Origin of the sequence: Bradyrhizobium sp. 76 (assembly GCF_023073025.1) — a bacterium.
Classification (GTDB): Bacteria; Pseudomonadota; Alphaproteobacteria; order Rhizobiales; family Xanthobacteraceae; genus Bradyrhizobium.
The window spans coordinates 448,971-506,060 of record NZ_JADPIS010000059.1; the positions used below are offsets into that span (position 1 = coordinate 448,971).

The window sequence follows — 57,090 nt, forward strand, 5'->3', positions numbered from 1 at the left end:
GCCACCGGGTACTGCTTGTAGGCCGTCTGCTGATGCATCGACTTGCCGTAATAGATCGCCGTCGGCACGCCCTGGGCCTTCAGCGCGGCGGCAAAGCCGTCGCGGTCGGTGCCCTCAGGGAGGCGGATCGTGTACTGCGCCCAGACCGAGGTGTTGCCGGGAGCAACGCGCGGCACGGTGACCACATTGCTGAGACCGCGCGCGTAGCGCTCGGCGACCTTGTTGCGGGCGGCGATCTCGTCGTCGAAGATCTTCAGCTTCTCGATCAGGATCGCGGCCTGCATGGTATCGAGCCGGCCGGTCAGGCCGAGGCGGACGTTGTCGTATTTGTCCACGCCCTGCCCGTGCACGCGGATGCTGCGCAGCGTCGCCGCGAGCTCGTCGTCATCGGTGAAGATCGCGCCGCCGTCGCCGAAGCAGCCGAGCGGTTTTGCGGGGAAGAAGCTGGTCGCGGTGGCGAGTGCCAACGTGCCGAGCTTGCGGCCCTTGTAGCTCGCGCCAAAACCCTGCGCTGCGTCGTCGAGCACGAACAGGCCTTCAGCCTTGGCGATCTCGGCGATGGCATCGTGATCGGCCGGCTGGCCGAACAAATCGACCGGAATGATCGCGACCGGCTTGAGGCCGGCCTTGCGGGCGGTCGCGATGCCGCGCTTTAGCGATTCCGGGCTCATGTTGAAGGTGGCTTCGTCAACGTCGACATAAACCGGCGTCGCGCCGGTCCGCGCCACCGGCGAAGCCGTCGCGATGAAGGTGAAGGACGGACACAGCACGGCGTCGCCGGGCCCAACATTCTTCGCCATCATCACCATCAGGATCGCATCGGTGCCGCTGGCGCAGCCGATCACATGCTTGGCGCCGCAATATGCCGCAAGCTGCTTCTCGAGCTCGGCGACTTCAGGGCCGTTGACGAACTGACAATGGTCGAGAACCCGCTTCACGGCAGCATCGAGCGAGTCGCCGAGCCGGCGGCGCTGCGAGGCGACGTCGATGAAGGGAATGGGTTCGGAACGCAGATGCTGGTTCATGGCGCCTTCTTGGCTAGTCGACATGGAAAGAGTTCAACCGGCAACGCGGCGCGGACCCTTGCGGGCCGACGACGTGGCCGCGGGCCGCGACGGCGTTTCCAGGCACTGCGTCGCGATCTCGAGGCTGGCGACACCTTCGTCGCCGGTGACCGCCGGCGTCTCGCCGTTGCGCACGGCCTTGAGGAACGCGATCAGCTCGGCGCGGAGCGGCTCGTCATGGCCGACCGGAAGATGCCGCATCGAATAGCTGCCGTCAGGCTTGAAGCCGAAACATTCGGTGACCTGGCGCGTCAAGAGATCGCCCATCACGTATTTGCCGCGGGTCGCGACCGTGACGCTACGCGCCTTGAACGGCGTCAGCCAGTTGGTGTTGATGTGCGCGAGCACGCCGTTGGCGGTGCGGAACTGCAAGAGCGCGATGTCCTCGCGCTCGGCGACCGCACTCGACAATTGCGGCTGCACCTCGACGATGTCGGACTCGGTGAACCAGCGGATCAGATCGATGTCGTGCACGGCGAGATCGATGACGACGCCGACATTGGACATGCGCGGCGGAAACGGGCCGACGCGCGTGATCGCGATCGACAGAATATCCTCGCCCGCGATCGCCTGCTTGACGGCGGCGACCGCCGGATTGAAGCGCTCGACATGGCCGACCATCAGCGTCACGCCGGCCTTTTGAGCCGCCGTGACGATCTCGCGGCCTTCCGCGACCGTGGACGCAATCGGCTTCTCGACCATCACGTGGATGTTCTTGGCGATGCAGGCGAGCGAGACCTCGTGATGCAGATGGGTCGGCGCCGCGATGGTGACGGCATCGACGCCTTCCGCCAGCAGCTGGTCGAGCGTCTCGAAGCTCGCGCAATTGGCAAGCTCCATCGCCCGGGTGCGATGTGCCGGCGAAGGATCGACGACGCCGACGAGGTTGACGCCGGGAAGACCCGCGAGCACGCGCGCGTGGTTGCTGCCCATCACGCCGGCGCCAATGACGCCGACGCGCAAGCCGGCCTTTGCCGGTGCCGATCCTGTGGAACTCATTTGAGCAAACCCCGATTCAACGCAAATCCCCGGGGCGCTTCTAGCACGGACGCCACATTTGTGGCGAATGGGGAGCTAGCGGTCCGGACACGATTTGATTCAAAAAGTTACACGTTTCCCGGGCCTTAAGCCCCTGAAAGAGACCACTCTTTTGGCCCGGGTCGCGTGATTCGGAGTGTGCTGGTTACGACCTTTGATAGTCGTCTTCAATCCGGATGATGTCGTCTTCCCCGAGATAGCTTCCAGTCTGGACCTCGATCAGCTCCAGCATGATTTTACCGGGGTTCTCCATCCGGTGCACCGCGCCCATCGGAATGTAGATCGACTCGTTCTCGTGCACGCTTTTGACGGTCTCGTTGACGGTGACGCGGGCTGTGCCGCGGACCACGATCCAGTGCTCGGCGCGATGATGGTGCTTCTGCAGCGACAGACGCCCGCCCGGCTTCACCACGATGCGCTTGACCTGGTGCCGCTCGCCATTGTCGACCGACTGGTAGCTGCCCCAGGGACGATGCACCTTGAGGTGCTCCTCGGTGACCTTCGGTGCGACCGCCTTGAGTTTTGTGACCAGCCGCTTGAGCCCGTTGGCATCTTTTTGGCGCGAGACCAGAACCGCATCGGCAGTCGCAACCACGATGAGATCGTCGACGCCTTCGAGCGCGACCAGCGCGGCATCGGTGGTGACGTTGCAGTTGCGGCTATCTTCGAACACGGCGGCGCCATGCGAAGCATTGCCTTGCGCGTCCTTGTCCGACAATTCCCACACCGCGTGCCAGGAGCCGACGTCGGACCAGCCGCAGGACACCGGCACCACAGCGGCGCGCGCGGTCTTCTCCATCACCGCATAGTCGATGGAGATCGCCTTGGCCGCGCCGAACGCCTCGGGCTCCAGCGTCACGAAGCCGAGATCGCGACCGGCATTGGTCACGGCACTGGAAATCGCCTCCACGCTCGCCGCATCGACCTTGCGGTATTCGTCGAGCAGCACGCTGGCGGGGAACATGAAGTTGCCGCTGTTCCAGAGATAGCCGGAATTGACGTAGTCGGCGGCCTTCACCGCATCCGGCTTCTCGACGAAGCGCGCGACCGCGTGCACCTCGCCGGAGATGACCTCGCCCGGGCTGATATAGCCGTATTCGGTCGCCGGTCGCTCCGGCTTGACGCCGAAGGTGACGATGCGCCCGGCACTCGCGGCGGTGAGGCCCTGGCGGCACGCCGCGACGAAGGCCGCATTGTCCTGCACCACGTGGTCGGCGGCGAGCGCGAGCACGATCGCTTCACTCGCGCGGTTCTGCGCGAACACCGCACCGGCTGCGATCGCAGGGCCGGAATCGCGCCGCATCGGCTCGAGGATCACGTCGGCCTCGATGCCGATTTCCGCGAGCTGCTCCAGCACCATGAAGCGGTAGGAGGCATTGGTGATGACGATCGGGCGATCGAACAGCGAGGCCTCCGAGACGCGGAGCAGCGTGTCCTGGAAGGTCGAGCGGGTGCCGAACAGCGGCAGGAATTGCTTGGGGCGCACCTCGCGCGAAGCCGGCCACAGCCGCGTTCCGGCACCGCCGCACATGATCAGGGGGATAATGCGTTTGTCCATCGTCATTTCAAACCTTGAGGTCGTTCCGATAACAGGTGACAAAATTACGAATTCCGTGCGCGATCGGCGTTGACGGTGCAAAGCCGGCGTCGCGCATCAGATCCTCGACATCCGCGAACGTTTCCAAAAGGTCTCTCGGCAGCAATTCTTTGATCGCCGTCCGACCCAGCCCCTGCTCCAGAATCCGACGACATGCATCAGCTCTTCCGGATGGTGGTTGCCGACATTGTAGACCTTAGACGGCGCATTTGCGGCAGCCGGGTCATCGGCGGGCATCAAGCCGATGAAATCGGCGGCGCCCGTGACCAAAATCGCCTGATCCCTCATCCTGTTCCCAAGGTCTGCTTCGCCCGATCCGTGCTCGATCTTTCGCCCGCGGCGCCTCTTTAGCCTCCGCATCGACGGGGTCGCAATAGCTCCGCTGCCCTGCATGAGGGCTCTCGATCACCGCTATTGCAAGATCGACGCCAAAACCATACCAAAGCGGCCGAATTCGGCGCCTTGCGTCGGGTTGCTTCAACCCTTGTTCATGCGGGCGAAATGCGCCGAATCCTGCTGTCGACGGCCAAGATCCTGATTTCCGGAGCGCTGCTCTACCTGGCGCTGCGCAAGGTCGATCTGTCCGAACTGTTCTCGCGCTTCACCGTGACCAGCCTGTTCTGGATCGGCTTGGCGATCGCCGTCACGTTCCTGCAAATCTTCGTCGGCGTGTTGCGCTGGCGCGAGGTCAGCGCCGCATGCGGCGCCCCGCTCGAGCTCGGCCGGGCCATGCGCTACAACGTGATCGGATCGTTCTTCAACCAGACCCTGCCCTCGGCGATCGGCGGCGATGCGGTCCGGTTGTGGCTCGTCGCGCGCGCCGGCGCCGGCTGGCGCGCTGCGACCTACTCGATCTTCGTCGATCGCGCGATCGGTTTGATCGCGCTCGCGATCATGATCGTCGCGAGCCTGCCCTGGAGCTACAGCCTCATCGCCGATCCACACGGACGCTCGGCGCTGCTGCTCGTCGACCTCGCGGCGCTCGCGGGTGGTCTCGGCTTCCTGGTCTTCGGCGCGCTGAAATGGCACTGGCTGAGAACCTGGTGGGCCACGCATCACATCCACGCCTGTGCCGTGATCGCCAACCGCGTGATCTTCAGCCGCTCGCGCGGACCAGCCGTCGTGATCCTGTCGCTCGCCGTGCATGTGCTGGCCGTCGTGGTCGCCTGGTGCGTCGTGCAGTCGATCGCGGCGCCGGTCGGCTTCAGCGACGTCTTTATGCTGGTGCCGCCGGTGATGCTGATCACGATGATGCCGATCTCGATCGCCGGCTGGGGCGTGCGTGAAGCCACCATGAGCCTCGCGTTCGGCTTCGCGGGGCTGGCCGCCAACGAGGGGGTCAACGTCTCGCTGCTGTTCGGCGCCGTGTACTTCATCGTCGGCGCGATCGGCGGCCTGGTCTGGATCCTCAGCGCGGAGAAAGCCGCGCAGGGATCGGCGCCGCTCGGGGTACCGGAGTGAACGCGGCCGTTGACGCGCTCGGCGCCGTACCCTCGCTGCTTGCCGTTGCGATTGCCGCGCTGGTGTCGGGCGTCATCACCTGGACCAGCCGTCCCCTGCTCCAGCGTTACGCATTGGCGCGGCCCAACGCGCGGTCCTCTCATCGCATCCCGACCCCGCAGGGTGCGGGCATCGCCGTGATATCAGCGACGCTGCTGGTCGCATCAGCCTGGGCAGCCTGGGCGAACATCGCGATTCCGCCGGCGCTGATCGCTGCAACGGTCTTGATCGCCGTGGTCGGATTTGCCGACGACATCAAGTCGCTGCCGGTGCTCGTGCGCCTCGTGCTGCAGGCCGCAGCTGTCGGCGCCGTCGTGTTCACCACGCCCGAGACCGCGCGCATCGTGCCGGCGCTGCCGCTCGCGCTGGAGCGCGGACTCATCCTGCTGGCGGGCGTGTGGTTCGTGAACCTCGTCAATTTCATGGACGGGCTCGACCTGATGACGGTGGCGGAAGTGGTGCCCGTCACCGCCGCGCTGCTGCTGCTGGGACTGCTCGGCGATTTGTCGTGGCCGGCCGCGCTGATCGCCGCGGCGCTGTGCGGCGCCACGCTCGGCTTTGCGCCGTTCAACAAGCCGGTCGCGAAAGTCTTCCTGGGCGATGTCGGCAGCCTGCCGATCGGCCTTTTGCTCGGCTGGTGCCTGCTCGAGCTCGCCTGGCGCGGGCAGCCCGCCGCGGCGCTGTTGCTGCCGGCCTATTACCTCGTGGATTCGACCATCACGCTGTTTCGGCGCATCGCAAGGCGCGAGCAATTCTGGTCGGCGCATCGCTCGCATTTCTACCAGCGTGCCACCGACCATGGCTTCACGGTCTCTCGCGTGATCGGGGAGGTGTTCGCGCTCAATCTCGTGCTCGCGGGACTTGCCATCGTCACCGCTCGCGCCGGCTCGATGACGATCACGCTGACCGCGCTGTCGGCGGGCGCAATCGCGATCGGCATCGTGCTGCGGCGGTTCTCCCGCCCTCAGGCGTCCTGAGCCACCAGCGCCAGCCGCAGCCCCTCGTCGAGAGACACCGGCGGCTGCCACCCGGTCGCGGTCGCCTTGGCGAGGTTGAGCTCGAGCGAGCCGATCAGGCTGTCATGCGTATCCTGCCGGCCCAACAGGCTCAGCAACGTCCCGAGCAGGTCCGGCGGCATGCCGAACAGCCGCGAGCTCTTGCCGGCAGCCTTGGCCAGCCGCTCGATGAACTCGGGCGTCGAGACCTGCTCCCTGTCGGCCACCAGGAAGATCTCGAAATTGCTCGCGGGATCTGGATGAGAGAGCCGGCGCAGGATGAACGACGACAGGTTCTGCACGGCAAGGAAGGCGCGGTGGTTGCGGATCGCGGCAAAGGGCAGCGGCAGCCCGAGGTTCACTGCACGCGTCAGCAGCGCGAAATTGCCCTTGGCGCCCGCACCATAGACCAGCGGCGGCCTGATCACCGAGACCTTCATGGCGCTGTCGCGCGCCAGCGTCTTCAAGCCCGCTTCGGCCGCGGCCTTGGACATGCCGTAGAGACCGCGCGGCGTCAGGACATCGTCCTCGCTGAACGGCCCGCGGCCCTCATTGCTGCGACCGTGCACGAGAACGGTGCTGATGAAAATGAACTGCCGCACGCCGGCCGTCGCCGCGCTGCGCGCCAGGTGCAGCGTGCCGGCAATGTTGACGTTGCGGTAGAGCTGGACCGCATGCTCTTCGTGCTTGTGATGCACCCGTGCGGCGAGATGAACGACGGCGTCGACGCCTTGAAGCGCGGCCTGCCAGTCGGTTTCGGGGCCGATCGTTTCGATCACGACCTCGTCGTCCATGCCTTCCGGTCTGCGGACCGCGCGGCGGATCGACCATCCCTCGCGCGCCAGTGCGGGCACGACGTGACGGCCGACGAAACCGCTCGCACCCGTCACCAGCACGACTGGCTTGCGCTCGTTCATCGTTGCTCCGGCAGTTCGGGGTTGCGCAACAATTCGTCGACCAAGGCAGCATAGGCGTTCATCGCGGTGACGCGATCGAACTTCGCCGCCGCCTTCACCGCGCGCTCCGCAAAGGCGACACCGTCGGAGCGAGACGCCGCGCGGATCGCCTCGGCCAGTTGATCGGCGCGGCCCGGCGTCACGACCCAGCCCAGCCCGTTCTCCACCACGGTCAACGCGGCCTCGGCCTCCGGTTCGGAGACCAGCACCACGGGACGGCCGACCGCCAGCAGATTGTAGAACCGGCTCGGCACCGACACCCCCGCAACGTCCTTCCGGTACGGAATGATCCAGAGATTGGCAGCCGCCAGGAATGGTTCGAGCTCGGCATCCTCGACCCGTCCCACGAAGGAGACATTGGGCAAGTTCGCCTCAGTCTGCAACTGCTTCAACCGCTCGAAGCCGATGCCCCAGCCGGAGAGCAGGAAGTGGATGTCAGGCTCGTCACTCAAAAGACGCGCCGCCTCGAACACGATCTCCGGATCATGGGTGAAGCCGAGATTGCCCGACAGGCCGACAACGAAACCCGCCGAGAGCGCTTTGCGGAACGGATTATCCGCCGTCACCGGCCGGGGTGCGGCCACGAGCGTCGCCCAGTTCGGGATGAAGCGGATCTTGCTCCGCGTCATGCCGGAATAGCTCAGCAGCGGCCGTTCCGCATCGCGGCCGATGGTGATGACGGCATTGAGCGCGCGGAACATCAGGCTGTTGGCGGCGCGCATCGTCATGGTCACGATCGAACCGGGCTTCAGCAGGCCCGCCATCACCAGCACGTCCGGGAAGAGGTCGTGCATGATCAGCGCCGAGCGCGCGCCCTTCAACTTCGCCGCCGCCGCCACCGCGTAAGGCAGCATGAACGGTGCGGTGACGGTGAGCACGACGTCACCTCGCCTCAACTCCCGTGTCAACGCCAGGAACGTGCGCGCCGCGAACAGCAGTTCGGAGGCGCCGCGCCGCACCAGCGCCGCCTTGCCCGCCATGCGGTTCTTGACGGCGACGACCCGCGGCTTGCCCGGGCCGATCTGCGAGGCCGGCAACGCGCCCGATGAGCCCGACAGCACCACGACCTCGTGATCCCCCGCGATGCGGCAGGCGATCTCGGCCATGATCGCCGCCGTCGTGCTCGGATCAGGCGGGTAGTGCTGGCTCGCCACGACGATCTTGCCTCGAGGCTGCATGATCAGGCCGCGGTCGACCCGAATTCCGGAACCGCATCCTTCAGAATGGTCCTGATGGTGGCCCGATCGTCGCGCGCGATCGCCTGCTCCAGCGCCGCAATCCATTTGCGCAGCGTCTGCATCGGCGGCTCGTTCGGCTGCGCGGCCATGATACCGGCGACGCCGATCTCGCGGGTCGGCTCCTCGGAGGCGAACAGGATTTCGTGCAGGCGTTCGCCGGGCCGCATGCCCGTGAACACGATTTCGATGTCGTAGCCGGGTTGCAAGCCCGAGAGACGGATCATGCGCTCGGCAAGATCAACGATCTTCACCGGCTGGCCCATGTTGAGCACGTAGACCGACACGTCCGAACGCTGCGTTCCGAGCGCATGCGTTGCCGCCGTGATGACGAGATCGCAGGCTTCGCGGATGGTCATGAAGTAGCGGACCATGTCGGGATGCGTGACCGTCACGGGACCGCCGGCATCGATCTGGGCCTTGAACTTCGGCACCACCGAGCCGTTCGACGCCAGCACGTTGCCGAACCGAACCGAGATCAGCCGCATCGACCGCCTGGCGCCGCCGTGACCCGCCGCAAGATCATGGTCGAGCGCCTGGCAATACATCTCGGCGAAGCGCTTGGTCAGGCCGAGCATCGACACCGGCTCGATCGCCTTGTCGGTCGAGATCATCACCATGGCTTCGGCGCCGGCACTGTGCGCCGCATCGGCAACGTTGATCGAGCCGAAGATGTTGGTCTTGACGCCCTCGCTCCAGTCGCGCTCGAGGATCGGCACATGCTTGAGCGCGGCGGCATGGAACACGATGTCCGGCTTGAACTCGGCCATCAGGCGCATGATGCGCTCACGGTCGCGGATGTCGGCGATCCGCCCTTCGATCGAAGCAGCGGTGCCGAGCGCCGCGAGCGTTTCCGTGATCGCGTAGAGCGCCGGTTCGGAATTTTCCACGATCAGAAGACGCGCGGCGCCGAACGCGACGACACGTTCGCAGATCTCGGAACCGATCGAGCCGCCCCCGCCGGTGACGATCACCGCCTTGCCCTCGATCAGGGCCTCGAGCCGCGCATAGTCGATCTTTTCGCTCGGCCGCAGCAGCAGGTCCTCGACGGCGACGGCCGTGAGCCGTGGCGTATCGCCACTCTCGAGCGAGGGCATGCGGCTCACGATCACGCCGAGCTTGCGCGCCCGCATCAGGATCGATTCGGGATGGGCCTCCGGCTCGAATGCCGTCGGCGTCATCACAACGCGCGCGATCCCCTTGCCGCGCTTGGTGAAGTCGGCGACGACATCTTCGATGTCGTCGACGCCGCCCAGGACAGGGACGTTGCGGATGGACTGGCCGCGATCGGAACTCGACGGCGAGAGCACACCGACCGGCCAGATGTGCTTGATCGCCCCGCTCTCGATTCCGCGCAACAGCACCTCGGCGTCCGCGGCGCGGCCGATCAGCAGTGTCGGCGCGGCATCTCCGGTGCGGGCGTGACGCCGAACCCGCGTATAGCGGAAATAGCGGTAGGCCATGCGCAACGCGCTGAGGAAGGAGATCTCGATGAACCAGTAGAGGACGATGGTCACCTTGCCGAGGAAGAAGGCGCCGCGGACGTTGGGGGCGACGAAGATGTAGTCGAGCACCAGGAGTGCAACCGTCAGCACGGTCGCGACGCGGATGATGTTCAGCGCGTCGGGCAGCGAAATGAAGCGCCATTTCGTCGTGGTCAGGTTGAAGACGAAGAACACGACCACGCTGAAGGCGAGGAAATAGGGCAAGATCTGGATCAGCAGCGGCAGGCGATCGAAGAAGCCGTCGCCGCCCTCGAAGCGCAGATAGAAGGCGGCGAACAGCGCCGCCGTGGTCGCCAGCAGGTCGTGGAGCGCGATCATGAAATTGCGCAAGGTGAGATGCGAAAGACGCGTCATCCGCTGACCGAAAATCCAGTTAAATGCAACCTGATCGCGCTGATAACCCATCTCGGCCGGACATGCCAGTCAAGGCTTGCCGGTCAAGCTTTGCCGGTCAAGCTTTGCGATCCGGGCGGCCGTTCAGGAACCGGTTACTGTCGCCTTCGCTTCGGCCTGCTGGGCCCGGATCACCATGCCGCCGGCAACGCCGACACCGATGACGTACATCCAGCCCTCGTGGAAGTCGAACAGATGGGAGTTGAACAGCGAGGTGAAGATGTTCTGGACCACGACCAGGAGGCCGACCCAGTTTGCGAGCCCGTCGCCGCGAAACAAGCGCAGATGCAGGATCCAGATGGCGTAGAGAACGGCGACGCCGATGAAGCCCCATTGCACGGCCACGTTCAGCGTCTGGTTATGCGGGTTGCCGATCACCTCGGCGGACGCCAGGTTCTGATCGCCGGGCGTCGCGGCCCGCTCGAACAATCCACGCGTCGAGCCGGTGCCGTGCCCCTTGACCGGCGCCTCCGCGAAGAAGCCGAGGGATTTTCGCCAGAATTCGAGCCGCAACCCGGCCGAGGTCGCCGCGCCTTGTTCGACATAGCGTGTGTAGTCGCTGGCAAAGCTGTCGGCGGTCTTGCGCAATTGCGGCGAGGCCTGCCAGGCGAGAACCGCGCCCACGAGCAGGGCCGCGGAGATGATCGCGATGCTGCGCCATCTCAGATGAAGCAACGCAAACACGCCGAACAGGACCGGAATGGTGACAAGCGCAGTGCGCGACACCACCACGAAGGCCATATTGACGAAGAAGGCGAGCGCAAGCGCCGTGAGCAGCCCTGCGATCCAGTAGCGCTTCTGACGCAGCAACTGCACGATCGGATAGGCGAGCGCGACCGCGCAGAGCGCAAACTCCTGGCTCTGGTCGATGTAGTTCTTGACGAAGATGCCGCGCTCGACGCGGTCGGATTTGAGCGCGAGGTCGGGGTAGAAGGCGACCAGCCAGGACATCACCGACAGCAGCGCGCAGGACACCAGGAAGGCGACGAACACCCAATGTCCGCGCGGCGAGCGCGCAAAATGATAGAGCAGGACCGGCAGCACCAGCAGCTTGACGGTCGGATTGACCGCGTAGAAGCGCGCGCCCCAGGCCGCGTCCGACCACAGCGTCCCGACCAGAGCGAGCAGGACCAGCGCAATCGGCGCCGCGCAGATCGGACGCCTGAGCGATTGCAGGAACTCGCGGACGTCGAGGAACGGCACCATGCAGAGCAGCATCAGGACATTGAATATCGCCGCAAGCGACGTCGACCATGGCAGCGAGGCCGCAGTCAGGATCGCGAACAGATCGACCGTCTCGGACCAAGCCGCCGGACTGCGCAGACGCCGCCACAGCACCTGGCCGGTCGTCTCCCCGGCGAGCGTCGTCACTTGCCCTCTCCCCGCGCGCGATGAACCAGCGCCGTCGTGCTGAAACCCTGGAGAATGTCGACCAGCACCACCGTCCCGCCCGCGGCCTCGACGACCTCATGGCCGACGACCTGCTCGCGGGTGTAATCGCCCCCCTTGATCAGCGCACTCGGCTTGATGCGGGTGATCAGGTCGATCGGCGTATCTTCATCGAAAATAACGACGAGATCGACGGCTTCGAGCGCCGCCAGCACTTCCGCACGCGCTCGCTCGTCCTGAACGGGGCGATCGGCGCCCTTCAGCCGCCGTACCGAAGCGTCGCTGTTCAGCCCCACGATCAGGCGGTCGCAGGCGGAGCGCGCCGCTGTCAGCACCTTGACGTGGCCGGGATGCAGGATGTCGAAGCAGCCATTGGTGAAGCCGACGCGTTGGCCTTGCTTCTTCCATTCCGCGAGCTGCGCGTCGAGCGCGCCGGGCTCGAGCACGATCTTCTCCTCGGCCGCGAGATAGGCATGCGGCAATATCTTCCGCTTCAGCTCGGCCACACTTACGCTGGCGGTGCCCTGCTTGCTGACGGCGACGGCGGCCGCGGCACTGGCCATGCGTAGCGCCGTGTCCCAGTCCGCGCCCGTGGCGAGCGACACCGCGAGCGCCGCGGCAACGGTGTCGCCGGCGCCGGAGACGTCGCGTACCTTGACCGGGAACGCCGGAACGTGAACGGCCTCGCCGTTGCGCGGCACCAGCGTCATGCCGTGCTCGCCTTGCGTGACAAGGATTGCTTCGCAATCGGCGAGCCGCATCACGTCCTCGCTGGCATCGACGATGCTCTGCGGCGTGTCGGCGCGGCTTCGGGTCGCTTCCGAAAATTCCTTGCGATTGGGCGTGAGCAGCGTCGCGCCGCGATAGATCGCCCAGTTCAGGCTTTTGGGATCGACGATCACGGGCTTGCCGAGTTTTCGCGCGGCGTCGATGGTGTGGCGGATGACGCGGGCGGTCAGCACCCCCTTGGCGTAGTCGGACAGCAACACGATGTCGGCGCGCGCGATCTGCGGCAGGATCGCCTCGATCAGCTTGGTCTCGATCGTATCGGAAGCAGGCTGTGCCTGCTCCCAATCCGCGCGCAGCATGTGCGTGGAAAAATGCTCGGAGACGAAACGCACTTTTCGCGTGGTCGGACGCGAGGGGTCGCACACCAGCACGCTTTCGATTGCGCCCTGCTCCGCAAGCGTCGAGGCGAGCTGCCTGCCCGCATCGTCCTCGCCGACGAGGCCGACAAAGATGCAGCGCGCGCCGAGCGCGGCGACGTTGCGCGCGACGTTGCCGGCACCGCCGATATGGATCTCGCTGCGCTGTGCCGTGATGACGGGCGCCGGCGCTTCCGGCGAGATCCGCGACACCTCGCCATAGACGAACTCGTCCAGCATGATGTCGCCGATGCACAGGACCGTGCGGCCTGAGATGGCTTGCGCGAGCGCATCGAAATCGAGAATGGGCGTCGGCATGGTGATGGGCCTCAGCGGAAGCGGTCGGGCCGGTCGAGATAGTCGCCGACATAGGCCTTCACCGCGTCCTCGAGCGTGGTGAAACCACCATTATAGCCGGCGCGGTGGAGGCGATCGACCTCGCTCTGGGTGAAGTACTGGTAGCTGCCGCGGATCTGCTCGGGCATGTCGATGTATTCGATGTTGGGACTTGCGCCGAGCGCGGCATAAGCTGCCAGCATCAGATCCTTGAAGCTGCGTGCCTTGCCGGTGCCGACGTTGAAGATGCCGGACACCGAGGGCGTTGCCAGCAGCCACATGATCACGCGCACGACGTCGTCGACATAGATGAAATCGCGGCGCTGATCGCCATCGACGATGCCCTCGCGATGCGACTTGAACAATTGCACGACGCGGCCCGCTTTGACGTCGTCGAAGCGCCGCGCCAGCACGCTCATCATCGAGCCCTTGTGGTATTCGTTGGGGCCGAACACGTTGAAGAATTTCAGTCCGGCCCATTGCGGCGGCAGCTTCTCGCCCTTCGCAGCGCGCTCGGCGACGGCGAGATCGAACAGGTGCTTGCTCCAGCCGTAGAGGTTCATCGGCCGCAGTTTCTTCAACGCAGCGATCGAAGCATCGTCGTCAAATCCAGCCTCGCCGTCGCCATAGGTCGCCGCCGAGGAGGCATAGATCAACGGCACCGCATTTGCCGTGCACCAGTCCAGGAGGCGCATCGACAGGCGGAAGTTGGTCTCGAACACCAGGTCGCCGTCGGTCGCCGTGGTCGCGGATATCGCCCCGAGATGGATCACGGCATCGAGCTTGCGGCCCTTCAGCCAGTCCGGCAGCTCAGCCGGCGGCACGATATCTACAAGCTGCCGCTTGGCGAGATTGCGCCATTTGCCCTCCGTGCCAAGGAAATCGCAGACGACGACGTCGCTGCGGCCGGCCTCGTTCAGCGCGGCGACGACATTCGATCCGATAAAACCGGCCCCGCCGGTCACCAGCAACATTTCACCTAGCCTGCCCGATGTTTTGCGACCCGATCTTGCCCTAGCGCATGATCCTCCAAAGTGTAAGCGGTTTTGGGATGGCCGCTTTGCCGGCTTTACCTGCAGGCCCGGAGCGGCTAACCGAACCGCCACATCAGCGCACCCCGGCCTTATTAACGAATGAACCAATATTCACAACTTAGTGGAGAGGCAGATCGGAGCGACACGCGCCCGATCCTGATCGTCCCCTACATGTGGATCGGCGATTTCGTCCGGAATCACACCGTCGTGCGGGTCCTGAACGAGCGCTGGCCGAACCGGCCGGTCGATCTGCTCACGACGTCCCTGTGCGCGCCCCTGGTCGATTACATGCCCGGCGTGCGCCAAGGGATCGTGTGGGACCTGCCGCGCGGTCGGCTCGCCGTGGGGCGGCAGTTCGGCCTGGCGAAGCTCCTGCGCGAGCGGAACTACGGCACCGCCCTGGTGCTACCCCGGACCTGGAAGGCCGCCATCGCGCCCGCTTTGGCCGGGATTCCGGAAAGGGTCGGCTTCGTCGGCGAATTCCGGTTCGGCCTGCTCAACCGCTGGCGCTGGGGCGAGAAGAAGCTGCCCCGCTTCATCGACAAGAATGCCGCCCTCGCCCAGCCCGATGGCGCCCCGCTGCCGGCGGAATGGCCGGTGCCGCAATTGCGGGTCCCGGCCGAGGACATCGTCCGCTGGCGGCAGGCCAATGGCCTCAGCGCAGGCGCCGCCGTGGCGCTGGCTCCCGGCTCGGTCGGGGTGTCAAAACGCTGGAGCTACTATCCGGAAGCCGCCCGCCTGCTCGCCGAGCGCGGCCTCGAGGTCTGGGTGGTCGGCGGCCCCGGGGAAAAGGGCCTGGCCCACGAGATCGTCGCGGCCAGCGGCGCCGGGGTCCGGGACCTCACCGGCAATGATCTGCGCAACGGCGTGCTGGCCATGGCTGCAGCCGGCGTCGCGATCTCCAACGATTCCGGCCTGATGCACATCGCAGCTGCCCTGGGCACGCCGACCATGGGTATTTTCGGTCCGACCAGCCCCTATCTCTGGGCCCCCCTCAACGGCCTCGCCGCGACCGTGGTGCAGGACAAGAGCGTGCTGTCCTGCCAGCCCTGCCAGAGCACGATCTGCAAGATGAACGACCACCGCTGCATGCGAGATATCGCGGCGAGCGAGGTGGTGGAGATTGCGCAGCGGGTGCTGGGTGAGGTGGGGTCAAGGGCTTCGACGTGAAGGCCGTCGAGGCTGCGCCGATGATGACATCATGCCGGTGTTTTGCCCGACGAGTCAAATTGAATTCGTAAAATCCGCAGACCATCAACCCACCGCCAAGCCATTGATTTCATTATCCCCGGCTACTGTGCATGGGGTTGTTTTCGCGGTTTTTGTTTTGGTGGCCGTACGACAGGGGTTCAGAGCAGCGGCCGATACACCTCGCCGATCCGCGCTGCCTCGGCATCGAGGCTGAACCGTTCGAGCACCCGTGCCCGCCCGCGTTCGCCCATCGCGGTTGCGGCAGCAACATCGCGCATCAGCGGCTCCAGCGCTGCGACCAGCGCATCCACATCACCGGTCGGGACCAGCACGCCGGTCACGCCATCCTCCACCACCAGTTCGGCCGCGCCGGCGCGCGCGGCGACCAGCGCGCTCCCGGCCGCCATCGCTTCGATCAACGTCAAGCCAAAACCTTCGTTGCGCGAAGTGAAGGCGTAGATGGTCAGCCGCTGATACCAGCGCTGCACATCTTCGATCGGCAGCTCGCCAGTGATGACGATGCGCGATTGCAGACCGGCGGCCTCGATCCGTTTCTTCAGGTCGTTTGCAAAAGCGGCTTGCTCGGGTGTGACCTGGCCGACGATAACAGCGGTGAAATCCGGATAGCGCGGCAGCAGGCGGCACATCGCATCGACGAACACATCGGTGCCCTTCTGGGCGCGCACGCGGCCGAAGCAGCCGATCGCGTAGCGGCCCGGCAGCGCAGTTTCCGCGAAGGCAGCAGTGCGATCCGCCGGCGGCGCATAGACGTCGGTGTCGACGCCGTGCGGAATCACGGTCGCCTTCACTTTCAGGAACGAGGCCGAAAGATCTGACGTCGCGATGATTGCGTCCATGCGCCGGATCAGCCAGCGCGTGATCCAGCTATGATGGCGCTGTGCCGCCGAGGTGAAGACGAGCTTGAGCGGCCAACCGAGCGCACGCAACATCACCCCCGCGATCATCTCGTTGTTGCGGCGCGCGTGCCAGATCACCGGCGCCTTGCGGCGCCACAATCTCAGGAGATCGGCACCGTCCTGGCGCGCGATCCCCTCCGGCGCGTCGGAACCGAACCACGCGGCGCGATAGAGCTTTGCCAGCCGCGGCGCCACCATCCGGTTGGTCGCGGTGACCCCGGAATAGCGCCTGTGCAGATTTGGCACGATCACTTCGAGATCGCTTGGGGAATTCGCCACGCCACGCTCCGTTTCGAAAGTCCCTATACGCAACATTAAGCATAGTGACCAGTTCAGCCGCGCCGATACCCACTCTTCACCACGTAAACGTTAGCTTGGAGCGTTGATCGAAGACGGGTGAGATCATGACTGTGCTTGTCACCGGCGGTGCCGGCTATATCGGAAGCCACACGGTTCTGGCGCTGGCGGAAGCCGGCGAGGACGTCGTCGTGATCGACGATCTCTCCACCGGTTTCTCCGCCTATCTGCCCGAAGGCGTGCCGCTGTTCATTGGCGATGCCGGCGACGAGAACCTGCTCGAAGGCGTGATCGCCCAGCACAACATCGAGAGCATCATCCATTTCGCGGGCTCGGTGGTCGTGCCAGATTCGATGCGCGATCCGCTCGGCTATTACCGCAACAATTTCACGACCGCGCGCAACCTGCTCAACGTCGCGGTCAAGCGCGGCATCGACCGCTTCATCTTCTCCTCGACTGCGGCGGTCTACGGCGATCCGGACCAGGTGCCGGTGCCCGAGCATGCGCCGACACGGCCGCTGTCGCCCTACGGTTCGTCGAAGCTGATGACCGAGATCATGCTGCACGACGTCGCCGCCGCCTACGGCATGCAATACGTGACCTTGCGCTATTTCAACGTTGCGGGTGCCGATCCGCAGGCCCGCATCGGCCTCGCCACCGCCGGCGCCACGCACCTGCTCAAGATCGCGGTGGAAGCCGCCACCGGCCAGCGCGCCAAGATCGACGTGTTCGGCACCGACTATCCCACCCAGGACGGCAGCTGCATCCGCGACTTCATCCATGTCACGGACCTGTCGCAGGCGCATCGCTCGGCGCTCGCCTATTTGCGCAACGGCGGCGCCTCGACGACGCTCAATTGCGGCTATGGCCGCGGCTACTCGGTGCTGGAGACCATCGACGCGGTACGCCGTGTCTCGGGCCGCAGCTTCGCCGTGCAATACGCCCCGCGCCGACCCGGCGACATCATGACCATGGTCGCCGACACCAGCCGTATCCGCGGCCTGCTCGACTGGAAGCCGCAATACGACGACCTCGAGACCATCGCAGCCCATGCGCTGGCCTGGGAGGACAAGCTGTTCCGCGAGCGTCACGGCGAGCTCCGCCACGCCGCCTCGGCCTAGATTCCATTCCAGCGCAAGCCCTTAATTGGGCTTGAAAAGCGCTGGCTTAGCGGGCACAGAGGCCATTCGATCCCTGACGCGCGGGCAGGTTTTTTCCTGTGCCGTCAATGGACTGCGGATGGCTCAGTTTCCAAAGAAAATCACCGACAATCCCTATGCGGCTGCGGTGCTGATTCGCCGCCTGGTCACGGAACAGGGGATCATCTACTGGCGGCGCTACCTCGTCGCCTTCGCGCTGATGGCGCTTGCCGCCGGATCGACCGCGGGCGCGACCTACGTGCTCGGCCAGGTCATCAACCAGGCCTATGTCGACAAGAACATCCCGGGCATCGCGATGTTCTCGGGCATCACCGTGATCCTGCTCTTCATCAAGGGCGTGGCGACCTACGGCCACATGGTGATCCTGACCAAGATCTCCAACGCGATCCTCGCCACCAACCAGCGCCAGCTGTTCGCCAAGCTGATGCGCGAGAGCGTCGGATTCTTCTCCGAGCGGCATTCGTCGGAATTTCTAGCGCGGCTGACAGCCGGTGCAAAGTCCATCACTGATGTCCTCAACATGCTGGTCAATGCGGTCGGGCGCGACCTCATGATGCTGGTCGCCATGATCGGCGTGATGGTGTGGCAGGATCCAGTGATGTCGTTCATCGGCCTCGTCGCGGTGCCGCCGGCGATGCTGGTGCTGCGCAAGCTGGTCAAGCGCATCAAGGGGCTCGCCTACAACCAGTTCACCGGCACCGCCGACATCCTGGAGACGATGCAGGAATCGCTGCAGGGCATCCGCACGGTGAAAGCGTTCACGCTCGAAGACACCATGCAAAACCGCATCGACGAGAATATCGCGATCGTCGAGCGCAACGCCAACAAGATGGCCCGCGTCGCCAATCGCTCCAATCCGCTGATGGAGATGCTCGGCGGCTTCGCAGTCGCCGGCTGTTTGCTTTACGGCGGCTACAGCGTGGTCGCGCTCAACGCCACGCCCGGCGCGTTCTTTTCCTTCATGACGGCGTTCCTGATGGCGACCGAGCCGGCCAAGCGGCTGGCGCGGCTCAACATCGACCTCAACAGCCAGCTCGTCGGCGCCCGCATGCTGCTCGAAGTCGTCGACAGCCCTGCGAGCGAGCATTCCGACGACGACAAGCCGGCGCTGAAACTCTCGAACGCACGCATCGAGCTGCGCGACGTCAGCTTTTCCTATCGCAACGGTGAGACCGTCCTCAATCGCATGAGCTTTGTTGCCGAGCCCGGCAAGGTCACCGCGCTGGTCGGCCCCTCCGGCGGCGGCAAATCGACCGTGCTGGGGTTGCTGCTGCGCTTCTACGAGGTGACGCAAGGCGACATCGTGATCGACGGCCAGTCGATCGGCGCCGTCTCGCGAAAATCGCTGCGGGCTCAGACCGCCTATGTCGGCCAGGACGTCTATCTGTTCCGCGACACCATCCGCAACAACATCGCCTTCGGCCGCGCGGGCGCGACCGAAGACCAGATCATCGATGCTGCGAAAGCAGCCTGCGCGCATGATTTCATCATGGGCTTCCCGCTCGGCTACGACACGCCCGTCGGCGAACACGGCACGCAGCTGTCCGGCGGCCAGCGCCAGCGCATCGCGGTCGCGCGCGCGCTGATCAAGAACGCGCCGATCATCCTGCTCGACGAAGCCACCGCCGCGCTCGATTCGGAATCCGAACGGCAGGTGCAGGAGGCGATCGAGCATCTCTGCCAGAACCGCACCACGATCGTGATCGCGCATCGCCTGCACACCATCATGCACGCCGATGCGATCCTGGTGGTCGAGGGCGGCGAGATCGTCGAGCAGGGCCGGCATGACGAGCTGCTCCGCCGCGGCGGGCGCTACGCCTCGTTCTTCCGCTTGCAGCATCACGACGCCGGCGCTCTGGCGCCGATCAGCGCAACCGCATAGAGTTCCCTTCACCTCAAGAGCAGCGAGATCGCACCATGAACGCCGCCTCCTACGTCATCCCGCTTCCGACCCAGGCTTCCCTTCCCGTCGTCGGGGAAAGCGGGCGGTATCCCGTGCGCCGCATCTGGTGCGTCGGCCGCAACTATCTCGAGCACATCCGCGAGATGGGCAATGACGAGCGCGCCCCGCCGTTCTTCTTCGCCAAGCACGCCGACATGCTGGTGCCCGACGGCGCCACCATTCCCTATCCGCCGCTGACCAAGGATTTGCATCACGAGGTCGAGCTGATCGTCGCGATGAAGAGCGGCGGCCTCAACATTCCCGCCGACAAGGCGCTCGACCATGTCTACGGCTATGCCGTCGGCATCGACTTGACCCGCCGCGACCTCCAGATCGCCTCGCGCAAGAAGGAGCGTCCGTGGGAGATCGGCAAGTCGTTCGACTATTCGGCGCCCTGCTCCGCGGTGCAGCCGGCATCGAAGATCGGCCATCCCGCCAAGGGCAAGATCTGGCTCACGGTCAACGGCAAGGAAGCGCAGAAAGGCGATCTCACCGAGCTGATCTGGAACGTGCCCGAGATCATCTGGCAGCTCTCGCAGCAGGTGAAGCTCGCCGCCGGCGACATCATCATGACGGGCACGCCGGCCGGCGTGTCGCAGCTCCAGCCCGGCGACAAGCTCGAATGCGGCGTCGACGGCGTCGGCACGCTGAAGGTCTCGATCGGCCAACCCGAGTAAGGCTCACGGCGGCTCGAACTAAGAAGGCCTCGGGCATGTCCGGGGCCTTTTGCATTTCGCTGGCGGACGATGCCGATCTACCAAGCCTTCACGGGCCGATCGGCGTGGCTTGCCTGCGGCACACCCCGATTGAGCGACATGTGGGAATGCACGCACAGCCAACCATCGCCATGTCTTGAAAACACCATCGTGGCCCGGCCGGGGCGCGGAAACGCGCTGCCGTCGGGATGATAGCCTGTGCTCGTCCACGGCACGATCACGGTCGCCATCGTGCCATCAGACGATGCCAGGATCGAGGCCTGGTCGATGACGAAACGGAAGTCGGCCGTCTTGGGCCAGACGTTATCCCATTGCGTGGTGACCCATTGGTCGAGGCCGGGAATGACGTCGTTGTGCGTGCCGAAGGCCAGCACATCCGGATGGAAGAGCGGCCGCGCCGAAGCATAGTCGACCTCGCGGACATAACCTGCGAACGTCTCCAGCCACGCGCGGAAGAATTGCACCAGCTCAGTGTTCGCAACCGGCAACGGGGCCATTACCTGCTCCATGTTTGATCGCTCAATCAGGCAATCTTGTTGCCATGAGGCGAACCGTCCAGCAAGATATGGGAAGAGCACCGGTGGAGATCGATCGACGAACCGGGCCGATTTCATGGAGCCAGACTCATGAGACGCCTTCTCCTGCTTGCGGCCACGCTTATCATCTCGTGCAACGTTGCCAGCGCGCAATCCGGTCAGCCCTATGCCGGCCTTGAGCAGCGCCCCATCAAGGCGCTGTCGCACCAGCAGATCGACGATCTTCGAGCCGGACGTGGCATGGGCCTGGCGCTTGCCGCCGAACTCAATGGATATCCCGGTCCGAGCCATGTTCTTGAGTTCGGTGACCGGCTTGACTTGACCGCAGATCAGCGCATCCGGGTTCAGCGCCTGTTCGAGGCCATGAAGCAAGAGGCGGTCCCGCTGGGTAACAAGCTGGTCGAGCAGGAAACGGAGTTGGACCGGCTCTTCTCTGCCCGCGTCGTGACATCGGAGTCACTCAAGGCGACCCTCGTTGCCATTGCGGAAACCCAGGCCTTGCTCCGCGAAAGCCACCTCAAATATCATCTGTCGACGACCGCCTTGCTCGATCAGAACCAGATGCAGCGATACGCGGAGCTGCGAGGTTACCAACGCCCCGATAGCTCCGAAGCACACAAGCACCATCACTAGACGCGGTCATCGCAGCCGACAGCACGATGAGGCCGCGCTTCAGGTCAGCGGGCCGGCACCCGCCCCCGGGCTACAGCTTCAACCACATCAATCTCGGCGACAGCACCGAGAAGCTGATGGCGCAGCTCGGCGGCCCCTTCCATGTCGGGCCGAGCGGGCTAGAGAAGACCGATCTCTGGACCTATCACCCATGGCCCTTCTCATTCGAAGTGCAGGCGGACCGTGTCACGTCAATCCGGATCAACGATCCGACCGTTCAGTAATTGATTGTACGCGGCCCTAGTCACGCCCGTGACAGGGCCTGGAGACCCTTGAAGGTCAGGCGCTTGGGGTCGGTGACGCCGGCGAGATACAGGCGGCGGATGAACGCGATGACGGCGTCGCGGTCGCAATCGGTCAACGCGACGACGGCGTCGACCGCGATTCTCTGGGCTTCCATTGGGCTCACCTCGGCCTTGCAAGTAACCCCGGCCGAGACAGGCTAGGACTCCGCGGTTAATCCGACGTTAACCGTTCGGGCAGCATGGCTGATTCAGCCTAGCGGCCGTATACGCAAAACAACGCATTGCCCGTGCGCGCAGCGGCTCACCGCGCAGTGATGCTGTTCTTGAGCTGTGCAAACTGCTTCTTCAGCCGCGGCACCGCAAAGTCCGTGAAGGTCCGCACCTTCGGCACCGAGAGCCGGCCCTGCGGACAGATCAAATGCGCGGGCATCTCGGGATCCTCGTCGCCGGGCAGCACGATCTCGAGCTCGCCGCGCGCGACCTGCTCACCCACCTGGTACGAATACATTCGCGCCACACCGCGGCCGGCGACGGCCGAGGCCACCGCCGCATAGGTGCTGTTGACGACGAGCCGCGGCGTGAACTGCACCGTGCGGGCAGCCGACGAGCCGACCTGCGGCGCAAAGGTCCACGAATTGGGAAGGTGGGCCATCGCGACGATCTGGTGCTTGGCGAGATCGCCGGGCTCGGTGATGCGCGGGTGCTGCTTCAGATAGCGTGGTGATGCCACCACGACGCGGCTGATCTCGCCGACCCGCATCGCGACCATCGCTGAATCCGCGAGATGGCCGATGCGGAGCGCGACGTCGACCCCCTCCTCGATCAGATTGACCGCGCGATCGAACAGCAGGAGTTTTGCCGACACGGTCGGATAGGCATCGAGAAAGGCATCGAGGATCGGCCGCAGCACCATCTCACCCGACACCACCGGGGCGGTGATCGTGAGCAGGCCGCGGGGCGCCGTGCGCGGCCCGGCCGCGATGTCGTCGGCCTCCTCCAGCTCGGTAAGCACGCGCCTGCAGACCGCGACGTAGCGCTCGCCCTCCTCGCTCAGCTTGATGGAGCGTGTGGTCCGGTGCAGCAGCTCGGCACCGACCCGCTGCTCCAGGAAAGCAATGGCGCGGCTCACCGCCGCCGGCGAACGGCCGAGCTTGCGGCCCGCAGCGGCAAGGCTGCCGTCGTCCACCGCAAGGACAAACACCTTCATCGCATCCAGACGATCCATACGTCTCCCACCAGCCCATCGAGCTCCGACTGCAAGCTAGGCGTTCGCTCCTGCCGCGACAACCACCGCCGAACGCCGGTTCGGCATTCGTTCGCGCCGCGAAAGAGTGTCTGCCGGACAGCGCATATTCGCAGCCAGCCCGCTGCGGCGTACCTCATCCGTCAAGCCAGCCCCGCTGGCGCAGGTTCTGAAATCCAGCAACAGGAGCCCATCATGGGTATCGAACAGAAGGTTGCCATCGTCACCGGTGCCTCGCAGGGCATCGGTGCGGCCCTAGTCCAGGGTTTTCGCGATCGAAACTATCGCGTCGTCGCGACAGCGCGCTCCATCAAGCCGTCGGGCGATGACGATGTCCTCGCCATTGCCGGCGACATCGCCGACCGGAACACCGCCGAGCGGGTGGTCTCGCAAGCCGTCGCCCGCTTCGGCCGCGTCGACACGCTGGTCAACAACGCCGGCATCTTCGTCGCAAAGCCGTTCACGCAGTACACGGCGGAGGACTATGCGGCGGTGATGGGCACCAACGTCGCGGGCTTCTTCCACGTCACGCAGCTTGCCATCGCCGAGATGGAGAAGCAGGGGTCCGGGCACGTCGTCCAGATCACAACCACGCTGGTCGACCAGGCCAATTCGAACGTGCCCTCGGTGCTGGCCTCGCTGAGCAAGGGCGGGTTGAGCGCCGCGACCAAGTCGCTCGCGATCGAATATGCCAAGCGCGGTATCCGCGTCAACGCGGTGTCGCCCGGCATCATCAAGTCGCCGATGCATCCCGTCGCGACGCACGCCCAGCTCGATGGGCTGCATCCCGTCGGCCATATGGGCGAGATGTCCGACATCGTCGATGCCGTGCTCTATCTCGAGGGCGCCTCCTTCGTCACCGGCGAGATCCTGCATGTCGACGGCGGCCAGAGCGCCGGCCACTGAACGCTAGCGCCTTGGCGCGCACGAGGACGACATGACAGACGCAGATGCCAAGCAGCAAGTTCATCCCCGACCGCATCAGCGGTCGGGTTCGACATCAGAGATTTCTTCACAGCAAACCCGGCGATATGCGGTAGCCGGATTGTCAGCATCGCTGGTCGGACTCGGCCTCGCGCGCTTTTCCTATACGCCGCTGATCCCGGCCCTGATCGCCGCAAAATGGTTCGGCGCGTCCGACGTCGTCTATCTCGGTGCAGCGAACCTGGCCGGCTATCTCGCCGGCGCGCTCGCGGCGCGGACCGTGGCCGCGCGCATCGGCGCCGTTCGCACCTTGCGGGCGATGATGTTGCTCGCGACCCTCTCTTTTTTTGCCAGCTCAACCCCGGTGTCGTTCACCTGGTTCTTCGCCTGGCGCTTCCTGTCGGGGCTCACCGGCGGAATCATCATGGTACTGGCGGCCTCCGTCATTCTGCCCCATACCTCGGCCGCAAAGCGCGGCATGGTCGGCGGCGTGATCTTTGCCGGTGTCGGGCTCGGTGTCGCCGCATCGGGCACGCTGGTGCCGCTATTGCTGCAGCAAGGCTTGCAACAGAGTTGGTATGGTCTTGGCGTGGTCTCTGGCACGCTCACGCTGGTGAGCTGGTGGAACTGGCCTGCCGAGGCCAAGACCGATACCGTGTCATCGCAGCCGGCGAAGCACGCTTCGCCCGCCGTTCGCGGCTTGCTCGTCCAATACGGCCTCAACGCGGTGGCGCTGGTGCCGCACATGGTCTTCATCGTCGATTTCGTCGCGCGCGGCCTCGGCCAGGGTATTGCCGCGGGATCGCACTACTGGGTGCTCTACGGCCTTGGCGCAATCGTCGGCCCCCTGGTCACCGGTCACCTCGGCGATCGCGCCGGGTTTGGACCCGCGCTACGCGCCGCCTTCCTGATCGAAGCGGCCGCCGTGTTGCTCCCGACCGTCAGTACCGCGCCTCTCTCGCTGATCGTGTCGAGCGTCGTGGTCGGCGGCTTCACACCCGGCATCGTACCGCTCGTGCTCGGACGTATCCATGAGCTGGTCCCCCATTCTGCCGAGCAGCAGCGCAGGACGTGGAGCCATGCCACGACCAGCTTTGCGCTGTTCCAGGCGGCCGCGGCCTACGGCTTCTCCTGGATCTACGCGCAGACCGGCGGCGATTATCTCGTCCTGTTCGCGCTGGGCGGTGGCGCGGTGGTGCTCGCACTCGCGATTGATTTTGCCCTGCCGCTTACCACCCGTAAGGCTTAGAACGCCGAGGTCGTCGCGATCAGGAATATTGCATCACGCCGTCGTCGATCCGGCCGAACCGCAAGGAGACGATGTCGAGCGCGTAGTTCTGGTAGAGCCGCCACGGCTGCTTCGAGCCTTGCTTCGGCATCTTTGCGACCGAGCGCTGCACATAACCCGAGGTGAAGTCGAGCGACGGCTGCGCGGTAATCGAGGGATCGTCATTGTGCGGCATGCACTGCCGGAAATTGTGCCGGTCCATGTAGTTGATCAGGCGGCAGACATATTCGCAGGTGAGGTCGCATTTCAGTGTCCATGATGCGTTGGTGTAGCCGAAGGCGGAGGCCATGTTGGGCACCTCGGCATACATCATGCCTTTGTAGGTCAGCGTATTGGCGAAATCGACGGTGCGGCCGTCGACACTGATGTCGAGACCGCCGACGACCTGGAGCACCAGTCCCGTCGCGGTCACGATGATGTCCGCCGCAAGCTCGCTGCCGTCCTTCAGGCGGATACCGCCCTGGGTGAACATGTCGATCTCTTTGGTCACCACGGAGGCGCGCTGCTCGCGAATCGCCTTGAACAGGTCGCCATCCGGCACGAGGCAGAGCCGCTGGTCCCACGGATTGTAGCGCGGCGTGAAATGGGTCGCGACGTCGTAGTCGGGGCTGAGCGCCATCTGCACGCCCTTGAGAACCAGCTCCTTCACCTTCGCAGGGCGGCGCCGACTGAGCTGGAAGAAGAACATCCCCCACATCACGTTGCGCCAGCGGATCAGATGATAGGCAAGCCGCGTCGGCAGATTGCGCCGCAATTTGTTGGCGACGGGATCCTGTGCCGGGCGCGACACCACATAGGTCGGTGAGCGCTGCAGCATCGTGACCTGCGCGGCCGTCTTGGCGAGCTCCGGCACCAGCGTCACTGCGGTCGCGCCCGAGCCGATCACGACGACGCGCTTGCCCGCGCAGTCGATGTCGTCGGTCCATTTCTGCGGATGCACGATGCGGCCGGCGAAATCCACGACGCCCTTGAACTCCGGCGTATAGCCCGCCTCGTACTTGTAATACCCCGAGCACATGAACAGTAAATTGCAGGTAAAGCGCACGGTTTCGGTGGCGCCCTCGCCGGTGATGCGCTCGGCCTCGACGGTCCAGCGCGCCTCACTCGTCGACCACGCCGCACGCTTGACACGATGGTGGAAGCGGATGTGCTTCTCGATACCGTTCTCGGCTGCGGTTTCGCGCACATAATTGAGAATCTGCGCGCCGTCCGCGATCGCCTTCGGATCGGTCCACGGCTTGAAGGAATAGCCGAGCGTGAACATGTCGCTGTCGGAGCGGACGCCAGGATAGCGAAACAGATCCCAGGTACCGCCGACGCAGTCGCGCCCCTCGAGGATGACGTAGCTCTTGCCCGGGCATTTGGTCTGCAGATGATAGCCCGCGCCGATCCCGGACAGGCCGGCACCGACGATCAGCACATCGAAATGGTCTTGAGCCATTGTTTCCTCCGCCGCCAGGAATTGTCTGACCGGGATCATCGCTCGTCAACTGGCAATCGGCCCTGACACAACCGCGAAGAGACGCGTTCGTCGCGCTCAAGACAACAAAGCCCCGGATCGCTCCGGGGCTTTGCGTCGAAAATAGATACGATCAGCGGATCAGTACCGATAATGGTCCGACTTGTACGGACCTTCCTGCTTGACGCCGATGTAGTCGGCCTGATCCTTGCGCAGCTCGGTGAGCTTGACGCCGATCTTGGCGAGGTGCAGGCGCGCGACCTTTTCGTCGAGCGACTTCGGCAGCACGTAGACTTCCTTCTTGTACTTGCCGTCCTTGTTGTTGGCGAAGAGCTCGATCTGCGCCAGCGTCTGGTTGGTGAAGGATGCCGACATCACGAAGGACGGATGGCCCATCGCATTGCCGAGATTCACGAGGCGGCCTTCCGACAGCATGATGATGCGGTGCTTGTCGGGGAATTCGATCTCGTCGACCTGCGGCTTGATGTTGGTCCATTTCAGGTTACGCAGACCCGCGATCTGGATCTCGTTGTCGAAGTGACCGATGTTGCAGACGATGGCGCGATCCTTCATCGCGCGCATGTGCTCGATCGTGATGATGTCCTTGTTGCCGGTCGCGGTGACGAAGATGTCGGCACGGGGCGCGGCGTCTTCCATGGTAACGACTTCATAGCCTTCCATCGCCGCCTGCAGCGCGCAGATCGGATCGACTTCGGAGACCAAGACGCGGCAGCCGGCCTGGCGCAGCGAGGCGGCAGAACCCTTGCCGACGTCGCCGAAGCCCGCGACCATCGCGACCTTGCCGGACATCATCACGTCGGTGCCGCGGCGGATGCCGTCGACCAGCGATTCACGGCAGCCATAGAGGTTGTCGAACTTCGACTTGGTGACGCTGTCGTTGACGTTGATGGCCGGCCATAGCAGCGTGCCCGCCTTCTGCATGTCATAGAGACGATGCACGCCCGTGGTGGTCTCTTCGGAAACGCCCTTGATGCTCTTGGCGATCTCGGCGAAGTAGCCCTTCGGCTTCTCCTTGAGCTGCTTCTTCAGAAGCGCGAAGAAGACTTCCTCTTCTTCCGAACCCGGCTTGTCCAGGAACTTGGTGTCGCCGTTCTCGGCGCGCAGACCGAGATGGACGTACATGGTGGCGTCGCCGCCGTCGTCGAGGATCATGTTCGGGTGACCGCCGCCGTGCCAGTCGAACAGCTTGGCGGTGTAGTCCCAGTACTCGGTAAGGCTCTCACCCTTGACGGCGAACACCGGGATGCCGGCGGCTGCGATCGCCGCCGCGGCGTGGTCCTGCGTCGAATAGATGTTGCAGGAGACCCAGCGGATGTCGGCGCCGAGCGCGGCCAGCGTCTCGATCAGCACGCCGGTCTGGATTGTCATGTGCAGGGAGCCTGCGATGCGCGCGCCCTTCAGCGGCTGCCTCGGGCCATACTCTTCGCGGGTGGCCATCAGGCCGGGCATCTCGGTCTCGGCGAGCGAGAGCTCCTTGCGGCCGAAATCGGCGAGCGAAATGTCCTTGACGATGTAATCGGTGAAGCCGGGCTTCGCGTTCATTGCGGGCGTCCTGTTGTTGAATTGGTCATTCCGGGCCGCCCTGAAGGAGCGAGCCCGGAATCTCGATGGAAGAATTCCGGGTTCGCCGCTGTGGCGGCGCCCCGGGAATGACGTCGGTGATCAGACCGCGCGCTTGAGCGCTTCAACGAGATCGGTCTTCTCCCAGGAGAAGCCGCCCTCGTTGTCGGGGGTACGGCCGAAATGGCCATAGGCGGAGGTGCGCGCGTAGATCGGGCGGTTGAGATCGAGATGGCTGCGGATGCCACGCGGGGTGAGATCCATCGCCTTGGCGGCGGCCTTCTCGAGCTGATCCTCCGACACCTTACCGGTGCCGTGGGTGTCGATGTAGATCGACAGCGGACGCGCCACGCCGATGGCGTAGGCGAGCTGCAATGTGCAGCGATCCGCAAGACCGGCCGCGACGATGTTCTTGGCGACATAGCGTGCCGCATAGGCGGCCGAGCGGTCGACCTTGGTCGGATCCTTGCCGGAGAACGCGCCGCCACCGTGCGGAGCCGCACCACCATAGGTGTCGACGATGATCTTGCGGCCGGTCAGGCCGGAATCGCCGTCGGGACCGCCGATGTAGAACTTGCCGGTCGGGTTGATGTGCCAGATGGTCTTCGCCGTGATCCAGTCCTTCGGCAGCGCCTCGCGCACATAGGGCTCGACGATGTCGCGAATTTGCTTGGACGAGATGTCCTCGACCAGATGCTGATGCGACACCACGATCTCGCGCACGCCGACCGGCTTGCCGTTCTCGTACTGCACGGTGACCTGGCTCTTGGAGTCCGGGCCCAACACCTTCTCGCGGCCGGAGTGGCGCGCTTCGGAGATGAGACGGAGGATCTTGTGGGCGTAGAAGATCGGCGCCGGCATCAGATCCGGCGTCTCGTTGGTGGCGTAGCCGAACATGATGCCCTGGTCGCCCGCGCCCTCTTCCTTGACTTCGCCCGGCTGCAGCGCATCCACGCCCTGCGCGATGTCGGCGGACTGCGGATGCAGCAGGATCTCGATGTCGGCCTTCTGCCAGTGGAAACCTTCCTGCTCGTAGCCGATGTCCTTGATCGCGGCGCGCACGACGCCTTCGATCTGCTCGTTGGTGACGGATGCAGGACCGCGGGTCTCACCGGCGATCACGACCTTGTTGGTGGTCGCGAGCGTTTCGCAGGCGGCGCGAATTTGCCAGGGATCGATGCCGGCTTTCGGTCCTTCGCGGTAGAACAGATCGACGATCTCGTCGGAGATCCGGTCGCACACCTTGTCCGGATGGCCTTCGGACACGGACTCGCTGGTGAAGAGATAGGACGCGCGCATCAGTAACCCCTTGTTCCGCCGCTAGCTGGCGGGCGTTTGCGATGTTTAGCTTTGAATGATGTCAATCACGCCGGCGCGAGATGACGTAGGATTCGTCGAGAAACCAGAGCCCATTATACTTTCGCAGCACGTCCCTGGCGGCATCCAGAGTGCGGCCGTTTTGAGTCATTTCCGTCAACCGGTCGTCCTCAATCTGAGCGACATACACCGCCGCATTCCAGGCTGCAAAGGCCGTCGAGGTTCCGATAGTGCCTGTCACCTCGTTGGGCAGCGCTTCCATATCATACCTGAAGATCGAGCGGTTATCTGCGTAAGCATTAAAATTTAGGTCGCGGCCCACCGAGCCGAGCTCATACTTCACCGCGCGCAATAGCTCATGACGGCTCACCGAGAAAGGATTTTCTCCGGGCCAGATCGCCTGGATCATCTCCATGCCCGGATCCTGCCCGTGGGAGTGAATTCCGATCAGGCGGCCGCCTGCCCGCAAGGCCCGCGCCAGGGGCGCAATGATCCGTTTTGCCCGGAAATTGACCGAGGACAGCGCGCGGTATGGCTGGGATGCAATAACGAGGTCAAAATTGGCCTCGGCCTGGCCCGGCCGTGGAATGGTCGAATCGAGCAGAAACCGCTGATCTTCACGGTAGAGCACCAGCACGACAGGCCGCTCATAGAGCGGCATCCCCGTGCGCGGGCTGACCGCCGCGCGCCAGTTCTGCTCCAAAAACGGCTTCAACTCCGCGATTTGCGTCTCGAACTCGCCCGAGGAAGCCCCCCGCAGGGGAACCTCATGCCAGACGGTCGCGGCGGCCGCCGCGGGCGATGCCGGCGTGAGCCAGGGCGCCTCCGCGTAAAGCATGTTGGTAAAAACGAACACCGAGGCCGGATGCTCGAAAATGCGATCCGGCACCTTGTCCAGCGTCAGGCGGAGGTCCTCGAGACTGAGCTCCTTGCCGGCGACATAGAACGGCATGTGCGGAAAGCGCTGGTGCATCGCGCGCAGCACGCGCGCCAGTACCGTGCCGTCGCCAACGCCGGCATCGAACACGCGCAGCGCCGGCGGCCGGGGATGAATGCTGGCAAGCTCCAGCGCCACGCGCTCGGCGACCACCCGCTTCTCACTGCAAGTGTGGACGAACAGCAGGTATTTCTGGCGGTTCTCGAAGAAGCGGAAATTGCCGCGCGGATCGCGCTTTTCCGGCGGCACCTGAAGTCCCCGCGGGGGAGGCACGCCGCCGGCCATCGATGCGGCCATATAAGCCTGGATCCGGTCCAGCGTGTCGATCGTGATGCGCTTGCCCTCGCGCAGGCGATGCACAAGCTTCCCATCGTTCACCGCGCGCCGGCCAAACGTCGATTCCGCCATGTCGGCCTTGCGGCAGAACTCGGTGATTTGGCTCAGGATTTCGTCATTCTTCATGAAGTGGGACGCAGTGGGCAGAAGGATTGGGTAGCGCCTCCTAGCAAAATCTGCCCACTGAGGGAAGAGGGGATAGAGCCGCCCCCGCTGCCGTGTGCACAGCAGCGAGGCCATGAACCACCTTCCCCTGCCGGGCAACAAACAGACGCCTCTCCTCAACGGGACCACCACCGATGCGTCGCCTCCTCGTCGCGCTTTGCCTGCTCGCCGCAACGCTGTGGTCGGCGCCCGCTTTTTCGCAGGCGCGCAACCAGCTTGGGCCGCTCTGCACCACCGACACCACGCCGGCGGACCAGATGATCGACGCCTGCAGCAAGATCATCGCGCTGAAGGTGTTCAGAGGCGAGCAGCTCGCAACGGTCTACTTCTGGCGCGCGGTGGGCTGGAACAAGAAGGGCGAATACCTAAAGGTCATCACCGACGCCACGGAAGCGATCCGGCTCCAGCCGAGCCAGGCAGTCTATAATCTCAGGGGATCGGCCTACTACGACAGAGGCGAGTACGAAATCGCGATTGCCGATTTCGACGACGCGCTGAAGCTTGGCCCGCCGAGCGGTACCATATTCCACAATCGCGGCAATGCCTGGCGCGGCAAGGGCGACTACGCCAAGGCGATCGTCGACTACGACATGTCGATTAAAGCCGACCCGAGATCGGCGTTCTCGTTCCAGAACCGCGGCATCGCGAAGGAGGCGCTCGGCGACCTCGACGGCGCGCTGGCCGACATTAACCAAGCGATCCGGCTCGACCCGACACTGCCGCAGCCGCTGATCAACCGGACCGCGATCTGGCGCGTCAGAGGCGATTACGATCGCGCGATTGCCGACGGCAGCGAAGCGATTCGGCTCGCGAAAGAGAAGCCGCCCGTCAACATCATGACGCCGCCGAACAGCGTGCTGATCTCGGGCTACACCCATCGCGCGCTGGCCTATGAGGCGAAAGGCGATTACGCGCACGCGAGGGACGACTACAAGGCGACGCTTGCAATCACGGCTTCCGATGCCGGCAGCAAGGCCAATCAGGCCACGGCAAAGGTGCGGCTGTCGCTGGTCACCGACGCTAGCGTGCCGATCCCGCGGGATGGGCCGTCACCGACGACCGAGCAGGCACAGGCACCGGCTCCCCAGCAGACGGGTGCCGCGCCGTCCCCCTCGCCTGCTCCGGCCGCGCGCGGCACGCGCATGGCGCTGATCATTGGCAATGGCGCCTATGCGCATGTCAAGGCACTGCCCAATCCGCCCAATGACGCGCGCGCCGTTGCGAAGAGCCTGCGCAACATCGGCTTCACTGTGTCAGAAGGCGTCGATCTCGACCGCGCGGCGATGCAAAAGATGACGCGTGACTTCTTGCGGGAGGCGGCGCGGGCGCAAATCGTGGTGGTCTACTATGCCGGCCACGGCGTGCAGGTCGAGGGTCGCAACTATCTCATTCCCGTCGACGTCGAGCTCAAGCCGGGCGCGAGGATGACGGACGCGATGATCGACATGGATACGATCATGGCCGGCCTCGACGACCAAGTCCGCACCAACATTTTGATCTTCGATGCCTGCCGCAATAATCCGATGGCACAGCAGGTTGCATCAGCTGGCACCAACCGCGCCATCGAAGCTGCCTCGGGCCTTGCAGCGCCAACGAGCCTGGGCGCCGGCGCGACGCTCGGCGCCGGCACGCTGATCGCTTTCGCCACTGCGCCGGGCCAGGTCGCGCTCGACGGTGAAGGCGCCAACTCGCCGTTCTCCGCCGCGCTCTCCCGCCATCTCGGCACGCCTGGCCTGGAAGTGCAGCAGATGCTGACGCGGGTGCGGGCCGAGGTGGTCTCGACCACGAAGAACAAGCAGGTGCCGTGGTCGAACTCGTCGCTGCTGGGCGAGGTTTATCTGGCGGAGAAATGAAGGGCGTGTGCCTCACCCTCAGCTGTGATCGCCCGGCTTGACCGGGCGATCCAGTACGCCGAGAAGTCAGCGATTCTCCGAGAAGCCGCGGCGTACTGGATTCCCCGCCTTCGCGGGGAATGACAGTGAGCGAGTGGAGCCCTATTGGCCCCACACTTCCTTTGCGATCTCCACGGCGAGGCTGAGCTTGGCCCACTGTTCCTCTTCGGAGAGGACGTTGCCCTCCTCCGTCGACGCAAAACCGCACTGCGGCGATAGTGCGAGCTGCTCCAGCGGGGCGAACTTGGCGGCTTCCTCGAGACGGCGCTTGATGTCATCCCTCTTCTCGAGCTCACCGAATTTCGAGGTGATGACGCCGACCACGACGACCTTGTTGCCCTTGGGCAGGAAGCGCAGCGGCTCGAAGCCACCCGCGCGGTCGCTGTCGTATTCGAGGAAATAGCCGTCGTAATTGGTGCCGGCGAGCATGGTCTCGGCAACCGGCTCGTAGCCGCCTGAAGAAATCCAGGTCGAACGGAAATTGCCGCGGCAGACATGCGTCGTCACCACCATGTCGGCGGGCTTCTCCGCCAGCGCGTAGTTGATGACGCGCGCATAGATCTGCTGGAGACCCTCGGGATTGTCGCCCCGCTCGCGCGCCTTCTGCAATTCGTCCGGCGAGCAGAGATAGGCCCACACGGTGTCGTCGAACTGGAGATAGCGGCAGCCGGCGTCATAGAACGCCTTCACGGCCTTGCGATAAGTCTTGCCGAGGTCTTCGTAGAAGGCGTCGAGATCGGGATACACGTCCTTGGAGATCGCCTTGCGGCCGCCACGGAAGTGCAGCACCGCCGGCGACGGGATCGTCATCTTCGCGGTGACGTGGGCCTGGTCGGCGACCTTCTTCAGGAAGCGGAAGTGATCCAGCATCGGATGGTCATCGGGGAAATCGAGCTTGCCGATCACCCGCACCGCGTCATGCCGCGTCTCGACGCCCGCGAACTGGATGCCGGTGTCGGGGTGGAACATTTCGCAGCCGGTGAGCTTGGCCAGGAAGTCGAAATGCCACCAGGAGCGGCGGAATTCGCCGTCGGTTGCGAGCTTCAGGCCGAGCGAGGCCTGCTTATGCACGACCTTCTCGATCTCCATGTCCTCGATCTTGCGCAGATCGTCGGCCGAGATCTCGCCCTTCTCCAGCCTGGCGCGGGCTTCCTTGATCTTCGCGGGGCGCAGGAGGCTGCCGACCTCGTCGGCGCGGAAGGGGGCTTTGGTTCGCTGCATTTCTTACTCCCAGTTATTTTTAGTGGGCCGCCGCCCCTGCGACGCCGAGGTGGCGCTCGAGGACCGACGGGTCGGCCTTCAGCGCGGCGCTCGGGGCGTCGTGGACGATCGTTCCGCGCTCCAATATCACAACACGGTCGGCCAGCCCCAGAATCTTTTGGGCATTCTGCTCGACGATAATCGAGCAGATGCCGCCCGCCCGGGTGATGGTCCCGATCGCCTTCAAAAGCTCCTCGACGATGATGGGGGCAAGGCCCTCGGTCGGCTCGTCCAGGAGAAGCACTTTCGGATTGAGGGTCAGCGCGCGACCAATCGCCAGCATCTGCTGCTCGCCGCCGGAGAGCTGGTTGCCAAAATTGCTCCGCCGCTCCTTCAGCCGCGGGAACATCTCGTAGACCCTCTCGACCGTCCAGGGGCCGGGCTGGGCCACTGCGGACATGTTCTCCTCCACCGTGAGCGAGCGGAAGATGTTGCGCTCCTGCGGCACCCAGCCGATCCCGGCGCGCGCCCGCTGGTCCGGCCGCAAAGTCGTGACGTCGCTACCGGCCAGCCGGACATTGCCGGAGAAGCGACGGGTGACGCCGACGATCGAATTGATCAGCGTGGTCTTGCCGGTGCCGTTGCGCCCCAACAGTGCCAGCACCTGGCCTTCGGAGAGACGCAGGGACATGTTCGGCAGCACCACGGCCTCGCCGTAGCCGGCGCGAAGCGAGTCGATCGCGAGCAGGTCAGACATTGACCGCCTCCTCGCCGAGATAGACCGCCTTGACCTGCGGGTCGCGCGCGACCTGCTCGGGCGGTCCTTCGGTGAGCAGCGCACCGGAGACCAGGACAGAGATGCGGTCGGCGAAGGAGAACACGAGGTCCATGTCGTGCTCGATCAGCAGCACCGTGACGTCGCGCGGCAGGCTGCCAACGACGGCGAGAATGTCATGGCGCTCGCTCTCAGGCACGCCGGCGGCGGGCTCATCCAGCAGCAGCACGCGCGGCTTGGCGGCGATCGCGACCGCGATCTCGAGCAGGCGCTGCTTGCCGTAAGGCAGCGTCACCGTCTGCTCGTTCATGACGTCAAGCAGGTGGAAGCGTGTCAGGAGGTCGGCGATCTCGCCGTTGACGTCGCTGCGCGTACCCATCCGCCGCCACCAGTCACCGCCATGGCCGAGGCGCTCGGAGACAGCGAGACCGATGGTCTCGAGCGGGGTCAGGTCGGGATAGAGCTGGTTGATCTGGAAGGTACGCGACAAGCCGCGCAATACGCGCTTGTGCACGGGCAGATCGGTGATGTCCTGGCCTTCGAGCAGGATGCGGCCCGAGTTCGGCTTGAGCACGCCGGTGAGCTGGTTGATGACCGTGGTCTTGCCGGCGCCGTTCGGGCCGATCAGCGCGTGGCGGGCGCCTTGTTCGATTTTTAGCGACAAGTCGCGAGTGACGCGCAGACCACCGAACTGCTTTTCGAGATTCTGGGTTTCGAGCGCGATGGTCATGCGTCGCTCTCCGGCACGGCGACGACGGCCTTGCGCCCGGCTATCTGCTTGATGACCAGATTGGGCACATACAGCATCCAGCGATGCAGGCGCTGCCGGCCGACCAGGACGATCACGACCAGCACGAGCCCGATCCAGAACTGCCAGTATTGCGGGGTGATGGTGGAGAACAACTCCTGCAGCATGCGGAACAGCACCGCGCCGATCAGGCCGCCATAGAGATAGCCGGTGCCGCCGATCACGAGCACCAGCATCAGGTCCGCCGAGCGCTCGAAGGCGAACACGTCGAGCGAGGCGATCGCGGTGGTCTGGGTGAACAGTGCGCCTGCGATGCCGGCATAGAACGCCGCGAGTGTGTAGATCGCAATCAGGCGGCGGTTGACGGGAATGCCGATCGCGGCCGCGCGCAGCGGATTGTTCTTGATCGCCCGCAACGACAGCCCGAACGGCGAATGCACGACGCGGCGGGCGAACAGGAACAACAGGAACAGAACGGCGAGCGAATAGAAGAAGCCGGTCTTGCCGAACATGTCGAACGGGATCTCACCGAAGATCGGCTGCATCTCGATACCCTGCAGGCCGTCGGTGCCGCCGGTGATGTTGGAGAAGCGTTCGGCCAGCGCCTCCAGCAACAACGCGATGCCGAGTGTCACCATCAGCCGCGTCAGGTCGACGCCTCGGATCACCAGGAAGCTGGTGGCGAAGCCGAGCACCATCGCGACAAGGCCTGCGACGACAAGCGCAAGCACGGGCTCGTTGATGATCCCATGCAGCGCGAGAAGCCCCGCCGCGTAAGCACCGGCGCCGAAGAAGGCTGCATGGCCGAGCGAGACGATGCCGGCGTAACCGAGGATCAGATCGAGCGACATCGCAAACAGCGCGAGCCGCAGGATGTCCGTCATGATCAAATAACGCGTGGGAAATACGAAGCCGCAGCCCAGCACGATCAGCCAGAAAGCGGCCTCGCCATAATGCCAGCGTGCCTGGCGCTGGGCGTGATAGCCGACGTCGGAGGAGGCGCTCATCGGCGAACTCAACGCGCGGCCGTGCGGCCGAACAGGCCGTTCGGGCGCCAGATCAGGATCACGATCATCATGGTGTAGATCACGAAAGGTCCCATCTTCGGGACGTAATATTTGCCGGCGACGTCGCCGATGCCGAGCAGCAGCGAGGCCAGAAACGGGCCGGTGATCGAGGACGAGCCGCCGACGGTGACCACAATCAGGAAGTAGATCATGAACTTCAGCGGAAAATACGGGTCGAGGCCGAGGATCTCGGCGCTCAGCGCGCCGCCGAGACCAGCCAGGCCGCAACCAAAAGCAAATGTGAAGGCGAACACCTGCGGCACGTTGATGCCGAGGCCGCTCGCGGCGCGGGGATCATCGACCGCAGCGCGTAGACGGCTGCCGAACCGCGTCTTCGCGAGCACCATCTGGAGAGCAATGGTGAGCAGCCCGCAGATCACGATGATCATCAGCCGGTAGCGGCCGACGCCGACGCCGAACACGTCGAACTGGCCCTGAAGCGCCGCCGGCAAATTGATGAAGACCCGCGACGAGCCCTGGATGTAGTCGACGGCCGCGACCGACATGAAGGTGAGGCCGATCGTGAACAGCACCTGGTCGAGATGGCTGCGCGCATAGAGGTGTCGGTACAGCGTGCGCTCGAGCACAATGCCGATCGCAGCAGAGGAGACGAAGGCAAGCGGCAATGCAGCGAAGAATGGCCAGCCCATCCGGTTGACCAGCACCATGCAGACATAGCCGCCGGCCATGGCGAAGGCGCCATGGGCGAGGTTGACGAAGTTCATCAAGCCGAGCGTGACCGCGAGCCCGCAAGCCAGCACGAACAGCAGCATGCCGTAGGCAACGCCATCGAACAGGTTGGTGAGGATTGAGGTCATCGTCTCAGCTTGGCGTTATCGTCATGACCGGGCTTGTCCCGGCCATCCACGTTCCTGGTTCGACTCTCGCGTGGATGCCCGGGTCAAGCCCGGGCATGACGAGAGTGGCGGGCGAGATCCCCGATGCGCGCTAATGCGCGCTCGGGGATGACGCGCTTTCGCGCGTCACTTCTTGGTCTTGCCGAGATCCTTGACGGCCTCGAAGGTCGCGAACTCGACGTTGTAGAGCTCGCCGTCGACCTTCTCGACCTTCCGGATGTAGATGTTCTGCACGATGTCGCGGGTCTCGGGGTCGATCGAGATCGGGCCGCGCGGGCTCTCCCACTTCTGGCCCTTCATGGCTTCGACCAGCTTGGTGCCGTCGGTGTCGCCATTGGTCTTCTTCAGTGCTTCGTAGATCAGATGAATGCCGTCATAGCCGCTCACCGCCATGAAGCCCGGCCGGTTTCCGTACGCCTTCTTGTAGGCCGCGACGAAATCCTTGTTCATCTGCGAGGGATGCGCCGCGGAATAAAGGTGTGCAGTGACCGTGCCCAGCACGGCGTCGCCCATGTTGTTGAGGAGGTCGTCGTCCGTCACGTCACCCGGTCCGATCACCTTGATGCCCGCCTTGTCGAGTCCGCGTTCGGCATACTGCTTCATGAAGTTGCCGCCCTGGCCGGCCGGCACGAACACGAAGATCGCGTCAGGCTTGGCATCCTTCATACGCTGGAGGAACGGTGCGAAATCGGGATTGGCAAGCGGCGTCTTCACCTCTTCGACCACCTCGCCGCCACCGGCGGTGAAGTTCTGCTTGAAGAAGTTGAGCGCGTCATTGCCCGGCGCGTAGTCCGAGGTCAGGGTCGCCACCTTCTTGATGCCGTTTTTCACCGCCCAGTCGGCGATGATGGTGGAGGACTGCGCCAGCGTGAAGCTGGTGCGCACGATATAGGGCGAGCGCTCGGTGATGATGGAGGTGCCGGCGGCCATCACGACTTCCGGGATCTTGGCTTGCGTGGCCAGCGGCGCCGCCGCGAGCGCGGCCGGCGTGACGCCGAAGCCGGCGATGAAATGGACCTTGTCGTTGACAATCAGCTCTTGCGCGGCGGTCTTGGTCTTGTCGGGAATCGCAGCATCGTCCTTGAGGATGATCTCGATTTTTTTGCCGGCGACGGTGTCGCCCTTCTGCTGCATGTAGAGCTTGATCGCGTTCTCGATCTGCTTGCCGGTCGAGGCCTGGCCGCCGGTCATCGGCAGGATCAGACCGACCTTGACGCTATCCTCGGCCTTGGCCGGAAGGACGGCCGTAAGGCCCACGATGGCGGCCGCTGCTGCGGCCCAGGCAGTCTTATGAGACAGTTTTTTGCGTTCGAACATCAGATGTCCCTCCCCTTCATTCCTGATCTCTTGTGCGCCGGACCGAGTGCCCGGTCCTTGCCTTAAATCGAGCTCACGCACGCGTGATGTCGCGCCACATGGCGTCTTTCGCGCCCTTATTGTCAATCGGACGTTTGGCGACCTTTCGGCGCAAGCCGAGCCTTCCGATTGCCAACGGCAGAAGCGATATCGGGTCACGTCCGGGTAACCCGGTATCGTGATCGTGGTCGCCATCATTTGTACGATTGTACAAACAAAATGGACCTGTCAACGAAAAAGCCCCATCTCCGACCAAACCACTTTGACGCGAGACGTTGCCGCAGTCTAGAAGCGCTGCCGGCCGGGTGCATGGAGGATTTGGTCTTTTGTTTGCAGAATTTGAACATCGGCAAGGTCTGAGTAGGTAGCCTCCGGTATCAAATTACCTACCTCGAATAAGTCTATTTTACCTGTTGAAGGCTACTCTCCCGACGACAGACTGACCTGGCGTCCAACACGCTGACTTCGCCTCCGTACAATGCCCAGATCCGCCCGTTCCCTCCTGATCCTCCTCGCGCTCTCCGCGGGCCTGTCCGGCTGCGGCACCGTCAACGAAAAGCTCTCGTCCGGCATGGGCGACTACGTCCCGCAATGGGCCGGCGGCTTGCCGGCGGACGCCCCGCCGCGGGCGGGCACGCCGCAATACGATGCCTTCATGAAGGAGCGCGAGCGCAAGCGGCTGATGCCGGCAGCGGATCGCGAAAAGGAGGAGCAGGCGCAAAAGGGCGCAACGGGCTCAGCGTCCGGCGCTGCGGTACGTTAAGTCGTGCCCCCTCGCCGCCTGCGGTGAGAGGTGAGTTCAGTCCACGAACACCACGGTCTTGCGGCCGTTGAGGATGACGCGGTCGTTGAGATGGTAGCGGATCGCGCGCGCCAGCACGCGGCGCTCGATGTCGCGGCCCTTGCGGACGAGATCCTCAGGCGTGTCGCGATGGCTGATGCGCTCGACGTCCTGGTCGATGATCGGGCCCTCGTCGAGGTCGCGCGTGACGTAGTGCGCGGTGGCGCCGATCAGCTTGACGCCACGCTCATGGGCCTGGTGATAGGGTTTTGCGCCCTTGAACCCCGGCAGGAACGAGTGGTGGATGTTGATGCAGCGTCCCGACAGATTAGCCGAGAGATCGTCGGACAATATCTGCATATAGCGGGCGAGCACGACGAGATCGGTTCCGGTCTTGGCGACGAGATCGAGGATCTGCGCCTCCTGCTCGCGCTTGGTCTCCTTCGTAACAGGCAGATAGTGGAACGGAACCCCGCCGAAATCGAGCCCGTCATAGACCTCGCGCGGGTGGTTGGAGACGATTGCGACCAAAGTCATCGGCAGCTCGCCGGTGCGCCAGCGATAGAGGATGTCGACCAGGCAGTGATCGGACTTCGACACCAGCAGCATCACCTTGCGATGCGCGGCCCGATCGCGCATCTGCCATTCCATGCCGAAACGCTCGGCGATCGCGGTAAAGCCGGTCTGGAGCGCCGACAGCTCCACGGCGAGATCGGCGGCGGTGAACACCACCCGCATGAAGAACTTATTGGTCTCGGTGTCGTCGAACTGTTGGGCGTCGAGGATGTTCTGTCCGGAATTCGCCAGGAAGGTCGACACCGCCGAGACGATGCCGGGACGATCCGGACAGGACAGGGTCAGGACATATTGATGATCGGGCATGGGCCTTGATGAAGGTTTGGGCAGCGGCTGCGGAACGCCCCGCGATTTGCGCCCTGCTCTATCACCGACCCCACCTTGCGCCAATCCCGACGGTGGAGTCAGGATGAACGTACGATTGCTTTGACTGACCGGAGTAGGCTCATGGCCGACCGCTTGAACGGCACCCGAATCCTGATCCTGGAAACGCGCGAGGAGGCGCAGTTTTCGAAGTTGCTGGCCGAGCAAGGCGCCGAGGTCGTGCAATGCCCGATGTTCACCATCCAGGATGCACCAGACCCCGCCCCGGTCGAGGCCTGGATCCGCCGCGCCATCGACAAGCCCTTCGACGACCTCGTGTTGATGACCGGCGAAGGGCTGCGGCGGATCATGAAGCGCGCCATCGCGCGAGGGCTCGACCAGGCTCTCGTGGCGGCGCTTGCCAGATCACGAAAGTTCACCCGCGGCCCCAAGCCCGGCAAGGCACTGCGCGAAATCGGACTCGAGGCGCAGCAGACCACAGAGAAGCCGACCACCGAGGGCGTGATCGAGATGCTCGGCAAGCTCGATCTGAAGGGGCACCGCCTCGGCCTTCAGCTCTATCCCGACAAGGATCACAATGCGCTGACCGATGCGCTTGCCGCGCAAGGTGCCGAGGTCGATGCCGTGCTGCCTTATGCTTACGATTCCAAGGCGGCGGATGCCAACATCGTCACCGCGATCGACGAGATGGCCGCCGGGCGAATCGATTCGATCGCGCTGACCAATCTTGGCCAGGTGCGCCGCCTGATTGAGGCCGCGAAGGCACATGGCAGCGAGGCGAAGCTGCGCGCAGGCCTGGAGCGGACGCTGATCGCGTCAGTGGGACCTGCTGTCTCGGGCGAGCTCGCGGCGCACGGCCTGCGGACCGACGTCTCGCCTGCCGATGAAGCCTACTTCATGCGACCGCTGATCTCGGCGATGGCCACTGCGCTCCTGGAGCGGAAATCGAGAACCGCTGCGAGCTAGGAGCAGAGCGCGGGAGCGGCCTGCAGCTGCCCCCGATTGACACAAGCGTCACCGGCGCTACGGTCTCGCACAGAAGAAGAAATAACAAGGCAAGGGAATCGCCGTGATACGCGCCATCGCGCCTTGAGCACACCTGCACGCCCCTCCGCGCTCGCGCCATTTCGTATCCGCAATTATCGTTTCCAGTGGCCGTCCGACCTGCTCACCTCCTGGGCATTCGAGATCGAGACGCTGGTGCTCGGCTGGTACATCATGGTCGAGACCGGCTCGGTGCTGCTGCTCACCGTGCTCGCATCGCTCCAGTTCGTCGGGACATTGGTGGCGCCGGTGTTCGGCATGATCGGTGACCGCATGGGTCATCGCGATCTCCTGGTCGCGATGCGTCTTGCCTATATGGTGCTCGCGTCGACCATCATGACTCTGGCACTGACCGGTCATCTGACCCCGCCAGGCGTCATGATCATCGTCGCAATCATGGGCCTGATTCGCCCCTCGGATCTCGGCGTTCGCGGCGCGCTGCTTGCCGAGATCATGCCGAGCGAGCAATTGGTGGGCGCCATCAGCGTTGCGCGCACGACCCAGGACAGCGCGCGCATCGCCGGCGCGTTGACAGGCGCGGGGCTATTTGCCGTCCTCGGTATTGGCCTCGTTTACGTGGTGATCGTCTGCCTCTATTTCGTGGCCGCGCTGCTCATGCTCTGCCTGACCCGGCCGGAACGGACCATTGCCACAACTGATCTTCCGGCAGACGGCCGCGCCGTTTCGAGATTGCTGGGCGATCTGAAGGAAGGGATCGTCTACGCCTGGAATGGCGCGGGGATGCGCGCGGCGCTATGCGTCGCCTTCCTGGCCAACCTGACCGCATTTCCTTTCACCGGCGGGTTGCTGCCCTACATCGCGCGGGATATCTTTCACACCGACCAGACCGGCCTCGGTTATCTCTCCGCGAGCTTCGCCGTCGGCTCGCTGATCGGCTCCATCACGCTCAGCCTTGTCAGCGGAGTGCGCATTGCCCGGCTCCTGATCGGCGCGACGCTGGCCTGGTACGCCATGCTGCTGGTGTTCGTCGAGATCAGGACCATGCCGGTGGCGATGGCCTGCCTCGTGCTCGCCGGCATCGCCCAGAGCATGTCGATGATATCGGCTGCCGTGATCCTGATGCGGACGGCCAGCGCACATCTTCGCGGCCGCGTCATGGGCGTGCGCATGATGGTGATCTACGGCCTGCCGATTGGGCTCCTCGCGGCCGGCAGCCTGATCGACATCATCGGCTATTCCGCGACGGGGTCGCTCTATGCCGTCTCGGGGTTCATCGCAATGATGGCGATCGCGGTGCGCTGGCGCGCTGACCTCTGGCCGGTGCACGCCCCCGCCAATGGGCGCTAATCCCCGTAACCGCGCAACCGCTCGATATCGAGGATCGTGACGCCGCCATACTCCAGCCGGAGCAAGCCCTCTTTCTCCAGCCGGTTCAGCGCGCGGTTGGCATTCTGGCGGGACATGCCGGAAAGCGCGCCGATCTCTTCCTGGGTGATCTCCAGATGCGCGGTGGATTCCGGATAGAGGATCGGATTGAACAGCGAGGCGATGCTGCGAGCGAGCCGCGCGGTGGCATCCAGCGTGCGGTTGACCTCGAGCATGCCGATGAACTGGCCGAGCCGCTCGTTGAGCTGGCGAACCAGGAAGCGGTTGAAGCCGACGCTGTTCTCGAACAGCCACATGAAGGCGCTGCGTTCCATCAGCGCGACGCGGCTGTTGCGCAGCGCGACGACGTCATAGCGGCGCGGCTCGTTCTTGAGCACGCTGCCCTCGCCGAACCAGGCCCCCGCCGTCAGCCCGGCAAGACTCGTCTCCTTGCCGTCGCGCGAGACCCCGCCCATCCGGGCAAGCCCAAAGACCATGCCGGCCCAATAGTCGAACGTGTCGCCGCGCATGAAGACGGTTTCGCCGGTGCCGTAGGACCGCTCCGTGATCCCGGCACGAGCGACCTCGATCTCCGCTTGCGTGAGCTCGCGCGACCAGGCAGCGACGCGCTTCAATTGATCCTCTGAAATCATGAACCCGAAGCCCGCCGCACCGTTCGTCACTCCTGTTCTGCTGCAATGCAGCATGATCGTCTCGGCTACCATCAGACGAAAGATGGAGGCTGCGAGCGCCCAAAAAACTTTGTCGCAGAATTGTCAGGCGGGAGACATTTCAAAATAGCGCTTTCCCCTATTGAGGACCACCTCGGGCGATGCGGCTTTTGATCCCAAACGGGAACGAGAGCGGCGCGGCTCCGGTCGAGACCATCTGCTGCATGGCCTCACCGGCACGGCCGTACTAGGATCGCCCGACAGAACGGACGAAGAGCGCCACTGAATGCGCCATCACCGGGAGGGATCTGTTTGGTGGCTACCAGTCTTGAAGTGCGCGGCGTGTCCTTGCGATTCGGCGGCGTTCGTGCGCTGACCGATGTCGGCTTCGCCATCAGGGAAGGCGAGTTGTTCTCGATCATCGGCCCCAACGGCGCCGGCAAGACCTCGATCGTGAACTGTATTTCCGGCCGCTACAAGCCGACCGAAGGCCAGCTGTTCTACCAGGGCCGCGACATCACCGGCCTGACGCCCAACGCGCGCGCTTCGCTCGGCATCGGCCGCACCTTTCAGAACCTGGCGCTGTTCCACCACATGAGCGTGCTCGACAATATCATGGTCGGCCGCCATCACCTCCTGAAGAACAATTTTCTCACGGGCTCGCTGTACTGGCTCACCGGCGCGCGCAAGGAAGAGCTCGAGCACCGCCGCAAGGTCGAGGAGATCATCGATTTCCTCGATCTCCAATCGGTGCGAAAGGCGCCGGCCGGCACCCTCTCCTATGGTCTGCGCAAGCGCGTGGAACTCGCGCGCGCCATGGCACTGGAGCCACGCCTCATTCTCCTCGACGAGCCGATGGCCGGCATGAACTTCGAGGAGAAGGAGGACATGGCCCGCTACATCGTCGATCTCAACGAGGAGTTCGGCATGACCGTGGTGATGATCGAGCACGACATGGGCGTGGTAATGGACATCTCCCACCGCGTCATGGTGCTGGATTTCGGCCGCAAGATCGCCGAGGGCGATCCGGCCGCCGTGCTCGCCGATCCCCACGTCAGGCGCGCCTATCTCGGCGAAGAGGACGAGGTGCTGGTCGATCCTGACGATGCTCCGCCGGCGCAGGAGAGCGCGGCATGATGGATTACGCAGGCCGCGTCGCGCAGGCCGACACCTATCCGAAGATGCTCCGGCTCAATGCGAAGGAGTACGGCAACGAGATCGCGTTGCGCGAGAAGGATCTCGGGCTGTGGCGCCCGTTCACCTGGAACGCCTACCAGACGCGGGTGCGCGACTTCGCGCTCGGCCTGATCGAACTGGGCCTTGGGCGCGAAGATGTCGTCGGCATCATCGGCGACAACCGGCCGGACTGGGTCGCGGCGGAAATAGCAACCCACGCGATCGGAGGCTTGAGCCTCGGGCTATATCGTGACGTGCTCGACGAAGAAGCCTCTTATCTCCTCAATTATGGCGAGGCGCAGCTCGTTTTCGCCGAGGACGAGGAGCAGGTCGACAAGCTGCTTACGCTGGCCGACCGCGTCCCAAAGCTGAAGCACATCATCTATTCCGATCCGCGCGGCATGCGGAAATACGACGATCCGCGCTTGATGTCGGCGGAGACGTTTGCCGAACTCGGCCGGGCGCGGGCTACGCGCGAGCCGGAACTTTACGACCGGCTGGTGGACGCGACCAAGGGCGAGGACGTCGCGATCCTCTGCACGACATCAGGCACCACCTCGCATCCAAAGCTCGCGATGCTCGCGGCCGGCCGCGTGCTCGGCCACTGCGCGACATACCTCGCTTTCGATCCGAAAGGGCCGGACGACGAATACGTGTCGGTGCTGCCGCTGCCCTGGATCATGGAGCAGGTCTATGTACTGGGCAAAGGCCTCTTGTGCCGGATGAAGATCAACTTCGTCGAAGAGCCCGAGACCATGATGAACGATCTGCGTGAGATCGCACCGACGTTCATCCTGTTTGCACCGCGCGTTTGGGAATCAATCGCCGCCGACGTCCGCGCCAGGGTGATGGACGCAACGCCGTTCAAGCAGCGCCTGTTCGACATCGGCATGAAGAGCGGGCTTGCCGCGCTCGAACGGGGCGAGCGTTCCGGCTTTGCCGACGCGATCCTGTTCCGTGCATTGCGCGACCGCCTCGGCTTCACCCGCCTGCGTTCAGCCGCAACCGGCGGCGCGGCACTCGGGCCCGAGACCTTCAAGTTCTTCCAGGCCATGGGCGTGCCGCTGCGTACGCTCTACGGCCAGACCGAGCTGCTGGGGGCCTACACGCTGCATCCCGCGGGCAAGGTCGATCCCGACACGACAGGCGTGCCGATGGCCGACAGCGTCGAAATCCGCATCGACAATGCCGACGTTCACGGCGTCGGCGAAATCGTGGTGCGGCATCCCAACATGTTCCTCGGCTACTACAAGAACCCGGAGGCGAGCGTCGCTGACCTCAGGGATGGCTGGATGCTGTCCGGCGACGCCGGCTATTTCAACGCGAATCGCCAGCTCGTGGTCATCGACCGCATCAAGGATCTCGCCGAGACCTCGCGCGGCGACCGCTTCTCGCCGCAATTCATCGAGAACAAGTTGAAGTTCTCGGCTTATATCGCGGAAGCCGTGGTGCTTGGTGCAGGCCGCGACGCGCTCGCCGCCATGATCTGCATCCGCTACTCCATTATCTCGAAATGGGCGGAGAAGAACCGGCTCTCGTTTACGACCTACAGCGACCTGGCCTCACGGCCCGAGGTTTATGCGCTGCTCAAGAAGGAAGTCGAGACCGTCAACGCGACTCTGCCACCGGCACAGCGCATCTCCCGCTTCCTGCTGCTCTACAAGGAGCTCGACGCCGACGATGGCGAGCTCACCCGCACGCGGAAAGTGCGCCGCAGCGTCATCAACGAGAAATACGAAGGCATCATCGACGCGATCTACCGCGGCCAGGCCGACATCCCCGTGGACACCGTGATCCGCTTCCAGGACGGCACCACGCAAAGGGTGCGGACCACGCTGCGAGTGGTGGATCTCGGCGGACCGGGGCATTTGGCGGAGGCGGCGGAGTGAACTTCGTGGCAATCACAGGTGCAATGCGTATTGCTGCGCCCTCTCCCCTTGTGGGAGAGGGCATCTCCGCAGCCCGCTCCACCCTCACTTCGGCGAGGGGTCCTCTCTCCGCGCGTTCATTGCTGAGACAACCCCTCACCCGTCTTCGCTTCGCGAAGCCACTCTCTCCCACAAGGGGAGAGGGGAAGAGCGCGCCGGATTTGTCAGCGAGCACCACTTCATGAATACCGCCTTCCTCATTCAGCTCCTGGTCAACGGCCTCGTGGTCGGCACGCTCTATGGCGTGGTCGCGATGTCGTTTGTGCTGATCTACAAGGCTAGCCAGGTCGTCAATTTCGCGCAGGGCGAGCTCTTGCTTGTCGGCGCCTGGGTGTGCTGGACTTTGCTCGCGAAATACCAGGTGCCGTTCTGGATCGGCATGCCGATGACGCTGGTGTTCATGTTCGTGTTCGGCATCGCGGTGCAGGTCCTGATCCTGCGACCGATGATCGGCGAACCCATCATCTCGGTCATCATGGTGACGATCGGCCTCTCCACCGTGCTGCAGGCCACGCTGAAATGGATGTTCGGCGTCAATCCGCAGCCGTTCCCGCGCGTGTTCGAGAGCCAGTCCGTCAGCCTGCTCGGGCTCCAGATCCAGACCGTCTATGTCATGAGCCTCGTCGTCTCGATCGCGATGATGATTGGCATGGCCTGGTTCTTCCGCGCGTCAAAGTACGGCCTTGCGATGCGCGCCACTGCGTTCAACCAACAGGTCGCGCAATCGCTCGGCATTTCCGTGAAAAGCGTGTTCGCGATGGCCTGGGCGATCTCCGCAACGGTGTCGGCGGTTGCAGGCGTTGTGGTCGCGGTCGTGAACGGCGTATCCTCGGGCCTTGCCGCCTATGGGATCAAAGTGTTTCCGGCTGCGATCCTCGGCGGGCTCGATTCCGTCGGCGGTGCCGTGCTCGGCGGCATCATCATCGGATTACTCGAGAACATCGCGCAATATGTCGACAGCGAATACCTTCACTGGGGCAATCTCTACGAGATCGCGCCGTTCTACGTCCTCATCATCGTGCTGATGATCAAGCCCTACGGCCTGTTCGGCACCCACGACATCGAACGGATCTGATCCATGGCCGGCCCCGCCCTCATCCCTGCTGGTGATTTCCGCACCTCTTACGCGGCCGACACCACGATCTTCCCGACCGCCACCAGCCGCAATTTTGCGATCGCCGGCGTGCTGGCGCTGTGTCTCGTGCCGCAATTCCTTGGCGGCTATTGGCTCAGCATCCTGATCCAGATCGGCATCTTCTCGATTGCTGCGCTTGGCCTCAACATCCTGGTCGGCTTCACCGGCCAAATTTCGATCGGCCATGCCGCTTTCTTCCTGCTCGGCGCCTTCACCTCGGCCTACATCTCCAACAGCACATCGATCCCGGTGTTCTTCGCGATCCCCCTCGCGGGCGTCGTCACTGCGCTGGTCGGGCTGATCTTCGGCATCCCGGCGGCGCGGCTGAAGGGGCTTTATCTCGTGATCGCGACGCTCGCAGCACAATACATCCTGCTCGACTTCTTCTCCCGCGCCGAATGGTTCACCGGCGGCTCGGTGCCGGCCAGCGCCAATCCGTTTTCGATCTTCGGCTACACGCTGCGCGGCGACAGGCAATATTTCTATGTCGTACTCGCCTACGTGGTTGCAAGCTACGTCCTCGTCACCAATCTGATGCGCACCCGCGACGGCCGCGCGCTGGTGGCGATTCGCGACCATTATCTCTCCGCGGAGATCATGGGCATCAATCTCACCAAGTATCGCACGTTGTCATTTGGGCTCGCCGCCTTCTTCGCCGGCATCGCTGGCGCGCTCTACGCACACTACCAGCTCGTGGTGTCGCAAGAGGGCTTCGGCATCGAACGCTCGATCCTGTTCCTGGCCATGATCATCATCGGCGGCACCGGTTCGATCATGGGCACGCTGATGGGTACCGCGTTCGTGGTGCTGCTGCCCGAGACGATGGAGTTCCTCAGCGTGGCGCTGAAGGGCGGCGCGATCGACAAGGCGCTGTCGCTGAACAACAACATCACCTTCCTGCGCGAGATCGCGATCGGTGTGATCATCATCGCGTTCCTAATGTTCGAGCCGGATGGGCTCGCCCATCGCTGGCGGCAGATCAAGGCGTACTGGAAACTCTACCCGTTCTCGCATTGAGCGCGGGCAACTCGCAAACCAACAAATAAACAGGAGGAGGCAACCAATGAAAACTAAATCCCTTTTGAGCACCGCGTCACTTGCGCTGGCGATCGCCGCATTCTCGTCAGGCGCGCAGGCGCAGATCGCAATCGGGCATCTCGCCGATTATTCCGGCGGCACGTCCGACGTCGGCACGCCCTACGGCCAAGCCGTCGCCGACACCTTCGCCTGGGTCAACAAGAACGGCGGCGTCGGCGGCAAGCAGCTCAACGTCGACACCAACGACTATGGCTACCAGGTGCCGCGCGCGATCGCACTCTACAAGAAGTGGTCGGCGCCGGACTCCAAGGTCGCGGCGATCATGGGCTGGGGTACGGCAGACACCGAGGCGCTGACCGGCTTCCTCGCACAAGATAAAATCCCCGACCTCTCCGGCTCCTACGCCGCCGCCCTCACCGATCCCGAAGGTGTCAGCGGCAAGGCCAAGCCCGCGCCCTATAATTTCTTCTATGGTCCGAGCTATTCGGACTCGCTGCGCGCGATGCTGATGTGGGCAGCCGAAGACTGGAAGGCCAAGGGCAAGTCCGGCAAGCCGAAATTCGTCCACATGGGGGCCAACCACCCTTATCCGAACGCGCCGAAGGCCGCCGGCGAAGCCATGGCGCAGGAGCTCGGCTTCGAGGTGCTGCCGCCGCTGGTGTTCGCGCTCGCGCCGGGTGACTACAGCGCGCAGTGCCTGAGCCTGAAATCCTCAGGCGCCAACTACGCCTATCTCGGCAACACCGCCGCGTCCAACATCTCGGTGATGAAGGCCTGCAAGACCGCCGGCGTCGACATCCAGTTCATGGGCAATGTCTGGGGCATGGACGAGAACGCCGCCAAGACCGCAGGCGATGCCGCCGACGGCGTGATCTTCCCGCTGCGCACCGCGGTCAGCTGGGGCGGCGATGCGCCCGGCATGAAAACGGTGATGGAGATCTCGAAGATGTCCGACCCGACCGGCAAGGTCTATCGGCCGGTGCACTACATCGCGGCGGTGTGCTCGGCGCTCTACATGAAGGAGGCGATCGATTGGGCCGCCAAGAACGGCGGCGCCACCGGCGAGAACGTCGCCAAGGGCTTCTACCAGAAGAAGGACTGGGTGCCGGCCGGAATGGAGGGCGTCTGTAATCCCTCGACCTGGACCGACAAGGACCACCGCGGCACGCTGAAGGTCGACCTCTACCGCACCAAGATTGCGGGAGCGACCGACGGCGACCTCAACGACCTCATGGCCAAGGGCGCGATCAAGCTCGAGAAGGTCAAGACCGTCGAGCTCCCGCGCAAGCCGGAATTGCTGGGCTGGTGAGCTTAGCGCTCACCTCACACACAAATGTCATCCCCCGCCTTGTGCGCAGCGCGCACTGGAGCGGGGGATCCAGTACGCCGGGGCCTCTCCGTGAGTCTCAGGCGTCTCTGGAATACTGGGTCGCCCGGTCAAGCCGGGCGACGACAGCGGAGTATGAGGCATGACCGAAATTCACGAAACAGCAGCTCGTCCCTCCCCCGGCATCGTACCCGCACCGCCTCTCCTTGCCGTGCGCAACATCGAGGTCGTCTATGACGACGTCATCCTGGTGCTGCGCGGTCTCAGCCTCGACGTGCCCAAGGGCGCGATCGTGGCGCTGCTCGGCGCCAACGGCGCCGGCAAGTCGACGACGCTGAAGGCTATCTCCGGGCTGCTCAAGACCGAGGACGGCGAAGTCACGCGCGGCGAGATCCTGTTCGAGGGCGAGCGCATCAACGGCATCGACCCCGACAAGATCGTCCGCCGCGGCATCTTCCAGGTGATGGAGGGCCGGCGCATCGTCGCCGACATGACCTCGCTGGAAAATCTCAAGCTCGGCGCCTTCACCCGCAGGGACCGCGAGGTCGGCGCCGATCTCGATATGGTCTTCAACTATTTCCCGCGTCTGAAGGAGCGCACCGGGCTTGCCGGTTATCTCTCCGGCGGCGAACAGCAGATGCTCGCGATCGGCCGCGCACTGATGGCGCGCCCGAAGATGATCCTGATGGACGAACCCTCGATGGGCCTGTCGCCTCTGCTGGTGAAAGAGGTGTTCTCGATCATCCACAAGATCAACCGTGACCTCGGCGTCACCATTCTCCTGGTCGAGCAGAACGCCCGCGCCGCGCTGTCGGTGGCAAGCCACGGCTACATCATGGAGCAGGGCAAGGTCGTGCTCGACGGCACCGCGGACGAATTGCGCGACAACGAGGACGTCAAGGAATTCTACCTCGGCGGCGCCGGCGACCAGCGCAAGAGCTTCAAGAACCTCAAAAGCTTCAAGCGGCGCAAGCGCTGGCTTTAACCTTCCAATACCTGTTCCGCTTCCGTGACTGCGCAGAGAACATGATAGAACGACGACGCAGGAATGGTGTCGATCAGCGATTTGCCGTCGCGCTCGAACTGGTCGTACCAGCCGCCCCGCACGGGATGGCTGAGATAATGCCGTTCGAGCCGCGCCAGCGCCATGCGCGCCTCGTCCGCCGCGCCCGCCTCGCCGGATTCGGCCTGCGCGATCCACGCCTTCGCAATCTCGGTCTGTGGCCACAGCCGGCGCGTAGTGCGGCGAATGTTGCCGGCGTCGTCACCCTCGTCGATAAGGCAGCCGGTGGCCTCGTCGCGATAGCGCAGCGCGGTTTCCAGCAGCTCGGCGCGCCGCTGTCCGGTCGGGCAGCCCGTGATGCGTTCGAACCCCTTCAGCAACCAGACCCATTCCGCCTGGTGGCCGGGCTCGACGCTGACCGGCGCGATCTTCGACCAGTCCTCTTCGAAATATTCGCCGAGCGCGCGCGTCCGCTTGTCGTAGAGATTGGCGAGGAACAGCGCGAAGAACTCGCCGGCACGGTTCTGGAACGACAAATCGTGGGTCGCGTCGAAGCACGCGATCATCGCCTCGAACAGATGCATGTGCGGGTTCTGCCGGCGCGGCAGCGAGACCGGAAGGCCTTCGTGGACGCCGCCGTGCGGCGAGCGCAGATGGCCGTCGAGGAAGGCGAGCAGCGCGTCGATCTCGGTGCGAATTTGTGCGTCCTGGTCGAGCGCATAGACGGCCGCGAGCGCAAACAGGATGAAGGCGTGGTCGTAGGCGTCGCGCCGGCCGTCCAGCACCGCGCCCTCCGGCGTCAGCCGGTGCACGTAGCCGGGCCGGCCGTCGGGCGCCTTTGCCTTGGCGAGCAGATGCTCGAGGCCCTTCAGTGCGACGGCGCGCCCCTCAGGGTACCAGCCCATCTGCGCAGCCTTGGCGTAGCACCAGATCTGGCGGGCCTGCACGAACACCCGGCGCGGCGCGGCGCTGTCCGCCGTGCCGTCACGATGCAGCCGATCGATGAAACCACCCGCGCCATGGTCCCAGCCGACCGTCCACCACAACGGCAGCGCCTCGTCGATCATGCGGCGCTTCAGGCGCGGCACGACGTCCGACGCCTCGTCCGCCGCACTGATTCCCTCGTCCGCCATCGCGTCCTCTTCAAACCTCGTCCATGGCCGTCTGATACCCATGCCGGCGGCGGCACGCAACGGATGCCAACACGGAAAGATCAGCCATGACCGCCCATTACGACGCCCTCGAGACGCGCGAGCAAGCCGCGCGCGAGGCCGATCTGTTCGCCCGCCTGCCCGGCGTGCTGCGCTCTGCGATGACCGCGCCCGCCTATGCTGATCGGCTGAAAGGCCTGGATCCGGCTACCGTGACCTCCAGGGCGGCACTGGCCGGCCTCCCAGTGCTGCGCAAGTCGGAACTGCCGGCCCTGCACAAGGCCTCCACGCCCTTCGGAGGGTTCGTCGCGGCGGCGCCCGGCTCGTTCGCCCGCCTCTTCACCTCCCCCGGGCCGATTTTCGAGCCGGAGGGGCGGCAGGCCGATCCGTGGCGCGGCGCACGGGCACTGTTCGCGGCCGGGTTCCGGCCCGATGACATCGTGCTCAACACCTTCAGCTATCATCTCACTCCCGGCGGCTTCATCTTCGATGCGTCGGCCCGCGCGCTCGGTTGCGCCGTGATCCCGGCCGGTCCAGGGAATACCGAGCAGCAATTCGAGCTGATCGAGGCCTACCGTCCCGTCGGCTACAGCGGCACGCCGGACTTCCTGAAGATCTTGCTCGATGCTGCCGCAAGCTCAGGACGCGACGTCTCCTCGATCAAGAGCGCGCTGGTCTCGGGCGCGGCCTTCCCGCCCTCGCTCCAGGCGGAGATCAAGGCGCGCGGCATCGACGCCTACCAGGCCTTCGGCACCGCCGATCTCGGCCTCATCGCCTTCGAGACGAGCGCGCGCGACGGCATGGTCGTGAACGAGGATCTGATCATGGAGATCGTCAAGCCCGGCACCGGCGATCCCGTGGCACCCGGCGACGTCGGCGAGATCGTCGTGACCTCGCTCGACCCGCACCATCCCTGGATCCGGCTCGCTCTCGGCGACCTCACCGCGGCACTGCCGGGGACCAGCCCCTGCGGGCGCACCAACATGCGCATCAAGGGTTGGATGGGCCGCGCCGACCAGACCACCAAGGTCAAGGGCATGTTCGTCCGCCCCGAGCAGGTCGCCGAAATCGGCAACCGCCATCCCGCGCTCGGAAGACTACGCCTCGTCGTCACGCGCCAGGACGAGGCCGATGCAATGACGTTGAAAGCGGAGACGGCGGCCGCGAGCGATGCGTTGCGCGAGGAGATTGCAGGCACCTTGCGCGCAGTGACGAAGCTCGGAGGCGAGGTTGAATTGGTGAGGCCCGGCGCGCTGCCGAACGACGGCAAGGTGATCGCGGACGAGCGGTGAACCGTCGGGAAGAGACTAGAAATCGACTCTCTTTCGCGCTGACGACCCAAGACGATGCATGCAACTTCAATGACTTGCGCCGCTCAATTTGCCGAAGTACTCGAATTTGGCGAAGTTGGGCGTGAACACACTCATCTACGCCAACACGCCATCTTTAGCTGTAAAGATACCGACAACAACTACAGATCAGCGACCGATGTTAGTCAGAGTGCCCCGGCTTTCCGGAGCTGAGTGGTCTTCAATCGTCCGAGCGGACGTATTCTTCTTATGTGCCGCCAGCTCGTCGGCCATTTGCAATTTAAAGAATCGTCCTAGGAGCTGATCGACATTCCGCTCAATGCGCTCTTCGGCAGCAAGGTCTGAGAAGAGACGTTCCTCGTTCATCACTTTGGAGGCTACTTCGTAAATGCGGTCGGAAACTGGAGCGGGATAGCGCTTCCGCACCAAGGGAAGCAAAACTGTATCGACCTCCTTCTTAACCGCGGCGACCCACTGAGAACTAGTGTCGTAGTTCTCCTCCGGGCACGTCTTGTTCAAATGTTCTACAAATTCGGCTGGCAAGAACCGAATCTTGATCCGAAGCGTCGAGGGGGCGCCCTCACGATAGAGGCTGCAGCTAAAACTAAAGAGCTGATCGTACTCCTCCGAGACGCGGATGGAAGGCTTCTCTACCTCCCCATTGCTCATTTGAAAGTCTTGTTTAATCAATTCCATCTGATCATCGCAGAGAGGCAGCGGGTGCTTCCAAAGAATGCTGTTCTCTGCGCGATCAAGCTCAGCAGCAACATCGAGCTCACGCTTTTTCTGAACTCGACGCTTGCGCCACATCAGCGAGGCGATGCTTGACATGCAATCCTCCTGGAGCGGACCGTCCGGGTTGTATTTCTCGAATAGCCCACGACGAAGCGCGGCAAAATCTTCCGCACTTTCCCAAGGCAGCAGGTCAATTGATGAGAAGGCGCCGTGCTTCATCGCGTTCGACGCTTTCGAAGTAAAAGCTTTTCGTGCACCGGCAGCGCGTGTGCTGAGCGGTAGGTCTGGGGACATGAGCCAATTCTCCGTGTTCTTAAACGCGGAACGCTCCTCCCTTCCCGATGTGGTCAGAAAAATTTCTTGCAAACCGAGACAGGCAACGAGATCCCGCCGCGGCTTCCTGAGCCGACCATCCGAAGCAGATTTTGGTTCCATTCAGCAGAATCGTCCAGCTCCAACAGTGAGATGTCCACATCTTTGACGAGGTTGCGATCAAGGCTCGAGCTTGAATCAATTATTATAGCAGCTCGAAAGACGTACTCAGGTCGAGTCGGCGTCCAGTCGCTAACTGTCAAGGAATCAGAGAGCACGCGCCCACCATTCCGAGCGGGCGACTGATATTGAATGGAGCTGCTCGTTTAGTTGATTCACAACATTAAGCCCCAACACTGTTTCGATCTTTAAGCAATCAACAGCAGAAGTGATCTTATGACGACCAAGACGGTTAGGGCCGGCAGGTCGCCCGGCCCCGGCCATAGGGTGAGGTTGTCCACGAACTCGCCGCTTGCGATCGCCCTAGTGATGGTGTGCGGGTGTGGAGGCCTCGCGCTGCGCTACCTCGCCCGGGAGCACGCCACCTCCGACGCCGTTCAGTTCCTCATCCCCTGGTATGCCTTTGCTCGCGATCACGGTATCGGCGCGCTGGCCCAAGCTTTCACCAACTATACGCCGTTCTACAGCTACCTCCTGCTGATCGCCGCGCGTTTTGATTGGTTTGGCCAGCCACTTACCCTCGTGAAAGCGATCTCGGCAGTATTTGAGTTCGGTTGCGCCATCGTTGTCGCCCAGATGGTCTGGGGAGCTACAAAGCTGCCATTGCGCGCCTCCTTGGCCTTCTGCGCTGTTTGGCTTGCACCTACGGTGATGTTCAATGGCGCATTTTGGGGGCAGGCCGATTCGATCTGGACCTTCTTCACGCTCGTTTCCGTGGCGCTATTCATGCGAGACCGAAATGGCGTTCTGCCATTCGCGGTAGCTTTTTCGGTCAAGGCCCAGGGCGTATTCGTGGGGCCCTTCGTGTTAGGCATGATTCTGCGCCGCCGGATCCACGTGGCATGGCTCGCCGCTGTTCCCGGGATCTATGTGGTTCTCGCCATTCCGGTTCTCGTCGCCGGTAGATCCTTGGCTTCAGTGTTCGGGGTCTATTTAAACCAAGCTGACACATTCAATCGCCTCACCATGAATGCAGCGAACATCTGGGTGTTGGCCGGGGGAATGCCGTACGCAATCGGAGTCGCCGTAGGCATGGTGCTCGCGGCAGCGAGCGGGCTCGCCTTGTCGATCTTCATCGCGCGCTCTCAACGGGTGGGACCGGAGTTTATTCTGCTGGCCGCATGTGTATCTCTAATGCTCATGCCATACCTGCTCCCGAAAATGCACGAGCGGTACTTCTACGCGTTCGAGCTTGCGTCAATCGCCCTGGCCTGCCTCAATCCGCGCTATTTGCCCTTCGCGGTGATTGCGCAGGTCGAGGGCGTGTTATCCTATCTCGCGTTCGAAAGCGGAATCGTCCTGGGCGTGCTGCCGGCGGCACTCGGCAACACCCTTCTCGTGTACTACCTCGTGCTTGATCTCTGGCGCGGCGAAAGTGGATTTCGCTTTCCGAGGCTTGCCTGGCTCGGCTTCATCGTGTCGACCGCGGGATTGTTCTCCTATCTGGTCTTCGAAGGGCCCGGGTGGAACATGTCCCCCGCATACCTGACCTTCACAGGTCTTGCCACGGCCATGACGGTGCCGCTCCTCAAAGGGTCGCAGCGCGCCTCAGTCAGCGGTGAAGATGCAGCAAGGTCTGACGTCGCGTAAAGCTCGAGCCGCCTTTCAGGCCACCGCTTTGGGCCGCCGACGGCAAGCTTCCAATCACTCAGGTCAACTAGTCGATCCTATCATGAACTGCGCGGACTCCACACTTAGCGGCGCAATTGCTAGTCGCCCGTCAGGGCGCGCGCGTCTAAGGACTGTTAGCGGCCACACGGCAACCGGCGAGGTCAACAGATCACCGCTTCGCCGCGTTGCCTGCCAGTTCCATCGCTAGATCCAGAGCTGCGACTCCGATTTGATCTGAAGAATTGGATTTGCAGCGCTGGTCCATCCAAGCGACGATCGCAGTGAAATCGCCCCCGCCGACAATTTCCCTCTCGGCACCCACGTTTAGCCCGCTGACAAAGCCCACAACCCAGGATTCGAACGCCGCCTTTACGACCGGGTTCTTCTTCCTATTCATCCAGGCGGTACAAGATTGCGAGCCGGCGCCTACGATCGTTGATCCGGCGTTCAGGCA

Annotated in this window: 51 protein-coding genes and 1 pseudogene (2 of these 52 running past the window's edge); 23 read left to right on the forward strand and 29 right to left on the reverse strand. The window is 64.0% G+C overall.

All coding sequences use genetic code 11. The features are described 5' to 3' along the window. The 4 genes and pseudogenes from IVB48_RS14535 to IVB48_RS14550 all read right to left on the reverse strand — a co-directional run. Positions 1-1,025 carry the 5' portion of a DegT/DnrJ/EryC1/StrS family aminotransferase gene (locus IVB48_RS14535; RefSeq protein ID WP_247287458.1) on the reverse strand. 127 nt of this gene lie to the left of the window's left edge, so only the first 1,025 of its 1,152 coding nucleotides appear in the window; it begins with the start codon at positions 1,023-1,025; its stop codon lies beyond the left edge, outside the window. A 33-nt stretch (positions 1,026-1,058) separates the two neighbouring features. Continuing rightward, complete coding sequence (locus IVB48_RS14540; protein ID WP_247287417.1) at positions 1,059-2,063, reverse strand: Gfo/Idh/MocA family oxidoreductase; 1,005 nt, start codon at positions 2,061-2,063, stop codon at positions 1,059-1,061. A 184-nt stretch (positions 2,064-2,247) separates the two neighbouring features. Then, positions 2,248-3,660: a mannose-1-phosphate guanylyltransferase/mannose-6-phosphate isomerase gene (locus IVB48_RS14545; RefSeq protein WP_247400494.1), complete on the reverse strand. Its 1,413-nt coding sequence runs from the start codon at positions 3,658-3,660 to the stop codon at positions 2,248-2,250. Between the two features lie 7 nt (positions 3,661-3,667). Further along, positions 3,668-3,933 (reverse strand): annotated as a pseudogene (locus IVB48_RS14550) (UDP-glucuronate 5-epimerase); the annotation flags it as partial. Between IVB48_RS14550 and IVB48_RS14555 the strand changes: the two are divergent. The 3 genes from IVB48_RS14555 (at position 3,853) to IVB48_RS14565 (ending at position 6,176) form a co-directional block, all read left to right on the forward strand. Further along, on the forward strand, positions 3,853-4,050 hold the full coding sequence (locus IVB48_RS14555) for a hypothetical protein (RefSeq protein WP_247290851.1): 198 nt from the start codon (positions 3,853-3,855) through the stop codon (positions 4,048-4,050). The pseudogene IVB48_RS14550 and the gene IVB48_RS14555 sit on opposite strands and share 81 nt — an antisense overlap. A gap of 150 nt (positions 4,051-4,200) precedes the next feature. Then, positions 4,201-5,160, forward strand: coding sequence for a lysylphosphatidylglycerol synthase transmembrane domain-containing protein (locus IVB48_RS14560; RefSeq protein WP_027566831.1), 960 nt, complete (start codon positions 4,201-4,203; stop codon positions 5,158-5,160). Further along, entirely contained in the window at positions 5,157-6,176 is a 1,020-nt protein-coding gene (locus tag IVB48_RS14565) for a glycosyltransferase family 4 protein (protein ID WP_247290145.1), read from the forward strand. The genes IVB48_RS14560 and IVB48_RS14565 overlap by 4 nt, the downstream gene beginning before the upstream one ends. Here IVB48_RS14565 and IVB48_RS14570 read toward each other — a convergent pair. From IVB48_RS14570 to rfaD, 6 genes are all read right to left on the reverse strand, one after another. Then, entirely contained in the window at positions 6,164-7,111 is a 948-nt protein-coding gene (locus IVB48_RS14570) for an NAD-dependent epimerase/dehydratase family protein (protein ID WP_247290148.1), read from the reverse strand. The two genes, IVB48_RS14565 and IVB48_RS14570, sit on opposite strands and share 13 nt — an antisense overlap. After that, positions 7,108-8,328 carry a glycosyltransferase family 4 protein gene (locus IVB48_RS14575; protein WP_247400495.1) on the reverse strand — a complete coding sequence of 407 codons (1,221 nt, stop codon included), beginning with the start codon at positions 8,326-8,328 and terminating at the stop codon, positions 7,108-7,110. The genes IVB48_RS14570 and IVB48_RS14575 overlap by 4 nt, the downstream gene beginning before the upstream one ends. Positions 8,329-8,330: 2 nt before the next feature. Continuing rightward, positions 8,331-10,244, reverse strand: a complete 1,914-nt coding sequence (locus IVB48_RS14580; RefSeq protein ID WP_247290151.1) for a nucleoside-diphosphate sugar epimerase/dehydratase — start codon at positions 10,242-10,244, stop codon at positions 8,331-8,333. Between the two features lie 123 nt (positions 10,245-10,367). Continuing rightward, positions 10,368-11,654, reverse strand: coding sequence for an O-antigen ligase family protein (locus IVB48_RS14585; protein ID WP_247290153.1), 1,287 nt, complete (start codon positions 11,652-11,654; stop codon positions 10,368-10,370). Beyond that, the gene (gene rfaE1 / locus IVB48_RS14590; protein WP_247400496.1) at positions 11,651-13,135 is read right to left on the reverse strand and encodes a D-glycero-beta-D-manno-heptose-7-phosphate kinase; all 1,485 of its coding nucleotides are present in this window, start codon (positions 13,133-13,135) and stop codon (positions 11,651-11,653) included. The genes IVB48_RS14585 and rfaE1 overlap by 4 nt, the downstream gene beginning before the upstream one ends. Before the next feature lie 11 nt (positions 13,136-13,146). Then, on the reverse strand, positions 13,147-14,127 hold the full coding sequence (gene rfaD, locus IVB48_RS14595) for an ADP-glyceromanno-heptose 6-epimerase (protein ID WP_247400497.1): 981 nt from the start codon (positions 14,125-14,127) through the stop codon (positions 13,147-13,149). 159 nt (positions 14,128-14,286) lie between these two features. Here rfaD and waaF point away from each other — a divergent pair, with 159 nt between their 5' ends. Next, the gene (gene waaF / locus IVB48_RS14600; protein WP_247400498.1) at positions 14,287-15,357 is read left to right on the forward strand and encodes a lipopolysaccharide heptosyltransferase II; all 1,071 of its coding nucleotides are present in this window, start codon (positions 14,287-14,289) and stop codon (positions 15,355-15,357) included. Positions 15,358-15,536: 179 nt separating this feature from the next. Here waaF and IVB48_RS14605 read toward each other — a convergent pair whose 3' ends face one another. After that, positions 15,537-16,574 (reverse strand): glycosyltransferase family 4 protein, encoded by a 1,038-nt coding sequence (locus IVB48_RS14605; RefSeq protein ID WP_247400499.1) that lies wholly within the window; start codon positions 16,572-16,574, stop codon positions 15,537-15,539. A 125-nt stretch (positions 16,575-16,699) separates the two neighbouring features. Here IVB48_RS14605 and galE point away from each other — a divergent pair, with 125 nt between their 5' ends. The 3 genes from galE (at position 16,700) to IVB48_RS14620 (ending at position 20,371) form a co-directional block, all read left to right on the forward strand. After that, complete coding sequence (gene galE, locus IVB48_RS14610; RefSeq protein ID WP_247290164.1) at positions 16,700-17,713, forward strand: UDP-glucose 4-epimerase GalE; 1,014 nt, start codon at positions 16,700-16,702, stop codon at positions 17,711-17,713. Between the two features lie 118 nt (positions 17,714-17,831). Continuing rightward, positions 17,832-19,634 (forward strand): ABC transporter ATP-binding protein, encoded by a 1,803-nt coding sequence (locus tag IVB48_RS14615; RefSeq protein ID WP_247290166.1) that lies wholly within the window; start codon positions 17,832-17,834, stop codon positions 19,632-19,634. A gap of 35 nt (positions 19,635-19,669) precedes the next feature. Continuing rightward, entirely contained in the window at positions 19,670-20,371 is a 702-nt protein-coding gene (locus IVB48_RS14620; RefSeq protein WP_027566820.1) for a fumarylacetoacetate hydrolase family protein, read from the forward strand. Positions 20,372-20,448: 77 nt separating this feature from the next. Here IVB48_RS14620 and IVB48_RS14625 read toward each other — a convergent pair whose 3' ends face one another. After that, positions 20,449-20,907 (reverse strand): nuclear transport factor 2 family protein, encoded by a 459-nt coding sequence (locus IVB48_RS14625; RefSeq protein WP_247290168.1) that lies wholly within the window; start codon positions 20,905-20,907, stop codon positions 20,449-20,451. A 129-nt stretch (positions 20,908-21,036) separates the two neighbouring features. Between IVB48_RS14625 and IVB48_RS14630 the strand changes: the two genes are divergently transcribed. Continuing rightward, a complete protein-coding gene (locus tag IVB48_RS14630; RefSeq protein WP_247290170.1) occupies positions 21,037-21,579 on the forward strand; it encodes a hypothetical protein in 543 nt (180 codons plus the stop codon). A gap of 26 nt (positions 21,580-21,605) precedes the next feature. Continuing rightward, positions 21,606-21,842 (forward strand): hypothetical protein, encoded by a 237-nt coding sequence (locus IVB48_RS14635; protein WP_247290171.1) that lies wholly within the window; start codon positions 21,606-21,608, stop codon positions 21,840-21,842. A gap of 20 nt (positions 21,843-21,862) precedes the next feature. Here IVB48_RS14635 and IVB48_RS14640 read toward each other — a convergent pair whose 3' ends face one another. Further along, a complete protein-coding gene (locus IVB48_RS14640; RefSeq protein ID WP_007612486.1) occupies positions 21,863-22,018 on the reverse strand; it encodes a hypothetical protein in 156 nt (51 codons plus the stop codon). A gap of 146 nt (positions 22,019-22,164) precedes the next feature. After that, positions 22,165-23,088, reverse strand: a complete 924-nt coding sequence (locus IVB48_RS14645; RefSeq protein ID WP_247400500.1) for a LysR family transcriptional regulator — start codon at positions 23,086-23,088, stop codon at positions 22,165-22,167. A gap of 213 nt (positions 23,089-23,301) precedes the next feature. On the opposite strand from IVB48_RS14645, the gene IVB48_RS14650 reads away from it, so the two are divergent. After that, the gene (locus IVB48_RS14650) at positions 23,302-24,012 is read left to right on the forward strand and encodes an SDR family oxidoreductase (protein ID WP_247290175.1); all 711 of its coding nucleotides are present in this window, start codon (positions 23,302-23,304) and stop codon (positions 24,010-24,012) included. A 31-nt stretch (positions 24,013-24,043) separates the two neighbouring features. Next, positions 24,044-25,279, forward strand: coding sequence for a YbfB/YjiJ family MFS transporter (locus IVB48_RS14655; protein WP_247290177.1), 1,236 nt, complete (start codon positions 24,044-24,046; stop codon positions 25,277-25,279). 19 nt (positions 25,280-25,298) lie between these two features. Here IVB48_RS14655 and IVB48_RS14660 read toward each other — a convergent pair whose 3' ends face one another. The 4 genes from IVB48_RS14660 to IVB48_RS14675 form a co-directional block, all read right to left on the reverse strand. Then, the gene (locus tag IVB48_RS14660) at positions 25,299-26,759 is read right to left on the reverse strand and encodes an NAD(P)/FAD-dependent oxidoreductase (protein ID WP_247290179.1); all 1,461 of its coding nucleotides are present in this window, start codon (positions 26,757-26,759) and stop codon (positions 25,299-25,301) included. 159 nt (positions 26,760-26,918) lie between these two features. After that, a complete protein-coding gene (ahcY, locus tag IVB48_RS14665) occupies positions 26,919-28,340 on the reverse strand; it encodes an adenosylhomocysteinase (RefSeq protein WP_247400501.1) in 1,422 nt (473 codons plus the stop codon). 120 nt (positions 28,341-28,460) lie between these two features. After that, the gene (gene metK / locus IVB48_RS14670; protein ID WP_247290184.1) at positions 28,461-29,657 is read right to left on the reverse strand and encodes a methionine adenosyltransferase; all 1,197 of its coding nucleotides are present in this window, start codon (positions 29,655-29,657) and stop codon (positions 28,461-28,463) included. A 61-nt stretch (positions 29,658-29,718) separates the two neighbouring features. Continuing rightward, positions 29,719-31,074 carry a hypothetical protein gene (locus tag IVB48_RS14675; RefSeq protein WP_027519010.1) on the reverse strand — a complete coding sequence of 452 codons (1,356 nt, stop codon included), beginning with the start codon at positions 31,072-31,074 and terminating at the stop codon, positions 29,719-29,721. 173 nt (positions 31,075-31,247) lie between these two features. On the opposite strand from IVB48_RS14675, the gene IVB48_RS14680 reads away from it, so the two are divergent. Next, complete coding sequence (locus IVB48_RS14680) at positions 31,248-32,966, forward strand: caspase family protein (protein ID WP_247400502.1); 1,719 nt, start codon at positions 31,248-31,250, stop codon at positions 32,964-32,966. Between the two features lie 141 nt (positions 32,967-33,107). Here IVB48_RS14680 and IVB48_RS14685 read toward each other — a convergent pair whose 3' ends face one another. The 6 genes from IVB48_RS14685 to IVB48_RS14710 form a co-directional block, all read right to left on the reverse strand. Next, positions 33,108-34,226 (reverse strand): cobalamin-independent methionine synthase II family protein, encoded by a 1,119-nt coding sequence (locus IVB48_RS14685; RefSeq protein WP_027566809.1) that lies wholly within the window; start codon positions 34,224-34,226, stop codon positions 33,108-33,110. 19 nt (positions 34,227-34,245) lie between these two features. After that, positions 34,246-34,962 (reverse strand): ABC transporter ATP-binding protein, encoded by a 717-nt coding sequence (locus IVB48_RS14690; protein ID WP_027566808.1) that lies wholly within the window; start codon positions 34,960-34,962, stop codon positions 34,246-34,248. Then, the gene (locus IVB48_RS14695) at positions 34,955-35,710 is read right to left on the reverse strand and encodes an ABC transporter ATP-binding protein (RefSeq protein ID WP_007612502.1); all 756 of its coding nucleotides are present in this window, start codon (positions 35,708-35,710) and stop codon (positions 34,955-34,957) included. The genes IVB48_RS14690 and IVB48_RS14695 overlap by 8 nt, the downstream gene beginning before the upstream one ends. Then, positions 35,707-36,735 (reverse strand): branched-chain amino acid ABC transporter permease, encoded by a 1,029-nt coding sequence (locus IVB48_RS14700; RefSeq protein WP_027566806.1) that lies wholly within the window; start codon positions 36,733-36,735, stop codon positions 35,707-35,709. The genes IVB48_RS14695 and IVB48_RS14700 overlap by 4 nt, the downstream gene beginning before the upstream one ends. Before the next feature lie 8 nt (positions 36,736-36,743). Then, positions 36,744-37,613 carry a branched-chain amino acid ABC transporter permease gene (locus IVB48_RS14705; protein WP_027566805.1) on the reverse strand — a complete coding sequence of 290 codons (870 nt, stop codon included), beginning with the start codon at positions 37,611-37,613 and terminating at the stop codon, positions 36,744-36,746. A 165-nt stretch (positions 37,614-37,778) separates the two neighbouring features. Further along, positions 37,779-38,969, reverse strand: a complete 1,191-nt coding sequence (locus IVB48_RS14710; protein ID WP_027566804.1) for an ABC transporter substrate-binding protein — start codon at positions 38,967-38,969, stop codon at positions 37,779-37,781. Positions 38,970-39,486: 517 nt separating this feature from the next. Between IVB48_RS14710 and IVB48_RS14715 the strand changes: the two genes are divergently transcribed. Further along, complete coding sequence (locus tag IVB48_RS14715; protein WP_247290188.1) at positions 39,487-39,771, forward strand: hypothetical protein; 285 nt, start codon at positions 39,487-39,489, stop codon at positions 39,769-39,771. Between the two features lie 36 nt (positions 39,772-39,807). Here IVB48_RS14715 and purU read toward each other — a convergent pair whose 3' ends face one another. Then, positions 39,808-40,671 (reverse strand): formyltetrahydrofolate deformylase, encoded by an 864-nt coding sequence (gene purU / locus IVB48_RS14720; RefSeq protein ID WP_247362688.1) that lies wholly within the window; start codon positions 40,669-40,671, stop codon positions 39,808-39,810. Between the two features lie 141 nt (positions 40,672-40,812). Between purU and IVB48_RS14725 the strand changes: the two genes are divergently transcribed. Together IVB48_RS14725 and IVB48_RS14730 are read left to right on the forward strand one after the other, a co-directional pair. After that, positions 40,813-41,655: a uroporphyrinogen-III synthase gene (locus IVB48_RS14725; RefSeq protein ID WP_247290192.1), complete on the forward strand. Its 843-nt coding sequence runs from the start codon at positions 40,813-40,815 to the stop codon at positions 41,653-41,655. Positions 41,656-41,778: 123 nt separating this feature from the next. Continuing rightward, positions 41,779-43,041 carry an MFS transporter gene (locus IVB48_RS14730; RefSeq protein ID WP_247400503.1) on the forward strand — a complete coding sequence of 421 codons (1,263 nt, stop codon included), beginning with the start codon at positions 41,779-41,781 and terminating at the stop codon, positions 43,039-43,041. Here IVB48_RS14730 and IVB48_RS14735 read toward each other — a convergent pair. Further along, positions 43,038-43,712: a Crp/Fnr family transcriptional regulator gene (locus tag IVB48_RS14735; RefSeq protein WP_106946375.1), complete on the reverse strand. Its 675-nt coding sequence runs from the start codon at positions 43,710-43,712 to the stop codon at positions 43,038-43,040. The genes IVB48_RS14730 and IVB48_RS14735 overlap by 4 nt on opposite strands. 333 nt (positions 43,713-44,045) lie before the next feature. Between IVB48_RS14735 and IVB48_RS14740 the strand changes: the two genes are divergently transcribed. The 6 genes from IVB48_RS14740 (at position 44,046) to IVB48_RS14765 (ending at position 51,319) form a co-directional block, all read left to right on the forward strand. Beyond that, positions 44,046-44,867 (forward strand): ABC transporter ATP-binding protein, encoded by an 822-nt coding sequence (locus tag IVB48_RS14740; RefSeq protein WP_007601963.1) that lies wholly within the window; start codon positions 44,046-44,048, stop codon positions 44,865-44,867. Then, positions 44,864-46,795, forward strand: a complete 1,932-nt coding sequence (locus tag IVB48_RS14745; RefSeq protein WP_247290196.1) for a long-chain fatty acid--CoA ligase — start codon at positions 44,864-44,866, stop codon at positions 46,793-46,795. The genes IVB48_RS14740 and IVB48_RS14745 overlap by 4 nt, the downstream gene beginning before the upstream one ends. Before the next feature lie 220 nt (positions 46,796-47,015). Next, positions 47,016-47,909, forward strand: coding sequence for a branched-chain amino acid ABC transporter permease (locus IVB48_RS14750; protein WP_027519025.1), 894 nt, complete (start codon positions 47,016-47,018; stop codon positions 47,907-47,909). 3 nt (positions 47,910-47,912) lie between these two features. Next, a complete protein-coding gene (locus IVB48_RS14755) occupies positions 47,913-48,986 on the forward strand; it encodes a branched-chain amino acid ABC transporter permease (protein ID WP_027519026.1) in 1,074 nt (357 codons plus the stop codon). Between the two features lie 46 nt (positions 48,987-49,032). Then, positions 49,033-50,316 carry an ABC transporter substrate-binding protein gene (locus tag IVB48_RS14760; RefSeq protein ID WP_247290198.1) on the forward strand — a complete coding sequence of 428 codons (1,284 nt, stop codon included), beginning with the start codon at positions 49,033-49,035 and terminating at the stop codon, positions 50,314-50,316. A gap of 160 nt (positions 50,317-50,476) precedes the next feature. After that, the gene (locus IVB48_RS14765; RefSeq protein WP_247290200.1) at positions 50,477-51,319 is read left to right on the forward strand and encodes an ABC transporter ATP-binding protein; all 843 of its coding nucleotides are present in this window, start codon (positions 50,477-50,479) and stop codon (positions 51,317-51,319) included. On the opposite strand, the gene IVB48_RS14770 is transcribed toward IVB48_RS14765, so the two are convergent. Next, complete coding sequence (locus IVB48_RS14770; RefSeq protein WP_247400504.1) at positions 51,316-52,470, reverse strand: AGE family epimerase/isomerase; 1,155 nt, start codon at positions 52,468-52,470, stop codon at positions 51,316-51,318. The two genes, IVB48_RS14765 and IVB48_RS14770, sit on opposite strands and share 4 nt — an antisense overlap. Before the next feature lie 86 nt (positions 52,471-52,556). On the opposite strand from IVB48_RS14770, the gene IVB48_RS14775 reads away from it, so the two are divergent. After that, complete coding sequence (locus IVB48_RS14775) at positions 52,557-53,780, forward strand: AMP-binding protein (RefSeq protein WP_247400505.1); 1,224 nt, start codon at positions 52,557-52,559, stop codon at positions 53,778-53,780. Between the two features lie 186 nt (positions 53,781-53,966). On the opposite strand, the gene IVB48_RS14780 is transcribed toward IVB48_RS14775, so the two are convergent. After that, on the reverse strand, positions 53,967-54,827 hold the full coding sequence (locus IVB48_RS14780; protein WP_247400506.1) for a hypothetical protein: 861 nt from the start codon (positions 54,825-54,827) through the stop codon (positions 53,967-53,969). 414 nt (positions 54,828-55,241) lie between these two features. Here IVB48_RS14780 and IVB48_RS14785 point away from each other — a divergent pair, with 414 nt between their 5' ends. Beyond that, positions 55,242-56,615 carry a hypothetical protein gene (locus IVB48_RS14785; RefSeq protein WP_247400507.1) on the forward strand — a complete coding sequence of 458 codons (1,374 nt, stop codon included), beginning with the start codon at positions 55,242-55,244 and terminating at the stop codon, positions 56,613-56,615. A 190-nt stretch (positions 56,616-56,805) separates the two neighbouring features. Here the strand turns inward: IVB48_RS14785 and IVB48_RS14790 are convergent, their stop codons facing one another. Continuing rightward, a protein-coding gene (locus IVB48_RS14790) for a hypothetical protein (protein WP_247400508.1) crosses the window boundary here: on the reverse strand, positions 56,806-57,090 show its 3' portion. 48 nt of this gene lie beyond the right edge of the window; 285 of the gene's 333 nt are visible here — the last part of the coding sequence; the start codon falls outside the window, past its right edge; its stop codon occupies positions 56,806-56,808.

Coding starts and splice junctions, on each gene's coding strand:
- IVB48_RS14540 (WP_247287417.1), bottom strand. CDS start 2,063: ATGAGTTCCACAGGATCGGCACCGGCAAAGGCCGGCTTGCGCGTCGGC.
- IVB48_RS14545 (WP_247400494.1), bottom strand. CDS start 3,660: ATGGACAAACGCATTATCCCCCTGATCATGTGCGGCGGTGCCGGAACG.
- IVB48_RS14555 (WP_247290851.1), top strand. CDS start 3,853: ATGCATCAGCTCTTCCGGATGGTGGTTGCCGACATTGTAGACCTTAGA.
- IVB48_RS14560 (WP_027566831.1), top strand. CDS start 4,201: ATGCGCCGAATCCTGCTGTCGACGGCCAAGATCCTGATTTCCGGAGCG.
- IVB48_RS14570 (WP_247290148.1), bottom strand. CDS start 7,111: ATGAACGAGCGCAAGCCAGTCGTGCTGGTGACGGGTGCGAGCGGTTTC.
- IVB48_RS14575 (WP_247400495.1), bottom strand. CDS start 8,328: ATGCAGCCTCGAGGCAAGATCGTCGTGGCGAGCCAGCACTACCCGCCT.
- IVB48_RS14580 (WP_247290151.1), bottom strand. CDS start 10,244: ATGACGCGTCTTTCGCATCTCACCTTGCGCAATTTCATGATCGCGCTC.
- rfaE1 (WP_247400496.1), bottom strand. CDS start 13,135: ATGCCGACGCCCATTCTCGATTTCGATGCGCTCGCGCAAGCCATCTCA.
- rfaD (WP_247400497.1), bottom strand. CDS start 14,127: ATGTTGCTGGTGACCGGCGGGGCCGGTTTTATCGGATCGAATGTCGTC.
- waaF (WP_247400498.1), top strand. CDS start 14,287: ATGAACCAATATTCACAACTTAGTGGAGAGGCAGATCGGAGCGACACG.
- galE (WP_247290164.1), top strand. CDS start 16,700: ATGACTGTGCTTGTCACCGGCGGTGCCGGCTATATCGGAAGCCACACG.
- IVB48_RS14615 (WP_247290166.1), top strand. CDS start 17,832: ATGGCTCAGTTTCCAAAGAAAATCACCGACAATCCCTATGCGGCTGCG.
- IVB48_RS14620 (WP_027566820.1), top strand. CDS start 19,670: ATGAACGCCGCCTCCTACGTCATCCCGCTTCCGACCCAGGCTTCCCTT.
- IVB48_RS14625 (WP_247290168.1), bottom strand. CDS start 20,907: ATGGCCCCGTTGCCGGTTGCGAACACTGAGCTGGTGCAATTCTTCCGC.
- IVB48_RS14630 (WP_247290170.1), top strand. CDS start 21,037: ATGAGACGCCTTCTCCTGCTTGCGGCCACGCTTATCATCTCGTGCAAC.
- IVB48_RS14635 (WP_247290171.1), top strand. CDS start 21,606: ATGAGGCCGCGCTTCAGGTCAGCGGGCCGGCACCCGCCCCCGGGCTAC.
- IVB48_RS14640 (WP_007612486.1), bottom strand. CDS start 22,018: ATGGAAGCCCAGAGAATCGCGGTCGACGCCGTCGTCGCGTTGACCGAT.
- IVB48_RS14645 (WP_247400500.1), bottom strand. CDS start 23,088: ATGGATCGTCTGGATGCGATGAAGGTGTTTGTCCTTGCGGTGGACGAC.
- IVB48_RS14650 (WP_247290175.1), top strand. CDS start 23,302: ATGGGTATCGAACAGAAGGTTGCCATCGTCACCGGTGCCTCGCAGGGC.
- IVB48_RS14655 (WP_247290177.1), top strand. CDS start 24,044: ATGACAGACGCAGATGCCAAGCAGCAAGTTCATCCCCGACCGCATCAG.
- IVB48_RS14660 (WP_247290179.1), bottom strand. CDS start 26,759: ATGGCTCAAGACCATTTCGATGTGCTGATCGTCGGTGCCGGCCTGTCC.
- ahcY (WP_247400501.1), bottom strand. CDS start 28,340: ATGAACGCGAAGCCCGGCTTCACCGATTACATCGTCAAGGACATTTCG.
- metK (WP_247290184.1), bottom strand. CDS start 29,657: ATGCGCGCGTCCTATCTCTTCACCAGCGAGTCCGTGTCCGAAGGCCAT.
- IVB48_RS14675 (WP_027519010.1), bottom strand. CDS start 31,074: ATGAAGAATGACGAAATCCTGAGCCAAATCACCGAGTTCTGCCGCAAG.
- IVB48_RS14680 (WP_247400502.1), top strand. CDS start 31,248: ATGCGTCGCCTCCTCGTCGCGCTTTGCCTGCTCGCCGCAACGCTGTGG.
- IVB48_RS14685 (WP_027566809.1), bottom strand. CDS start 34,226: ATGCAGCGAACCAAAGCCCCCTTCCGCGCCGACGAGGTCGGCAGCCTC.
- IVB48_RS14690 (WP_027566808.1), bottom strand. CDS start 34,962: ATGTCTGACCTGCTCGCGATCGACTCGCTTCGCGCCGGCTACGGCGAG.
- IVB48_RS14695 (WP_007612502.1), bottom strand. CDS start 35,710: ATGACCATCGCGCTCGAAACCCAGAATCTCGAAAAGCAGTTCGGTGGT.
- IVB48_RS14700 (WP_027566806.1), bottom strand. CDS start 36,735: ATGAGCGCCTCCTCCGACGTCGGCTATCACGCCCAGCGCCAGGCACGC.
- IVB48_RS14705 (WP_027566805.1), bottom strand. CDS start 37,613: ATGACCTCAATCCTCACCAACCTGTTCGATGGCGTTGCCTACGGCATG.
- IVB48_RS14710 (WP_027566804.1), bottom strand. CDS start 38,969: ATGTTCGAACGCAAAAAACTGTCTCATAAGACTGCCTGGGCCGCAGCA.
- IVB48_RS14715 (WP_247290188.1), top strand. CDS start 39,487: ATGCCCAGATCCGCCCGTTCCCTCCTGATCCTCCTCGCGCTCTCCGCG.
- purU (WP_247362688.1), bottom strand. CDS start 40,671: ATGCCCGATCATCAATATGTCCTGACCCTGTCCTGTCCGGATCGTCCC.
- IVB48_RS14725 (WP_247290192.1), top strand. CDS start 40,813: ATGGCCGACCGCTTGAACGGCACCCGAATCCTGATCCTGGAAACGCGC.
- IVB48_RS14735 (WP_106946375.1), bottom strand. CDS start 43,712: ATGATTTCAGAGGATCAATTGAAGCGCGTCGCTGCCTGGTCGCGCGAG.
- IVB48_RS14745 (WP_247290196.1), top strand. CDS start 44,864: ATGATGGATTACGCAGGCCGCGTCGCGCAGGCCGACACCTATCCGAAG.
- IVB48_RS14750 (WP_027519025.1), top strand. CDS start 47,016: ATGAATACCGCCTTCCTCATTCAGCTCCTGGTCAACGGCCTCGTGGTC.
- IVB48_RS14755 (WP_027519026.1), top strand. CDS start 47,913: ATGGCCGGCCCCGCCCTCATCCCTGCTGGTGATTTCCGCACCTCTTAC.
- IVB48_RS14760 (WP_247290198.1), top strand. CDS start 49,033: ATGAAAACTAAATCCCTTTTGAGCACCGCGTCACTTGCGCTGGCGATC.
- IVB48_RS14765 (WP_247290200.1), top strand. CDS start 50,477: ATGACCGAAATTCACGAAACAGCAGCTCGTCCCTCCCCCGGCATCGTA.
- IVB48_RS14770 (WP_247400504.1), bottom strand. CDS start 52,470: ATGGCGGACGAGGGAATCAGTGCGGCGGACGAGGCGTCGGACGTCGTG.
- IVB48_RS14775 (WP_247400505.1), top strand. CDS start 52,557: ATGACCGCCCATTACGACGCCCTCGAGACGCGCGAGCAAGCCGCGCGC.
- IVB48_RS14780 (WP_247400506.1), bottom strand. CDS start 54,827: ATGTCCCCAGACCTACCGCTCAGCACACGCGCTGCCGGTGCACGAAAA.
- IVB48_RS14785 (WP_247400507.1), top strand. CDS start 55,242: ATGACGACCAAGACGGTTAGGGCCGGCAGGTCGCCCGGCCCCGGCCAT.